Raw genomic sequence first — 45,564 nt, forward strand, 5'->3', positions numbered from 1 at the left:
ATCTTTAAAGTGATTTTCAAAAGTGGTGGATATTTCCTGAGTCATAGCTAATACAATAGATTCCTTTGATGACAACTTCAAAGATAAATTTAGCAAAAGTCAACATATTTTAGATGGGACAGCCGTGTGAAACAAAATCACAATGCTTGACAGCTGCTAGTGTAATCCTCGAAAATACTCTACCTATAGACTTGTTGCTTTGCTTAAAGTTAAAGCAAGCCTAATGAAAACAATAAATCTGGAGTGAATAATGCCTGTAATTACTTTGCCGGACGGGTCGCAGCGTGCGTTTGAGAAACCTATTTCTGTGTATAACATTGCCTTGGACATTGGTCAGGGTTTAGCAAAAGCTACCTTGGCAGGTATTGTTAATGGCAAAGAAGTAGATACGAGTTTTATCGTAGAACACGATGCAACCTTGACCTTAATTACGGCAAAAGACGATAAGGGTTTAGAGATTTTACGCCATTCCTGTGCGCACTTATTAGCGCAAGCGGTCAAACAGCTTTATCCTAATGCGCAGGTAACAATCGGTCCTGTGATTGAGGATGGCTTTTATTATGACTTTGCTTATGAGCGTGCATTTACACCTGAAGATTTAGAAAAGATCGAAAAGCGCATGTACGAATTAGCGGTACAAGCGGAAGATGTAACACGTGTTATTAAATCACGCGATGATGCGATCACTTACTTTGAAGCTATTGGCGAGAAATATAAAGCTGAAATTATTGCTGATTTGCCGCAAGGAGAAGTATTAAGTTTATACTCACAGGGTGATTTTACTGATTTGTGTCGTGGACCACATGTGCCAAATACATCGCATCTAAAGGCTTTTAAATTAATGCGTGTGGCGGGCGCTTATTGGCGTGGAGACTCAAAGAATGAGATGTTAACGCGCATTTATGGCACTTGCTGGGCAGATAAGAAACAATTAAAAGCGTATTTAACACGCCTTGAAGAAGCTGAGAAACGCGATCACCGTAAGATTGGCAAGGCGCTTGATTTATATCATTTTCAAGAAGAATCCCCTGGTATTGCTTTTTGGCATCCAAAGGGCACTGCTATTTGGCGTGTTGTTGAGGATTATATGCGTTCATCGAACGAAAAATATGGCTGTACTGAGATCAGAACGCCATTGATTGCTGATATCTCGATGTGGCAGAAGTCAGGACATGCCGCAAAATATGCTGAGAATATGTTTATGACGCATTCGGAAAATCGTGAATATGCGATTCGCCCAATGAATTGCCCAACTTGCGTTCAGGTTTATAATCATCATTTGCATAGCTATCGTGACTTACCGATTCGCATGGCAGAGTTTGGTGTTGTCCACAGAAATGAGGCATCGGGTGCTTTGCACGGGTTGTTGCGTGTCAGAAGTTTCACACAAGATGATGGGCATATTTTCTGCACAGAGGCGCAAATTGAAGCTGAAGTGGCACAAATGGTTGAGCAATGTTTTGAGGTTTATCGCGATTTTGGCTTTACTGATTTTGATGTCAAACTCGCACTTCGCCCTGAGAATCGTGTCGGTTCCGATGAGATCTGGGATAAATCAGAAAAAGCCTTAGCCGATGCACTTAGTAATCAAAAAGTGGCTTTTGATTATTTGCCTGGAGAGGGTGCATTTTATGGTCCTAAAATTGAATTTCATTTAAAAGATGCGATAGGTCGCAGTTGGCAGTGTGGTACGGTTCAGCTGGATTTATCGATGCCGATGCGCTTGGGTGCGACATTTATTGATGAAAATAGTGATAAGCAAGTGCCAGTGATGTTGCATCGCGCGATTGTTGGCTCATTGGAGCGTTTTATTGGTGTCTTGATCGAGCATTATGCGGGCAAGTTGCCAGTGTGGTTGTCACCAGTGCAGATCGTGCTCACTGGAATTAGCAACAAACAAGACCAATATCTCAAAGAAGTTGAGCAAAAATTAAGAAAACTTGGTATTCGCACACAAATTGACTTGAGAAATGAAAAAATAGGGTTTAAAATCCGCGAGCACACTTTAGCACGAGTGCCGTTTATGGCGATTGCTGGAGAAAAAGAGCAGTCTTTGGGTCAGGTCACCGTCAGAAAACAAGATGGTAGCGATCTGGGTGCATTAACGATTGATGCACTTGCTGAGCTTTTGTTGTCAGAAATTGAGAAAAAAGGTCGAGTAAGCCTAGAAAACCTAAATTAGGAGTTTGAGTTATTAACAAAGCAGACCAGAAAGCGCCGATTAATGAAAATATTAAGGCGAAAGAAGTTCGTTTAATCGGACCGGAAGGAGAGCAAATTGGCGTTGTGTCGTTAAGACAAGCGTTAACACAGGCAGAAGAACATGGTATGGATTTGGTGGAAATCTCCTCACAGGCAGAGCCGCCAGTGTGCCGTATCATGGATTATGGCAAATTCTTGTTTGAGCAAGGCAAGAAAAAAGCCGCTGCAAAAAAGAAGCAAAAGCAGATGCAGGTCAAGGAAATTAAAATCCGTCCTGGAACTGATGTTGGGGACTATCAGGTAAAACTACGCAACCTGATAAAGTTTCTAGAAAGTGGCGATAAAGTCAAGATCACAGTTCGTTTTAGAGGTCGTGAGATGGCGCATCAAGAGTTGGGTGTTGATATGCTTAAACGCTTGGAAGCTGACTTAGACGAATACGGCGTGGTTGAGCACCGACCGAAAATGGAAGGTCGCCAAATGGTTATGGTCTTAGGACCTAAGAAAAAATAATCGCATGTCAGGTGTGAGCTTGAACATGTCATAAAAATGGTAAAATGCGGAGTATATTATGCCAAAAATAAAAACAAACCGAGGTGCTGCTAAGCGCTTTAAAAGAACTGGTAAGGGTGGTTTTAAGCATCGTTCAGCGAACCGCGCTCACATTAACACGAAGATGACAACTAAGCGTAAGCGTCATTTGCGTGGTATGTCTCAAGTTGCTAAAGCAGACGTACCAAGTTTGAATCAACAAATGCCATATGCATAAGTGTTAATAACAAATTTTTTAAAGTGGAGTAGATTATGCCTAGAGTAAAAAGAGGCGTGGAAGCACGTCGTCGTCATAAGAAGATTTTAAAACAAGCTAAAGGCTATTATGGTGCGCGCTCGCGTGTATACCGTGTTGCTAAGCAAGCGGTTATCAAAGCGGGTCAGTATGCGTATCGTGACCGTAAGCAGAGAAAAAGACAGTTCAGAGCGCTTTGGATTGTGCGTATCAATGCCGCAGCGCGTCAGCACGATTTAAGCTATAGCCTATTTATCAACGGCTTGAAAAAAGCGAATATCGAGCTTGATCGTAAAGTATTGGCTGAATTAGCAGTATTCAACAAAGATGCATTTGCGCAATTAGTTGAAAAAGCAAAATCAGCACTAGCAGCTTAATAGTAAGCGCGAGTTGAATTAAAGGGTGTACTGGAAACAGTGCACCCTTTTTTTATGCTTAATATTTAAAAATCTAAAATCGTATGATTTTGTGTTTGTTCATTTGGCGTTAATCTTGTCATGGTAACTGCTGTTAACATAAACTTACTTTGATAGTTAATCATGATGTGGTATTTATTTTGACTACTAATGAATGAAGAATATAGAAATTTGGGAGTAATGCTTAAAATGCAGGACAATGTGAAAGTTATAAAAAATCAATATATGAGCTTTTGGATGTTGGTGGCGCTAGTTTCTGGCAATATGGTTGGCTCGGGGATATTTTTATTGCCATCAGGTTTGGCAAAGTTTGGTTCAATTAGTATTTTGGCGTGGATTTTCACGGCCATTGGTTCGGTGTTATTAGCACTTGTTTTTTGCAGCTTCAGTCGTTTGGTGCCCAAGGTTGATGGCGGACCATATACGTATGTGCGTGTTGGAATGGGTAACTTTCTTGGCTTTCAAAGCGGTTTTGGCTATTGGGTATCATTATGGGTAGGAAACTGCGCAATCTCTTTGGCAATGGTCGGGTATTTGAGTTTCTTTTTCCCGATTTTGTCAGATAAATTAATGACTGCGATTGCTGCGATTGGCATTATTTGGATTATTACTTTCTTTAATATGTTTGGTGCGCGCACAGTCGGATGGCTGCAGTTGCTATCAATGATTGGTAAAACGATTCCGTTGCTTTTTATCATTTTTGCTGGAGTTTGGTATATTCATCCAGAGTACTATTTAGACTTTAATCGCACCGATAGCTCAAGCTTAAGTGCACTAAGTGCTGCTGCTTCATTGACCCTTTGGGCGTTTATTGGTTTGGAGTCTGCCGCAGTGACGGCAAGCAAAGTGAAAAACCCACAAAAAAACATTCCATTGGCGACATTAACCGGTACGTTGATTGCAGCCTTTATCTATATCGCGAGTTCAACAGTAATTATGGGCATGGTACCCGCGGCGGAGCTTGCAAACTCTAATGCGCCATTTGCCTTAGCAGCAACAGAAATTATTGGTCAGGCTGGTGGTATCTTTATTGCCATCGCTGCAGTGATTGCGTGCTTAGGCACACTTAATGGTTGGATTATGGTAACGGCAGTGGTCTCAAAATCAATTGCTCAAACTAATCTCTTTCCTAAAATATTTGCCAAAGAAAATCGCTATGGTGCACCGAGTTTTAGCCTAATTTTATCAGGCGTGCTCATGACGATATTATTGTTATTGACGATGTCAAAAGCTTTAGTTGAGCAGTTTGAGTTGATCATTCTTATGGCAGTTTTAACGGCATTAGTACCTTACTTTTACACGACGATATCGAATATTTTAGTGATTAAACAGCAAGATAAAAACAGCCCATTCTGGCAAATGTCGATTATTGTTGCAGTATTGGCGTGCGCTTATTCATTCTGGACAATATTAGGTTCAGGGCAGGAAGTTGTCTACTATGGCATGATTCTGTTCTTTCTGGGTACACCCATTTATGCGATTGCAGAGTGGGTTAACTTACAAAGAAAAGGTCAGTAGATCTCACAAACTTATTGAACGCAAAATAATCATCTGTATAATGCCCTATGCAATCATATCATTGATTAATTGACGTTACGCATTTTAGAAAAAGTGCGTAACTTTGGTGATTCAATCAATAGAATAAAACGACATAGAGTATATAGATGCAAGACACGGCAATTGAAAAAGTAGTAACAAAAACAAACCTAATGAATTTCTGTCAAAAAGACTTACAAGCGTATTTTGCAAGTATTGATGAGAAACCATTTCGTGCTAAACAGGTGTTTAAGTGGATTCATCAAAAAGGTATCACATCTTTTGATGACATGAGTGATTTAAGTAAAGCCTTGCGCCAGAAGCTGATGGATGTGGCTGAAGTGGTCGCTCCTAAAGTGGTATTAGATAAGCCATCAAATGATGGCACGCATAAATGGTTGATTGATGTGGGTGGTAATCTGGTTGAAACCGTTTATATTCCAGAAGGTTCGCGTGGAACCTTATGTGTTTCTTCACAAGTAGGTTGCACGTTGAACTGTAGTTTCTGCTCAACGGGCAAGCAGGGGTTTAATCGCAATTTAACCGTGGCTGAAATTATCGGTCAAGTATGGACAGCAGTGCGTGCATTATCCAAGCAACAAGGCGAGCACGATCGACACGTGACCAATGTGGTGATGATGGGCATGGGCGAGCCATTGATGAACTTTGATGCTGTGGTCAGTGCGATGGATATTATGATGGATGATCTAGCTTATGGCTTGTCAAAGCGTCGTGTAACACTAAGCACATCGGGTGTTGTACCACGCATTTATGATCTACTTGAGCAATCAGATGTCTCATTAGCCGTATCACTACACGCGCCTAATGATGCGCTTCGCAATGAGCTGGTGCCGATTAATAAGAAATATAATATTGATGAGCTAATGGCAGCATGTAAGCTTTACGCGCAACGTGGTCCACATAAAGAAATCACCTTTGAGTACACGCTAATGGAGCATGTTAACGACGAGCTTGAGCATGCAAAAGAGCTAGTAACACTATTGAAGTCAAAACAGGTTCCGGCTAAGATCAACCTTATACCATTTAACCCATACCCTGGTACGCCATATAAGAAGCCTAGCAATAACCGAACACATCGCTTTCAGCAGTATTTGATGGAAGCAGGTTTCGTGGCAACGATTAGAAAAACCAGAGGTGATGATATTGACGCGGCATGCGGCCAACTTGCAGGTAAAGTGCAGGATAAAACCAAGCGTCAGGCGCGATATCAACGTAGCTTAAGTGAGGCATAATGCTAAAAACAAGGAATCCATTGGTCAAGGCAGGACTTTTTATATCGATTGTAATGGTTGCAGGCTGTGCTAGCAATTCCAAACAATTACCAGATATCCCCGAGGCACCTACTGTTGATTACGCTAAAGCGGCAAAGATTAATGCTGAATTAGCCGTTGTTTACGCGCAGCGTGAGATGCTGGATCGTGCCAAAGAGAAGCTCTTAAAAGCCAAGTCACAAGATGCTAATGTGCCAACAATCTATTATGCTGAAGGCTTATATTATCAAAATCTAGGCATGCCAGATCTTGCTGAGGGCTCTTATGAAAAAGCCTTACGTATGGCACCAGATGATTTCCAAGCCTATAATTTTTATGCCCAATTTTTATGTATGGATAAGCATAAATATCAACAAGCCAATAACTTATTTCAGCGCTCAATTGTCCTGCCAAAAAATATTAATTTAGCTGAGACTTTTACCCTTTATGGGCGTTGCCTGTTAGAGCAGGGTAATAGTAAACAAGCTAAGCGCTATTTTGAGAAAGCGATAGATCAAGGTGCTGGAAGCACTTTGTCTTATTGGGAGCTTGCGCAACTTGAGTATCATGAAAGAGACTATAAAGATGCGCTTAGTATGGTCAATCGTTATATTGAACTAGCGGGTAAAACACAAGAGAATATCAAGCTTAAGATGGATATATTACAAGCCTTAGGTAATTACAATGAAGCGGCAACTTTGCGCTTGCAGCTGAGCTCAAAATTGTACGAGTAAGGTATCTAGATGATTCTATCGATGACCAAACGCTTGTTTAGAACCAATCGCAGGCTGTGTGTTTATCATAATGAGATTGATCATAAACGCAAGACTTTACTTTTTTTGCATGGTATTACCGGAAGTGCGATTAACTGGCAGGCGCAATTTAGGAAGTTCTCACCTGAGTATAATATCGTGGCTTATGACCTATATGGTCATGGGCAAAGTGGTCGCCCTAAAAAAGTCATTGAATGCTCAATGGTGCAAAGTGTGCTTGATGCACAAAGCGTGATTGAATATTTCAAACTTGAAAATATCACGATTATTGCTTATGGCTATAGCGCATTGATTAGCTTGCTGTTATGTGAAAAATATCCGAAATTGATTCAAAAACAATTGTTAATTAATCCGATCCCTTATGAGCAATTAACCGATGTGCCGTGGTATTTACAGTGGCCATTTTCATGGGGCTATCGTTTTTTTCGTTTAAATGAAGCACAAGTGGAATCGCAAGGCAATAATAGTGCCAGTTTGCCACGGTTATGGGTAATTAGAGCATATTACCAAGCATTATTAAGCTTGCCTGCTTTGGATATACACCCAAGTAAGTTACGCATTAAAACTATGGTGTTGCGTTCAGTAAAATATCTGCCAGCTAAGCGTGAGCGGGTTGATAACTTCTACAAGGTCTTTTATCGCGCACGTGTTAAACCGCTTGAAAGTATTTCACCTTTTCCAATGCGACAATCGAGAACACGGGTTAATCACTTTTTAAGTCAGACGATTGATGAGTTAAATATTCATGCCTTTCGCAATTTGGTTTTTGAAGGCGCAGGTGTCAGAGGGATTGCTTATAGTGGTGCGATTACTGCACTTGAATCATTGGGTGTTTTGAAAAATATTCATCGCTTTGCAGGCACTTCAGCCGGTGCGATTTATGCAATTTTGTTGGCAGTTGGCTTTAATGCCAAAGATGTTGAAGAAATTGTAAGTCAATTAGATTATCGATTATTTATGGATGCTAGTCGCAACTTTATCAGTAATTCTACACGTTTAATTACTGATTTTGGCTGGTATAAAGGAGACTTCTTTATCAGTCATATGGCTGAGCTTATTGCGCGTAAACTTGGCGATGGTTATATCGATTTTGCGACAATGAAAAAACTAACCGGTAATGATTTATATATTATTGGCACTAACCTTACCAAAGAGTGTGCGGAGGTTTATAGTGCTGAGACAACGCCAACGATGCAAGTGGTCGAAGCCCTTAGGATCTCGACGTGTATTCCGATGCTATTTCGTGCGGTTAAACGTAAAGATGGCAAAGAAGAAAATATTTTGGTTGATGGCGGGTTGATTTGGAACTGCCCATTAGAGTTATTTGATGATAAAAAGTATATGCACAATACGCTTAATGCCTTGTATGATGGTGTGTCAAATGATGAAGTGTTTAATACCGAAACCTTGGGCTTTCGTCTAGATCCTAAGGAAGACCCCTTAAAGCAAATGCGCAAAGGTTCACAAGGGTTTCATAAGATAGGGCATATTTTTGAGTTCACCCGAGAGTTTATGAAGTTCTATTCATTAGCTTCACTTAAGCGACACTTAGAGCCAAGCAATTGGAATCGTGTTGTTTTCGTTGATACCTTGGATATTATGGGCACGGATTTTGAGATCAGCCAAGAGGAAATCTATCAATTAATTGAGCAAGGAAAAACAGGTGTATATGAACACTTTTCTTGGCGAATGAGTGAAAATGGGGTAAAGTTCCCGCAGTAATTGAATTTATTCTACGAAGTACATAAAAATGCGTAATCAAAAGAAGCAAAACAACCAAAATAACCAAAATAATCGAAATCCTAAATCAAATAGTGATCATAAAGACAAGCTGCAGAAACTCTTAGCGTTAGCAGGTCTTGGTTCACGGCGCAAGATGGAGGAGAAAATTCTCGCAGGACGTGTGAGTGTTAATGGTAAAGTCGCTCAAATTGGCGATCGTGCGTCATTTGATGATAAGATCATTGTCGATGGCAAACCATTACGTAACCAAGCAGTTGTATTGTCGCGTCCGCGAGTGATTATTTATAATAAGCCAGATGGCGAGATCTGCACAAAGAGTGATCCTGAAGGACGTAAAACAGTATTTGATGCCTTGCCAAGATTGAAAATTGGGCGTTGGATTATGGTTGGGCGTTTGGATATTAATACCACGGGATTATTATTATTTACCACTGATGGTGAACTTGCCAATCGTTTAATGCATCCATCGTATGAAGTTGAGCGTGAGTATGCCGTTCGCTTATTTGGTGATATTGAAGATAGCGTAATCGAGCAGCTTAAAATGGGTATTATGCTTGACGATGGTGAGGCTAAGTTTAGTAGTGTGCGCTTTGTAGGTGGCGAGGGTATAAACAAATGGTATCATGTGACCTTGTCAGAGGGTCGAAATCGTGAAGTAAGACGAATGTTTGAAGCTGTTGGCGTGCAAATAAGCCGTTTAACGCGTGTGCGTTATGGCAATCTTACTTTACCTAGGTATTTAAGTGCTGGTAAATCAGAAGAACTCAGTCCGCAGGATGTTAATGCTTTGCGCCAAAGTGTTCAAATGAGACGTTTTTATTTCCCTAAGAGTCTATTGGATAAATTAGACCGTAAGCGTTAATCATGAATCAAACAACTCTGCCAGAATTAAATTCAGATGAGCGTTTGCGTGTGGCAGAAATGTATGCTCATATTGCCAAGGTCATTGCTAACAATAAATCACCCATTAGTTTTAAACGCTTTATGCAAGAGGCGCTATATGCGCCAAATTTAGGGTATTACACGGCGAATAAACCAAAGCTTGGTGAGTCCGGTGATTTTATGACAGCACCGATGAGCTCAAGCCTTTTTGGGCAAACCTTTGCCATACAATTTGCGGATATCTTGCCAAAACTTGGTGACAATCCTGTCATTGTTGAATTTGGTGCAGGTACGGGAAAATTTGCTTTGGATTGTTTGCAAAAGCTTACGTCTCTTAATGCTTTGCCTCATGCTTATTATATTATTGAGCTAAGTCCTGATTTGAAGCTTGAGCAACAGAGTTTATTAAAGTCAATAGGGGACTATTATCAACATATTCATTGGTTGGATAAATTGCCCACAGAAAAGCTTAATGCGATTGTCTTTGCCAATGAGGTGATTGATGCCATGCCGGTTGAATTGATCTCTATTAAGGGTAAAGCAGCAAAACGCATGATGGTCGATCAGCAACAAGATCAATTTATCTGGTGTGATCAAGAGATTACTGATCCGTTATTAGCAGCCGCGATTAAGCGTTTACCATTAGAAAATTTGCTATTTATTAATGGTTATCAAACAGAAATTAATCTATGGATCGAGCCGTGGTTAACATCAATTCACAGCGTGTTAAATCGCGGTGTGGTTTTTATCTGTGATTATGGTTATCAACGTGATTTGTATTACAGCAGTGCGCGTATTAAAGGCACATTGCAATGCTACTTCAAGCATCATGTGCATGATAATCCGTTGATTTACACTGGTGTGCAAGATATCACGGCACATGTTGATTTTACGACTGTTGCCGAATGCGCTGAAAGCCTTGGCTTTGTGCTTGATGGTTTTGCCACACAAGGCAGTTTTTTAAGCCAAGCAGGGATTATGTGTGCTTATGAAAAGCAGCAAACAGATTTAAATGAAAAAGAGAAATTACGATTAAATCAAGAATTGAAATTACTGACACTAAGCACTGAGTTAGCTGAGAATTTTAAAGTCATGGCGTTATCTGTTGACTATGATGATGTGATTGAAGCATTTGATGATATTGATGTAAGTTATTTATTGTGAAATATGTAAAAGATATAAAAGTTAAAGGAGTTGTAAATTGTTTAAAGAAAATGCATTAACATCTGAGCATATTTTTAGAGCGTATGATATTCGTGGGACTTATCCTGAAGATCTAAATGAGAACGTTGTGTTTAATATCGGTGTAGCATTCGCGCAACAAGCACGTCTACACGGTGAACAAAAGGTCTTTATCGCGCGTGATGGTCGTTTATCAGGCCCAACCTTATTAAAGTCATTAGCGGAAGGGTTGCAAGCCGGAGGCTGTGATGTGATTGATGTTGGAGCGGTGCCGACACCTGTACTTTACTTTGCTGCTAAAACACAAGGCAATGGTACCGGGATTATGTTGACAGGGAGTCATAATCCCGCGAATTACAATGGTCTTAAAATGATGATTGGCGGGCACACCTTAGCACAAGATGATATTCAAGTATTAAAAAAAATCATTATAAAGGGTGAAGCAAAAGACGATACAGTGGGTACTTATCAATCACTTGCGATTGATGATAAGTATATTGACTATATTGCCAAACAAGAAAAGCTCGCTAAACCGTTAAAAATTGTGATTGATGCAGGTAATGGTATCACAGGTGAAATTGCTCCTAAATTGTTTAGAAAGCTAGGATGCGAAGTCATTGAGCTATTTTGTGAGATTGATGGTACATTCCCGAATCATCATCCTGATCCAAGTAAGCCTGCTAATTTAAAAGACCTTATCGCTGCGGTTAAAACACACAATGCTGATGTTGGTCTGGCTTTTGATGGTGATGGTGATCGCTTAGGTGTGATCACACCTAAGGGTGAGAATATCTTCCCAGATCGTCAGTTGATGCTTTATGCCGAAGATGTATTAAAGGCACATCCACAAGCGACCATCTTGTTTGATGTTAAGTGCACTAAGAATCTTGCAAGCTTTGTTGAGAACCTAGGTGGTAAACCGATTATGTCACAAACAGGACATGCGCTGATTAAAAAGAAAATCAAAGAAACGGGTGCTGAGCTTGCAGGTGAGATGAGTGGGCATACGTTCTTTAATGATCGCTGGCTTGGCTTTGATGATGGATTATACACGGGTGTCAGATTATTAGACATTCTGGCAAGTAGTGATGCGTCTCTAGATCAAATATTTGCACGTATTCCACAAAGTATCAATACCCCTGAGATCAATATTGAAGTCACCGAAGAACAAAAATTTGCGGTGGTTGATAGCTTAGTGAAGCAGGCAGATACAAAGTTCAATAATGCAAAAGTCATTACCATTGATGGTGTGCGTGTTGAGTTTAAAGATGGCTGGGGATTGGTTCGCGCATCAAACACCACACCATGCTTAGTCTTGCGTTTTGAGGCAGATAGCGAAGAAGCGCTAGCGCGCATTAAAGATGATTTTAGCCAGTGGGTTGAGTCGGTTATAAATACCTGTGCCGTATGATCTACCTGATAGTTTTATACCGTTCATAAATCATTTAGTAACTGGAGTTACTTGGAAAAAACATAAGGAGCACGTGTATGCGTGTGATATTCACAATAATTTTAGCTGTTGCTGCAACACAGTTAAGTCCTGCTAATACTCAGCTTGAGAGAACACTAACTTCAGCCATTAGTAGTTATCATTTAGAGAGTGCATTGGTTGCGGTAAAAGTGATTAATGCAAAAGAGGGTAAAACGTTACTAGCATTCAATAGTCAAAAAAACATAATGCCAGCAAGTAATGCCAAGCTTTTGACAGCGGCAGCGGCATTGCTAAGCTTGGGGCAAAATTATCAATATAAAACGAAACTTTATTATGATCGTAAAGATCAAAAAGGCGTTGATAATGTATATATTGATTTATCCGGTGACCCGAGTTTGACATCTGAAGCATTGGCAGCGTTGCTTCAGGGTCTTTCGCAGCATCATATTAAATCAATCGCGGGGAATGTTTATCTCATAAATCAACAATTTCAAGGACGTGATTATCCAATTAATCAAAGTCAAAGTGATAGTGTGTTTGGCTTTGGCGCGCAAAGCTCGGCATATACTTTGAATGAAAACCAAGTGGTTTTAAAGCTTCAATCTCACGAAAATTATTTCAAGGTGGACAAGCTTGGTGGCGAGACAATAGATTATGACAATAAGCTGTTAGCCGCTGACGATAATATGCTTAAAACGTGCCAGTTTAATGCAAGTATGACTGCGCAAAATAAGCTTATTTTAGCAGGTTGTTTGCCAAAAGGAGATTTCACCTTTAAATTTGCGATTACCAACCCTCACAAAATGTTTGAGAAAGTGTTGAAACAGCAACTTAAAAAGCAGGATGTGGGTTTCAAAGGTAGTATCAAAGAAATCAATGGTAAACCCGCTAACCTTAAACTTATCAATCTGCATAATTCGCCTGATTTATCTGCTTTGCTTAAGCATATGCTTGTGCTTTCTGATAATCTTTATGCGCAAAGCTTGTTAAGAACTTTAGGTTATAAAATATATCAAGTGGGCAGTCTTGTCAGTGGTAAAAATGCCATGTTTGAGATTTTGCATAAAAAGCTTGCACTTGATACTAATAATATTCAGTTGGAAGATGGTGCGGGTATGTCCGAAAGTGATCTATTAAATGCTGATTTTATTGTTGATTTGCTTTATAAAATGCAATCACAGAAAAGCTTCAGTATTTTTAAAATGTCACTTCCAGTCTATGGACAATCAGGCACTTTAAAATGGCGTAATAATCAAGAACTGGTGGGTAAAGTCTTTGCCAAAACAGGCTCAGGAACAACATCTATAGCGTTATCTGGTTATATCAAAGCGCAGGATGGTCAGCAATATGTATTCTCGATCTTGATTGGAAATCTACTTGCATCACAGAAAAAGCAAGCGCTACAGTTACAAGACGATATCTTGCAAACGCTGTATCTATCTAAACAGTGAAAATTTGACGCCTTTTAAGGGCAAGTTTAACAAAATTAAGATCTTGTTTCTGTCTTAACTTTGCTAAACACCCTATCCTCCCCCCAGAGTATCGTAAATGGTATATTAGCTTTCTTTGAACTTGCTAAGATGGGGTTAGATTATCAATAATCTGTTAATTAATAAACATACCGAATCATACAAAATGTATTGCGCCTGAAGTGGGTGAAGTTAATTGCTCTTTTGTTTTTTAAGTGAGCGACGCTTTTTAATTATTTCAATAATTGCAGGCATGATTGAAACAAGAATAATCGCAATAACAAGGTAGCTGAAGTTTTCTTGCATAAACGGAATATTACTAAAGAAATAGCCAAGATAGGTGATTGATCCGACCCAAATAAATGCGGCAATAACACTTAAAGTGATAAAGCGACGATAGGGCATCTCACCCATGCCAGCAGCAAATGGCGTGAAGGTGCGAATGATTGGCACAAAACGCGCGATAATAATGGCTTTGGCACCATATTTCTCAAAAAACTGATGGGTTTTTTCAAGATGAGAGGTTTTAAGAATTTTAGCATCAGGCTTAAAAAGCTTCTCACCAAATAAATGACCCACCCAATAGTTGACGTTATCACCCAAAATTGCAGCAAACGCTAAGACAAACACCATTAAATGAACATTTAGATTGGTGGTTGCGGTAATAATGCCAACGGCAAATAACAAAGAATCGCCGGGCAAAAAAGGCATAATCACCAAGCCGGTCTCGCAAAAAATAATCAAAAATAACAGCGCATAAGTCCAAAGACCAAAGGTGTTAACCAGTGTGTTCATATGAACATTTAGGTTGAGTACAAAGTCAACAAGGTAGTGTATCAAATCCATAAAACAGCGAAGGCCTTCTCTTAGCAAAATTAAGTTGGCTGCATTATAACGAGAGATTGCTAGAGGGGCTATGAAAACCTTATTAACTATAAGGGATAATAAATAGCTGATAAATAATTGATTCTTTTCTAGACTCAATAGTGTGTTTTTCAGATATAAAGGAATAGATGATGAATTTACTAATGAAATCAATAGCGTTACTCATGGTAATTGGGTTTGCTAGCTCAAGTTTACCCAACCCATCTGCGCGCATTCATAAACAAGCGCATCCATGGTGAGTATTCAATATCTTTATTCTTCCAATCCGCGGGATACCATGACATTTGAGCGAGCCTAAAGGCGCGCTCTGGATGTGGCATCATAATGGTTGCACGTCCATCAAGTGATGTGAAACTCGTGAAGCCACCCTCTGAGCCATTTGGATTTAATGGATAATGCTCAGTTGGTTTACTGTGGCTGTCGATATAGCGCATGGCTGTTTGCTCATTGGTAATTAAATGCTGTAAGTCATCTTGATGCTGAAATTGCGTACGTCCTTCACCATGAGAGACAACAATAGGCATCTTTAAGCCTGCCATATCTTCAAAGATAATCGATGGTGTTTTTAATACTTCGACCATTGATAAACGACCTTCAAATTGCTCAGAAAGGTTGCGCACAAAGCGTGGCCAGTGCGTAGCTCCTGGAATAATATCCTTTAGTTGTGATAGCATTTGACAGCCATTACACATGCCAACAGTAAAGGTATCCGTGCGTGCGAAAAATTGCGCAAATTGTTCTAAAAGCGTTGTGTCAAATAAAATAGACTTTGCCCAACCGCCACCGGCTCCTAACACATCACCATATGAGAAACCACCACATGCGGCTAGCCCTTTAAAGTCATTAAGATTAATGCGCTTATTTTGCAAATCCGTCATATGCACATCAATGGCATCAAAGCCACTTAAGGTAAAGGCTGCTGCCATCTCATTATTACTATTGACCCCTTGTTCGCGTAAAATTGCTACTTTGGGTTTGCTATCAAGATTAAGATAAGGGCTAGCAATATTCTCTTTGCAATTAAACGAAACTTGGGCAAAAAGACCATGATCGTTATGACCATTAATCAAATCATGCTCTTGATCAGCGCACTGTGCATTATCACGCATGCGTTGAATCTGATAAGAAGTTTCAGACCAAAGTGTTTGCAGCTCAGCGCGTGTCATGCAGAAGACTTCATCAATATCGTGACTAATAATGAGCTTGGCATCATCAGTTGAAGTATTAGGTCGCCCAATCGCGTGGGCTTTTAACTGGAAGCTTGCAAGGACTTGCATTACGATGCTGCGATCAGTGTTTCTTACTTGAATCACTGCACCTAGCTCTTCATTAAAGAGTGCGGCATGAACATCATCACCAAGCGCATCGATATCAATATCTAAGCCACACTTAGCGGCAAACATCATCTCACACAGCGTAGTAAATAAACCACCATCTGAGCGATCATGGTAAGCGCAAATCTTATCATCTTTAACCAATTGATGGATGGCGGCAAAAAAGCTTTGCAAAAGCTCAGGTTCAATATCAGGTGTTTCATTGCCAAGCTCATTATAACTTTGCGCAAATGATGAGCCGCCTAAACGATTTTTACCTACACCTAGATCGATAAAAATAAGGTCAGTCTCAAATGCTAAGCGTAATTGTGGGGTTAATGTGCGACGAATATCCTGCACAGGGGCAAAAGCAGTAGCAACAAGAGAGACAGGGGAGGTTACTGATTTTTCTTGATTGTCATTATCATGCCATTTGGTTTTCATCGATAATGAGTCTTTGCCAACAGGAATCGTTAGATCAAGTGCTGGACAAAACTCCATGCCAGCGGTTTTAACCATCTCATAAAGTCTGGCATCTTCACCAGAATGCGAGCATGCTGCCATCCAGTTGGCGGAAAGTTTGACATCAGATAAGTGATAGATGTACGCAGCAGCAATATTGGTAATCGCCTCACCAATAGTGATTCTAGCAGCAGCAGCTGGGTTCATCATCGCTAGCGTTGGTCGCTCGCCCATTGCCATTGCCTCGCCATGATAATCTGTGAAGCTTGCTGCAGTTACGGCAACGTCAGCTACAGGCACTTGCCATGGACCAACCATTTGATCGCGTTGCGTCATCCCACCAACTGTGCGATCACCAATGGTAATTAGAAATTTCTTACTACCAACGGCGGGTAAACGTAAAATGCGCTTAACGGCATCTTGTAAATCGATATCACTATAATCCCAATTACTATAGGCATTGGCAGTTGTGGTCACATTTTTCAATGTTTTGGGTGCTTTACCTAATAACAGTGATAATGGCATGTGAATCGGATCAATTCTCGAATTATCATCTTTTAAAATCAAAACTTGTTCTTCAGTGGCTTCACCAACAATGCTATAAGGGCAACGCTCGCGCTTGGCAATGTTATCAAAGGTAGCTAAATCATTCTCAGCAATAGCAAGTACATAGCGCTCTTGTGATTCATTACACCAGATTTCTAGGGGTGATAAACCTTTTTCAGCCACTTGAATTTTATTAAGATCAAAGATAGCACCACGCTCGCAGTCGGCAACTAGCTCAGGTAATGCATTGGATAAACCGCCCGCACCAACATCATGAATGCTAATGATTGGGTTATTAAGTCCCATTGACCAACAGCTATCAATCACTTCCTGTGCGCGACGTTCAATCTCGGCATTATCACGTTGCACAGAGGCGAAATCAAGATCCTCATTAGAGTGCCCAGAGTTAACGGAAGAGGCAGCCCCTCCGCCTAGACCAATCAGCATCCCAGGGCCTCCTAAAACGATAATTTTGGCACCGACAGGAATTTTACGTTTTTCGATATGTTCTTCTTTGATATTGCCATAGCCACCAGCGATCATAATCGGTTTGTGATAGCCCCAGACTTCACCATTTACGTTTTGCTCAAAACTGCGAAAATACCCGCATAGATTAGGACGCCCAAACTCATTGTTAAAAGCAGCGCCCCCAAGAGGTGCTTCAATCATAATATCTAATGCCGAGGCAATGCGCTCTGGTTTGCCGTAAGGGGTTTCCCACGGCTGGATATCATGAGGAATATTTAAGTTAGAGACCGTATAACCCGTAAGTCCTGCTTTTGGTTTAGCACCTCGTCCTGTCGCACCCTCATCACGGATCTCGCCACCGGCTCCTGTGGCAGCGCCTGGATGCGGAGCAATAGCAGTTGGGTGATTATGTGTTTCAACCTTGATCTGAATATGAATTGGTTCGCGTTTGAAATGATACAGTCCATTATCATCACGCTGCAAACGCTCAGCAGCATAACCGGCAATAACTGCGGCATTGTCGTGATAGGCTGAGAGGATATTTTCTTTGTGATGTTCATAGGTGTTTTTGATCATTGGAAATAGCCCAAGAGGCTGTGCTTGACCATCAATAATCCAATCAGCTCTGAAGATTTTATGTCGACAATGCTCTGAGTTGGCTTGTGCAAACATCATCAGCTCTACATCATTAGGATCGCGATTAAGATTGATGAAACCATCATGCAAATAATCAATTTCATCATCAGATAATGCCAAACCAAGCTCACGATTGATTTTCTCTAATGCGCTACGACCTTCACTTAATAGTGGAATGGTTTGCAGCGTGCCAACAGCGTGGGTGCTGATAAATGGATTGGTATCTGCAATTAAGAAGCTAACGGTTTGCATCATACGATCATGTAACTTAGCAGCTAATAGATTTAAATCGTTCTGTGCTAAGGATGATTGACTTTTTAAATAATAAACAATGCCGCGCTCAATACGTGTGACCTTATTCAATCCGCAATTGTGCGCAATATCCGTTGCCTTTGATGACCACGGCGAGATTGTGCCTAAACGTGGTGTGATGATAATGACTTGCCCTTGTTTATCAGTAAGCTGCCCTTTATCACCATAATTTAATAAAGCTGAGAGTTTATTTAACTCATCGTCTTTTAATGCATCACTATGCTCAATAAAATGAATATATTCCGCTTGAACCATCTCAATACGAGGATCAATGTCCTGTAATTTAGCTAAGATTTTTTGTTGATCAAACGAAGATAATGCGTCATTGCCAAAAAGTTGTAACATCTTTCCACTCGTGCAGAAGGTTTGTGTGCCCATATTCTGATAGATTTGTTGCAATTTATAAAGTGTAAAATGTGACTTTATTTATGAGTTAGAGTGATAAGTGAACAATTTTTTTGTGATCATGACTATATTCTAGCCCATGTTGATTATGTAAGCGTTGGCTGAGCATAAGTCGAAGCCTCTAGAAGCACGATTTCCCAAGCTTAGCCACCTCAACTGATGCTCAGTGCATCGCTTCGACTTACGCCCAGGGTACGGTGAGCACTTGTAAGTGAATATTTAATCTTAGCCGCTGTTGTTTGTTATAAACTCGGGCTAAAAATAATATGAATTTGGGATGTGTTTGTATGTGTAAGGCGATATCATTTATGCGTTTAACTATAAAAAGGGGGATGAACTGTGGTGAATAATAGAAAACAATGGGTAACTGGGTTGCAAATGATGGTAGCAGTAGCAATTAGCGCTATGTCAATACAATCTTCTTTTGCCAACGTTGTTGCAAACAATGCGATGACGGATAGCTTCTGGCAAACACAAAAGAAAGGCGCGAATTTTTTTAGGCAACATCCGGCATCACTTAAAGATTGGCAAGATGCTAAGCAAGTGGGGATTGAGTTTTTCCGCATCCCGCTAGATGCTTATCTTGGGTATCCGGTTAAGCTAGATAATATTACCCAATTAACCGCGTTTGAAATAAAAAGTTTTGATCAAAACTTAAAAGATGCGAAGATCACAGGTATTCCGATTATTTTGAGCTTCTTATCACTGCCTTTTTCAGTGTGGAAGCAGCAACATGGTAATCATGATGATCTAAGATTATGGCAAGATAAAAAACATTGGCAGGCAGCGGGGGATTTTTGGGCTGCTGTTGCTAAGCGTTATAAAGCGAATCCAAATATTGTTGCGTATAATATTCTCAATGAACCACATCCTGAAGTTTTAAAACTTAAAAATAGCAATAGTGCCATTTTTAACGTTGATTTTACGAGCTACTACAAGAAAGTAGTTGGCACAAGTGAGGATTTAAATGCCTTTTACGAATACATGGTTAAACGTATTCGTCATGTTGATCCTGATACACCGATTATTGTTGATGCTGGTTGGTACGCAGAGCCACCTGCTGCGGATTATCTTAAACCGATTGATGCTAAAAATATCCTTTATGCCTTTCACATGTATGAGCCATATATTTACACCACGCGCAAAATCAACAATGGCAAATATGTTTATCCAGGAAAAATAGCGACGGGGAATGATCAATTTAGTGATTGGAATAAGGCAACCCTTGAGAAGTTTTTACAACCGATTGTTAATTTCCAAGAACGCTATCACATTTCTAGCCAACAGATCATTTTGGAGGAGTTTGGCGTTGACCGTATGACAAAAGGAGCCACTCAATACCTCAAAGATATTGTGAATATTGCTAATAAAAATAACTGGCATTGGGCGTTTTACAATTATCGTGGCGATGAGTGGACGGGTATGAACTATGAGCTTAGCGTAAAGCCAATGAAGTGGCAATTCTGGAAGGATGAAGAAAAAACCAATCTTTTCCCAAATCTTACTTATGGTAAAGCTAACAAGTATTATGTTTATGATAAAAACAACCCATTGTGGCATGCAGTTATTGGGACGATGAAGCATGGATCTTAATGCTATTTGCAGCAAATTGAGCACGCGCTTTAGCTGTTTCAATGTCCGTATCATATGCCAAAGCAACACCCATGCGGCGTTTGCCGGAGATTTCAGGCTTAGCAAATAAGCGAATATCCGTATTAATCTGGGATAAACCTTCATTTAAACCTGTGAAGCTTGGTGCTTGTGATTTCCCTTCAAGTAAAATCGCCGCTGAAGCGCTTGGCATGCGTGTTTCGATATTGGGAATTGGTAATCCTAAAATAGCGCGTAGATGTAAGTCAAACTCTGATAAATTTTGCGAGATAAGCGTTACCATGCCCGTATCATGTGGTCGTGGGGATACTTCATTAAAATACACTTCATCACCTTTGATAAATAGCTCAACACCAAAAATACCATGTCCACCTAAGGCATCGGTGATAGTTTTGGCAATATGTTGCGCTTGGAATAATAAAGCATCACTCATCGCATGTGGTTGCCATGATAATCGATAGTCACCATCTTGTTGAATATGACCAATAGGATCACAAAACGATGTGCCTTTATTGTGACGTACGGTGAGTAAGGTGATTTCATAATCAAAAGTGATAAACTCCTCAATAATCACTTTTTGCACATCGCCGCTATTACCGCGTGAGCCACTTTGTGCATAGTCCCAAGCAGCTTCAATCTCATCAAATGATCTAATAATCGACTGACCCTTGCCAGAAGAGCTCATCACAGGCTTCACAACGCATGGTACGCCAATGGCTTGTGCTTTGATGAGGTAATCTTTTTTGTTATCAGCAAAAGCAAATCTTGAGGTAGGAAGCTTAAGCTTATCAGCTGCAAGTGCGCGAATGCCTTGGCGATCCATGGTTAGTTTAGTGGCTTGAGCACAAGGCACAATATTAAATCCTTGCTTTTCAAGATTGATAAGTTCATCCGTAGCAATGGCTTCAATCTCGGGCACGATATAATCAGGTGATTTCTCTTGGATCAAGGCATGTAGCGCTTTGGCATCTTGCATATTAATCACATATGCCTCGTGAGCGATGTGCATGGCGGGTGCGTTTTTATAGCGATCAACAGCGATAACATAAATGCCAAGGCGCTGTGCGCTAATGGCGAACTCCTTGCCAAGCTCACCTGCACCTAAAAGCATGATCTTGGTTTGTGATTTGGTTAAGGCAGTACCTAATATCGTCATTTTGATTCCTTCAAACAGTTTTCTGTCAATGATGTGTGAGTATGATAACAAAGGCTTAAGACGATTTGCTATGAATTTTATTAAGCGCAAGTATGATTAGCTATGTGAAGTGATGGGCTTTTGCTTTTCATCTTATTCCCCTTTTAGTATGATGGGCGCATGCTGTATAAGTCCTTTTTGACATGTCTGATTTATCTTTTAAAAAAAATAACAACCCTATTGAAATTCAAGAATATTACCAAAATCTATGTGAGGAAATTAATCGTTATAATTATGCTTATCATACTTTGGATGCGCCTTTAGTGAGTGATCAAGTATATGACAAGGCGTATCAAGCCCTTGTTGAGCTAGAGACGCAATATCAGGATATTTTAGATACTTCATTATCACCAACGAAACGTGTAGGGAGTAAGCCGTTAACAGCCTTTGAAGTCATTGCTCATAAGGTGCCGATGTTATCACTATCCAATGGCTTTGATGATGAGGATATTGCAGGGTTTTATAAACGTTTAACAGAGCTTACACAAACGCATGCGTTAAGTTTTGAATGTGAACCCAAGTTAGATGGCTTGGCCATTAGCATTCATTATAAAAATGGTCGTTTGGATTATGCCGTAACCCGTGGCGATGGTGTCGAGGGTGAAAAGGTAACTGAGAATGTCAAAACGATTCGTAATGTACCACTGCAATTGAAAGGTGATAATTTGCCCAAAGAGATTGAAGTGCGTGGTGAAATTATTATTAATAAGCAGGATTTTCTAGCACTTAATCAAATCGCTGAAGCGCGTGATGACAAGGTCTTTGCCAATCCTAGAAATGCTGCAGCAGGCAGTGTGAGGCAACTTGATTCGCGCATTGCTGCCAAGCGTAAATTAAAGATGTATGCTTACGGTGTTGGTGCATATAGCGGATTTACTTTACCCCAAACCCAATATGAGCTAATGCAACAATTAAAGCTATGGGGTTTCCAACTAACCGATGAGGTCGAGGTGGTTGATGGAGAAGAGGGTTTACTTGATTATTATCGCCGCATGGGTCATAAGCGTGCCGATTTGCCTTATGATATTGATGGTTTGGTCTATAAATTAAATCGTTTAGATTTACAAACTAAAGCGGGCTTTATTGCCAAAGCACCACGTTGGGCATTGGCGCATAAATTCCCCGCTGAAGAAGTCGAGTCAGAAATTTTAGCCGTTGATTTTCAAGTCGGGCGCACGGGTGCGGTGACTCCGGTGGCAAGGTTAAAGCCCGTTGCCGTAGGTGGCGTGATTGTTTCAAATGCAACATTACATAATATCGATGAAATTAAGCGTAAAGATATTAAAGTGCATGATCGCGTGATTGTGCGCCGTGCGGGAGATGTCATCCCTGAGGTGGTGCGTTCATTGCCTGAGTATCGCGATGCTAATACAACACAAGAGATCGTGATGCCCAAAGTGTGTCCTGTGTGCCAATCAAATATTGAGTATATTAACGATCAGGCGATTGCGCGTTGTACAGGCGGATGGCATTGTCGGGCACAACGCAAAGAACGCATTAAGCACTTTGCTTCACGCAAGGCGATGGATATCGATGGCATGGGGGATAAAATCGTTGAACAGCTAGTCGATAAAGAGATAATAAAGACACCAGCTGATTTGTATGCTTTGAATTTGCCTGTTTTAAGCCAGTTGGAGCGTATGGGGCGTAAGTCATCATTAAACTTATTAGATGCTTTGGAAAAAAGCAAAACCGTGCTATTGCATCGTTTTATCTATGCTTTAGGTATTAAAGATATCGGTGAGGTGAGTGCTAAAGCACTTGCTAATCACTTTGGGTCACTAGAGGCGATTAAAAATGCCACACTTGAAGAGATGATATCGATTCATGATATCGGTGAGGTGATGGCAAGTCATGTTAAAGCTTTTTGGCAGGACCCTTTAAATATTGAGCTTGTTGATGCACTGATTGCTGTAGGCATTACGATCATTGAGCCCAAAAAAGTTGCGGCTGAAGTAGCAGAAACTGTTGTTGATAATCCATTTTTTGGTAAAACCGTTGTAATTACTGGGAGTTTTGCTGAGTTTACGCGCGATGAGCTTAAAGAAAAGCTTGAAGCATTGGGTGCTAAGTGTAGTGGCAGTGTATCAAGCAAAACTGATTTTCTCATTGCAGGGGAAAAGGCCGGTTCCAAATTAGCCAAGGCGCAAGCGCTTGGTATTAAAGTGATAACTGAAGATGAGCTACAAGTAAACTGATTAGTGAGATATCCCCTCACCCGCATTGCGACACAATGCGACCTCTCCCGCAAGGGGAGAGGTTATTAGGTCATTACTTTGTGGAATAAACTTAGGGTATTAAAAAAAATGAAAATCGCGATATTAGGAAATGGGCAACTGGCACAGATGATGATTGAAAGTGCTCGAGATTTAAATGTAAGCATTGATACATATCCTTTGCCAGAGATTGATCGCTATGGTAAGAGCACACCAGAGGAAATAAATCGTTGGCAGGATAAACTTCAGCATTATGATGTTGTGACTTATGAGATTGAAAATATCTCAGTTGATCTATTGCAAACAGTATCACAAAAAACACGTGTCTTTCCAGCGATTGAAGCCTTAAGTGTTGCGCAAGATCGTTTGTTAGAAAAAGATAATTTTAAACGACTTGATATAAACACCAATGATTATATGGCGGTAGATTCTTTCGCTGAGCTTCAAAAGGCTGCCAAGTTATTAAGTTTACCATTTATTATTAAGACAAGACGCTTTGGCTATGATGGCAAGGGACAGTATGTTATTAAAACGCCGGAGTGTTTAGAAAAAGCATGGGAGGCTTTGGGTGGGCATTCACTCATTGCGGAGAGTTTCGTGCCATTTGATTATGAAGTCTCACAAATTGCCTCACGTGATCAGTTTGGGCATATTGCCTTTTATCCTTTGGTTAGAAATGAGCATCGCGATGGCATTTTACGCGAAACACATGTTTTGATGGAGAAAAATGAACTAAGTATTGACGCGCAAGAAGCGGTGAGGCGTTTGCTTGAGCACTTTGATTATGTCGGCACATTTGCGGTTGAGTTTTTCGTGAAAAATAATCAGCTTTTTGCCAATGAAATGGCGCCACGCGTGCATAATTCGGGACACTGGTCAATCAATGGTGCTAATGTCAGCCAATTTGAAAACCATATGCGAGCGATCAGCGGTGAAAATGTTGTGGTTATAAAAACATTAGCGCAACATATATTAATGATTAATCTCATTGCTGAAGATGTGCCAGATATACAGCTACCTGTTAATAGCCATGCCAAAAGTTATGGCAAGAGCTTAAGAGCAGGACGCAAGATGGGGCACATTAATATTGTCGATAATGAGCTAGAAACATTTATCAATAGTGTTAATATGATCTATCAAAATATTAAAGCAAAACCGTGCTTGGAGGAGTTTTAAGTGTCAGATCAGCTAGATGTTGCTTATTTTGCAGCAGGGTGCTTTTGGGGTGTTGAGCATTACTTTGCCAAAGAAAAAGGCGTGGTCAAAACGGCAGTTGGCTATATGGCGGGCAAAACGCTGAATCCTACTTATCATAACGTGAAAACAGGGCAAACTGAGCATTTGGAAGTCGTTAAAGTTGAGTATGATCGCAAGTTTGTGAGTTATGAAACCTTAGTGAAACTCTTTTTTGAAATTCATGATCCAACACAGCAAGATGGTCAAGGTATTGATATTGGTTCGCAATATTTAAGTGCTATTTTATATACCAATGACACGGAAAAAATGACTTGCCAACAAGTAATTGATTGCCTTGAAGCACAAGGTTTAACGATTGCAACACAATTAATTGATGCTAATCTTCACCCATTTTGGTTGGCTGAAGACTACCATCAACAATATTTTAATAAACACGCGCACTTGCATGTCTGTCATCGACGTGTGAAACGATTTGATTAGGCTAGTAAAAAAGTGTAAGTGCTAAAAAAGAAGATACAAATAAATAGATGAATACTCAAACAAACAACGAAGTAAATAAATTAAAAAAAATTGTCATTTATACCGACGGTGCGTGCAAAGGCAATCCTGGGCGCGGTGGTTGGGGTGCAATTTTGCAATACAAAGCCAAAACCAAAGAGATTTATGGCGGTGAAGATAATACTACCAATAACCGCATGGAGTTATTGGCAGCAATTAAGGCATTACAGCTATTAAAAGAGAGGTGTGATGTCGAGCTTTACACTGATTCCAAATATGTGCAGCAAGGTGTGAATGAATGGCTTGATGGCTGGATACAACGCGGCTGGAAAACCGCAAATAAGCAACCAGTAAAAAATCAAGATTTATGGCAGATGCTTGATCAGTTGCGCCATAAACATCAGGTGAAATGGTGTTGGGTTAAAGGGCATAATGGTCACCCATTAAATGAACGAGCCGATGAGTTAGCCAATAAAGGGGTAGTGCACAGTGAACATGAAATCCATTAAAGATAAGAAGATCTATGTAATCTATACCGGTGGCACGATTGGCATGGTCAAAACCGACAAAGGTTATACACCAAAGCAAGGTTATTTGTTGGATAAAATTAAAACGATCAAAGATTTTTATCATAATGATGTGCCCGATTTTAAGATCAATGAATATCCACAATTAATCGATTCGGCAAATATCAAACCAGAGGATTGGATCACCATCGCATTGGATATTGTTGATCATTATGAGCAATATGATGGCTTTGTGGTGTTGCATGGCACAGATACCTTGGCATATACCGCATCGAGTTTGTCATTTATGTTGAAGAACTTAAACAAGCCAGTGATCTGCACAGGCTCACAAATTCCGATTTCTGAGCTAAGATCAGATGCCTCGGATAATATATTGCATAGTTTGATTTTGGCAGCGGATGAGCGTATTGCTGAGGTTTGTGTGTATTTTAATAAGCAGCTATTACGAGGTAATCGCTCGGTCAAGGTTAATGCTTCAGGAATGGATGCATTTAACTCACCTAATTATCCGCCATTAGGGCAAGTGGGTATTGATATTGAGTTAAATGAAGCCTATCTGTATCCGTGTGATCATAATGAGCCCGCTGAGATTGAGTTTAAAACTCTAGGCGTGCCTAAGATTGCAGTGTTATCAATTTTCCCAGGCATGGATGCAAATATCCTAAAAAAAGTATTACAGCCACCGTTGCAAGGATTGATTTTAAAGACCTATGGTGCAGGTAATATCATGAACTCGCCTGAGATTCTGCATGAGCTTATCGCGGCATGTCAGCGAGGCGTGATTATCATTAACTGCACACAATGTGTAAAGGGCAGTGTCAAAATGGGGGCATATGAGGCAGGTGTAGGTCTTGTTAATGCTGGTGTCATCTCAGGACATGATATGACCGATGAGGCAGCGTTGACAAAATTATTTTATCTTTTGAGTATTCCGGGGTTAACACAAGAAGAAGTGAAATTAGCACTACATAAAGATTTGCGAGGAGAAATAACGCTATGAAATATTTAACGAAGTTGATGGAGCAAAACCGTCAATGGGTTGAAGATACAAATAAAGAAAAGCCCGGCTTCTTTGAAAATTTATCAAAGCAGCAGAATCCAGAGTATTTGTGGATTGGCTGCTCGGATAGTCGTGTGCCAGCAAATCAAATCTTGGGGTTGTTACCAGGTGACATTTTTGTGCATCGCAATGTGGCTAATGTTGTCGTTCATTCTGATTTGAATTTTTTATCGGTATTGCAATATGCGGTAGATGTATTGAAGGTCAAGCATATCCTTGTTTGTGGGCATTATGGTTGTGGTGGTATTAAAGCAGCTACATTAAATGAATCACATGGATTGATTGATAACTGGTTAAGGCATGTTCAGGATGTGCATTATAAGCATAAGGAGTTATTAAAACCTTTTGACCATGGTGAATGTGAGGCTTTAGCACAAGGGATCGATTGCAAAGAGCAAAAGCATGCGGTTATGTGTGAGCTTAATGTGGTTGAGCAGGTCATTAACGTTGCCAAAACCACAGTGATCCAAGATGCGTGGCAGCGAGGGCAAAAAGTGATGGTTCATGCTTGTGTTTATGCACTATCGAATGGATTGTTGCAGCAGATTGCTTTTGGTGTGGCAGATAATGATGAAATTGAAGATTTTTATGATAAGGCGCTAACGAGTATTCAGCGTAATTTATATAAGGCGAAAATGTGATGACTGAGCAAAAGTGTATTGATAAAGCAAAGTTTTTTGGCTACTTAAGTATTGGTGTTGGTATGGCGTTAGCTGGTGGTTTTATATCGTATGGGATTTTGAACTTTCATGCATTTAATCGCTATGTTGCGGTTAAAGGTTTGGCAGAGCAAACGGTTAAGGCGGATAAAGCGATTTGGAGTATCAGTTATACTGTTAATGCCAATAGCTTAAAAGAAGTCTATCAAAAGGTTGATCAAGACCAGTTAGCGGTGAAAAACTTTATAAGTCAAGCAGGTGTAGATGTTAAAGCATTGCAATATGGCAGTATTTCGCTAAATCAAAATTCACACAGCAAAGATCAGGTTAATACCTCAAATTACAGTGCTTATGGCAGTATGACGATCACGACAGATAAAGTGGATTTAGTGCAAGGTTTGGCACAAAAAACCAGTGATTTGGTCGCCAAAGGTGTTGTTGTTAGTAGTAGCAATGTCGCCTATAAATATACAGGGCTTAATAGCATCAAACCAAAGATGCTCGAAGATGCCACGCAAAATGCACAAACCGCGGCATTACAATTTGCTAAAAATGCGCAAACTGCTTTAGGTAGTATTCGTCAAGCATCACAAGGTGCCTTTACGATTAGTAATCAAGATGCCTCTTATGGGGATGGTGACCCATATAAACTGGTGCGTGTTGTGGTAAGTTCAGAGTATTTTTTGAAATAAAATAGTGTGTATATTATGCAATGGTTGGCTGAGCGTAAGTCGAAGCCATTATGAGCAATATATTTCTAAACGTACCGACTTCGACTGATGCTCAGTGCACCGCTTTGACTGACGCTCAGGGTGCGATAAGCGCTTCTGCGCGAATATTTAACCGTAGAAAATAAAGGAGTGCTAACTTGCTTCTCCTTCTGTAAACTGACATGTGGATAATGATTGGCTATTAACCATTGTTTCTGCTAGCATTTTTATGCTGCGTATTAATATTTAACCTAAGTTTGGAGTTATCAATATGGCAAAGACACTTTATGAAAGAGATTTTTATGCTTGGACGATTCAGACTGTTCAAGCGTTAAGAGCTAAAGCATTTAATAAAGTTGATATTGAGCACTTAACAGAGGAGTTGGAAAGTATGGGTGCAAGTCAAAAGCACGCATTAAAAAGTAGGCTGCGTGTTCTTTTAATGCATCTGCTTAAGTGGCAATATCAACCTTCGTATAGAAGTAGAAGTTGGGAAAATACAATTATTGCGCAAAGGGATGATTTAAAGGATCTCATACAGGATAACCCTAGCTTGAAAAGTAAAATTGATGAAACGCTTCCTAAGTCTTACAAGTTAGCATTATTGGACTTTGAAAATGAGACAGGCATTGATCCTAAAAAAGCCGAAGTGCCAGAGGTCTGTCGTTATAGTTTTGATCAGGTATTAGATGATGGATTTTATCCTGAATAATTTTAGTGGCTATATACGCGATATATTTTTAAATGCATCCTTCGATTTATGATCAGGGTGCGATAAATGCTAAGGGTTGATTTTTTTGAATATTGATTTTTTTATATTGCCTACTCAAGATGATGAGCAATTTTATCAGTTTGTAAGCACACAGGTTAAATCCTATTATGAAGCAGGGAAAACGGTTGTGATCTATGCAGAGGATCTATCGTGTAAGGAGCTAGATGCTAGATTGTGGTTTAATGGTAAGGATGATTTTTTGCCACACGCCTATATGGCTGAGGTGTCACCAGATTATGCAAAGCTACCGGTGGTGCTTGTGAGTGAAGCGGCCTCTCTTAAAGGTATTAACAAAGATATATTGATTGATTTGACTTTAAGTGACATGCCCGCTAGCAATGAATTGAAACATTTGGTGAAAATTGTTGATCAAGAGCCATTAAGATTGCAAGCTTCAAGGCGTTATTATAAGGCGTTGCAGCAACAAGGCTTTACCATTAATGTGCATAAGATATAGAAGGCATTAGATATCAAGGAGGTGATGCTCTTTTGGTAAGTGACAATGATGGCAAACCTTCTGAATTTTACCAAGTTGAAATATATTAAATAATTTGATCTTAAAAAATACTTCAATGCTTACATTTAAACCTTGTTTTTGTTAGGCTTAGATTAATTCTGATTGCTTGCTTCTTCACGGTAGCACTTCAATTTATTTGTGCTAGAATACGCAAGATTTTGTGTTTAACACGTTAATTTTCTTGATAAGCAGGAGAAAGCAATGAAACATCAAGGACCACGAAATATAGGGCTTGGCTCAATAAAGTCCTATTCGTTCCCTATTACGGCAATAAGCTCGATTATTCACCGGATCACCGGTGTGTTAATGGTCGTGTTATTGCCGTTTTTAATATGGGGTTTTAGTTTGTCAATGCGCTGTGGTGGCGACTTTTATTATGTACAGGATCTGTTGATTCATTCACCATGGAGTATTGTCGCTTGGATCTTTATATCAGCGGTGTCATATCATGTGATCGCGGGCATTCGCCACTTGATTATGGATTTAGGATTTGGTGAAGAAATGTGTGTGGCTCGAGCTTCTTCAATCGCTGTTTTAGTGCTGGGTGTATTAGTAACAATTTTCTGGGGGCTTTGGTTATGGGTAATGTAACTTCATGCACACGTTCAGGTTTGAAAGACTGGTTTTTACAACGTGTTACCGCAATCATTATTATGTTGTATGCAATCTTTGTCGTGATTGTTGTCTTAACACTATCCGGTGATGGTTCATATCATACATGGCTTGCGATTTTCCAAAACACGTGGGTAAAAATATTTACGATTTTAGCGTTTTTGTCATTAATGGCGCATGCGTGGATTGGTATGTGGACGATTTTCACTGATTATGTGACGTGCGCATGCATTCGTGGATTCTTGCAAGTAGCTGCAATTGTTGGTTATCTTGCGTGTTTTATTTGGCTTATTTGTATTTTATTTTAAGGGGTATTGATAATGAAAATTGCAGTACAACAGTTTGATGCAATCGTTGTTGGTGCCGGTGGCGCTGGAATGCAGGCAGCATTTCAATTAGCTCAATCTGGGTTTAAAACCGCAGCGATTTCAAAAGTTTTTCCAACGCGCTCGCATACGGTGTCAGCACAAGGCGGAATTGCCGCGGCATTAGGTAATGTTGAATATGATGATGGTCTCCCATCGGATGATTGGAAATGGCATACCTATGATACGGTTAAAGGTTCTGATTATATCGGTGATCAAGAAGCAATTGAGTTTATGTGTGAGAATGCACCACAAGCAATTATTGAGCTTGAGCATATGGGTATGCCGTTCTCACGTTTAGAAAACGGCAAAATTTACCAACGTGCTTTTGGTGGGATGTCACGCAATTATGATGTGGGCAATATTGCCAAAAGAACATGTGCAGCCTCTGATAGAACAGGGCATGCGTTATTGCACACGCTTTATCAAGGTAATTTAAAGCATGAAACTAAATTTTTTAACGAGTGGTATGCGCTTGATTTAGTGAAGTCTTCAGAACACGCAATTGCTGGTGTGTTGGCGATGAATATGGAGACCGGTGAAATCGTGTTCTTCCAGTCAAAAGTAACGATCCTAGCCACAGGTGGCGCGGGACGTATTTACGAATCAAGCACTAATGCGCATATCAATACCGGTGATGGTGTCGGTATGGCGTTAAGAGCTGGCATTCCATTACAAGATATGGAGTTCTGGCAATTCCACCCAACAGGTATCGCAGGTGCCGGGGTGTTAGTAACCGAGGGTTGCCGTGGTGAAGGTGGAATTCTACGTAATAAAAATGGTGAGCGCTTTATGGAGCGTTATGCGCCAAATGCCAAAGATTTGGCATCGCGTGACGTAGTATCACGTGCATCACAACAAGAAATCAATGAAGGCAGAGGACTTAAGTTTGCTGGCGTTGACTGTGTTCACTTAGATTTAACGCATTTAGATGAAAGTGTGATTAAAGAGCGTCTGCCGGGTATCCGTGAATTGGCAATGACCTTTGCAGGTGTTGATCCATTAAAAGCGCCAATTCCTGTAGTGCCAACTTGTCATTATATGATGGGGGGCATTCCTACCAATAAACACGGTCAAGCATTAACACAAAATGCCAGTGGCGAAGATGTGATTATCGATGGCTTATATGCTGTTGGTGAGTGTGCTAGCGTTTCTGTGCATGGTGCGAATCGTTTAGGTTCTAACTCATTACTGGATTTGGTGGTATTTGGGCGTGCGGCAGGTATGCATGCTGAGGATGCATTACGTGCTGGTATGCAACAACGTGATGTAACTGATGAAGCATTAGATCAAGCGATGGTGCGTTATAACCGTTGGGAAAATAACAAAGGCGGTGAAGGCGTTGCTGAACTGCGTGCTGAGCTGCAAAAAGCAATGCAGGTTGATTTCTCAGTATTTAGAACAGAACAACAAATGCAAGATGGTTTAGAGCGTTTGAAATCATTGCGTGAGCGTGTGCAAAAAGCATCTCTTGCCGATCACTCACATGTATTTAATACCGCGAGAATCGAAGCGCTTGAGCTTGATAATCTGATGGAAACGGCAATGGCAACGGCTGTTCTTGCATTGACACGTAAAGAGTCGCGTGGTGCGCATTCACGTGAAGATTATCCTGAGCGTGATGATGAGAATTGGTTGAAGCACACGCTTTATTTCCTAGAAGGAGATCGTCCATCAACGCGTGATGTGAATATGAAACCATTAAAATTAGAACCATTCCAACCAAAAGTAAGAAGCTACTAAGGAGATAACGGTGGAAGTTAAATTTAAAGTTTATCGCTATAATCCTGAAGTCGATAAAAAGCCTTACTACAAAGACTACACAGTGACGGTTGAAAATGAGGGCACAAAAGTGCTAACGGCGATTGAGCTCATTAAGCAACAAGATCCAACATTGGCTGTGCGTCGCTCATGTCGTGAGGGCGTTTGTGGTTCAGATGGTATGAATATCAATGGCAAAAACCGTTTAGCGTGTATTACCTCTATTGGTGAGGTATCACAACCGATTAAGCTGCAACCTTTACCAGGCTTGCCAGTGATTCGTGATCTGGTGGTTGATATGAACCAGTTTTACAAAAACTATGAGAAAGTTAAGCCGTATCTGATCCCTGCAGAGGGTGATATGCCAGTCAAAGAGCGTCTACAATCGCCAGAAGATCGTGCGAAGCTTGATGGTTTATACGAGTGCATCTTATGTGCATGTTGTACGACATCATGTCCATCATTTTGGTGGAATCCAGATAAATTCATTGGACCATCAGGTTTACTACAAGCTTATCGTTTTGTGATTGATTCACGTGATGGTGCAACACAAGAGCGTTTGGATGCATTACAAGATCCGTTTAGCGTCTTTAGATGTCGCACAATTATGAATTGTGTGAGTGTTTGTCCAAAAGGGCTTAACCCAACCAAAGCGATCGGCAAACTCAGATCGATGATGTTAAAAAATAACGTGTAGTTAAGAAAATCAAGCGCTGGAGATCCAGTGCTTTTTTGTTTGAACTGAAGTTACACACTTTAGAAAAACTATGACTTTATAAACACCCCGTCAGCCTATGACTGCCACCCCTCTTGCAAAGAGGGGAATTAGGCAACAGTAATTTTATATTCCCCTCTTTGCAAGAGGGGTGCCGAGCTTGCGAGGCGGGGTGTTGATATAGAAAAAGTGCGTAATTCCAATTTGAACTAGTGAAAAAGTAAAAAACTAAAAAAAAGTAAAAGAGTAGAAACTATGAGTGAAACCCAAGAATCAATGTCTTCATGGTGGCAGTCTTCGCAACTATCCGGTAGTAGTAGCGCATACTTGGATGCTATTTATGAGGATTATTTACAAGACCCTAATTCGATAGATAGTAGTTGGCGCCAGTATTTTGACGCGATTCGTGACAATAAACATGAAGTCTCGCATGCGCAAGTTCGTGAAGACTTTGTTGCTTTAAGTAAAAATCCATTTCGCTTTGCGCTGACAACGCCACAAGGGGGGGTTGTTGATTCAGGGAATTATCCTGATGGTGGCGATAAGGTTTCAGCGGTGATGGATCTTGTTTATATGTATCGCAGCATTGGTCACAAGGTTTCGAATTTAGACCCACTGAAGCTCAAAAGGTCTGAAGAAACCCCTGAGCTTGAGCTTGATTTTCATGGGCTTAATGACACCAACTTAAATGAAAAATTTAATGTTGGTGTATTTTCTGATTATCAAGCATTACCACTAAAAGAAATCATTGCTAAATTAGAGCATGTTTATACTGGTAGTATCGGCTATGAGTTTATGCACTTAAATAACATGGCTGAGAAGCTATGGTTTAGGCAGCGTGTTGAAAAACAGATCCCTAATTTATCTGCTGAGCGTAAGGTGTGGTTGTTAGAGCGTTTAACAGCTGCTGAAGGTTTAGAGAAATACCTTGGTATGAAATACGTCGGTCAAAAACGCTTCTCATTAGAAGGTGGCGAATCAATGATTCCGGCCCTTAATGAGATGATCAATAAAGCAGGAGAGATTGCTGTTGAAGAGATCGGTCTTGGTATGGCGCATCGCGGACGTTTAAATGTGCTTGTCAATATCATGGGTAAATCACCTGAGAATTTATTTAAAGAATTTGAAGGCTCACAGGATAAGAAGTTCTTATCAGGAGACGTTAAATATCATATGGGCTTTGCGTCTTGGCATAAAACATCAAAAGATGAAGTGCGTTTAGCACTGGCATTTAACCCATCACATTTAGAGACTGTTGATCCAGTTGTTGAGGGTGCAGTTAGAGCCAAACAGGAATGTTTTGGGGATGATAATCCACATGGTAAGGTGGTGCCGATTTTAATTCATGGTGATTCTGCATTTTGCGGTCAAGGTGTGGTGATGGAAACCTTTGCCTTATCACAAACCAGATACTATGGTACAGGTGGTACGATTCATATCGTAATCAATAACCAGGTGGGTTTTACAACAGATAAGATACAAGATAATAGAAGTAGCCTGTATTGCACTGATATTGCCAAAGTGGTTGAAGCACCTATATTACATGTTAATGGTGATGACCCAGAGGCAGTACTGCGTGTTGCGGGTCTTGCAATGGATTATCGCATGATGTTTGGCAAGGATATTGTTATTGATTTGGTGTGTTATCGTCGTCATGGACATAATGAAGCGGATGAGCCTTCAGGCACACAGCCATTGATGTATAGCATTATCAAAAAATTACCAACAACGCGCTCCATTTATGCTGATAAACTTGAAAGTGAAGGTGTTGTGTCAAAAGCACAAGCTGATCAAATGGCAAAGGCATATCGTGATCGTTTACAAAAAGGTGAAGTAGTTGCCGATATTATTACTGGTAAGCATGATCGTCATAGTAAGTGTGTTGCTGATTGGCGCCCGTATGTCAATCAAAAGTGGGATCAAGTCGTTGATACGCGCATCGATAAAGCGCAATTGCTGAAATTGGCTCAAAGCTTAAATGATTTACCGGCTGATTTGACGTTGCAACCCCAAGTTAAAAAGGCGATTGATGATCGCATTAAAATGGCAGCAGGTGAAATCCCTGGAAACTGGGGATTTGCTGAGAATTTAGCCTATGCTACGTTATTAGCAGAGGGATATAACATTCGTTTATCAGGTGAAGATTCAGGACGAGGCACATTCTCACATCGCCATGCTGTGTTACATAACTATGATTACAGCAAAACAGAATTGCCAGATTATACGCCATTACAGCATATTAATGACAAGGCACAATGTCATATCATTGATTCGGTACTATCAGAGTATGCCGTACTTGGTTTTGATTATGGTTATAGCTGCTCAGCTCCTAAAACATTGACCTTATGGGAAGCGCAGTTTGGTGATTTTGCCAATACCGCTCAAGTCGTTATTGATCAGTTTATTGCAGCTGCAGAAGAAAAATGGGGCATTTTATCAGGTTTGGTGATGCTTTTACCGCATGGTCAAGAAGGGCAAGGAGCTGAGCATTCATCAGCAAGATTAGAGCGTTTCTTACAACTATGCGCGCATGATAATATGCAAGTATGTGTGCCAACGACACCTGCGCAAATGTTCCATATGTTGCGTCGTCAGATGTTGCGTCCTTATCGTAAGCCATTGATTGTGATGTCGCCTAAGAGTTTATTGCGTCACCCAATGGTGCATTCAACACTCGATGAATTAGCCGATGGTCAATTCTATAACGTTATTGCTGAAGTTGAAGATATCAAACCACAATCGGTATCACGCGTGATTCTCTGCTCAGGTAAGGTCTATTATGATTTGCTTGCCGAGCGTAGTGAGAAAGAAGCCAAAGATATTGCGATTGTGCGTGTTGAGCAGCTTTATCCATTCCCGCAAGCGGATCTTGATAAAGTGTTAGCACCTTATGAAGCGGTTAATGATATCGTATGGGTACAAGAAGAGCCTGAAAACCAAGGGGCTTGGTGGATGATTCAGCACGAATTGCGTAAAGTATTGCGTAAAGACCAGAATTTATCTTATGTTGGCAGAAAAGCAGCGGCGGCACCTGCGGTAGGCTATCCGTCATTATTTCATGCACAACAGAGTGAGTTAGTTGCTAAAGCATTGAAGTTAGATAAATAAATCCGCTTTTGAAGTTAGTAAATTAAATAATGTTGATAAAAATAAGTAAAATAAAAAAGTTAAGGGTGAACCATGACAGAGGTAAAAGTTCCTGTTTTTCCGGAATCAATCGCAGAAGGTACAATCGCAACATGGCATAAAAAACCAGGTGATCGTGTTGAAGAAGGCGATGTATTGGCAGAGATTGAAACAGATAAAGTGGTAATGGAGGTCCCAGCAATGACGGCTGGTACAATGGGTGAGATTACTAAGCACGAAGGTGATACGGTTCTTTCTCAAGAAACGATTGGCTCAATTACGGCTGGTGTGGCAAGTGATGCCCCAGCTGCTGATCAGTCTGCTGAAGCAGTGCCAACGGCAACTTTTGCGGCTTCATCAATTGGCGAAGTTGTTATTGTTAATGCGCCAACTTTCCCTGAATCAATTGCTGAAGGTACGGTAGCAACATGGCATAAAAATGTTGGTGACCAGGTTGAAGAAGGTGAAACTTTAGTTGAGATTGAAACTGATAAAGTGATGATGGAAGTGCCCGCAGCACAAAGTGGTGTATTGACTGAGAAACTTAAAAATGAAGGTGACACGGTGCTAAGCGCTGAAGCAGTTGCTAAGATTGGCGCGGGTAGCATGAGTGCTACAGCAACAGTTGCGCCAGTGGCAGCAGATGTAAAAGAAGCTCAATCGCAAGATCATTTATCGCCTGCGGTGCGTCGCGCGGTTAAGGCTAATGACGTTGATGTGAATAACGTACAAGGTACAGGTAAAAATGGGCGCATTACCAAGCAAGATGTGGTCAGTGCGCCTGTATCTACACAAGCAGCAAAACAAGCACCAGCAAGTCAAGCCGTTGACGTAATGAGCTTTGAAGGGGATCGACCTGAGAAGCGTGTGCGCATGACACGTCTGCGTCAAACAATTGCAAAACGTTTGGTTGAAGTACAGCATACCAACGCGATTTTAACGACGTTTAACGAAGTTGATATGAAGCCTGTGATGGATCTAAGAAAGCAATATAAAGATCTTTTCCAAAAGACACATGATGCGAAGCTTGGCTTTATGTCATTTTTCTTAAAAGCAGCTACAGAGGCGCTAAAGCGTTTCCCTGAAGTTAATGCATCAATTGATGGCACAGATGTTGTCTATCACGGGTTCTTTGATATTGGTGTAGCAGTTGGCTCAGATCGCGGTTTAGTCGTTCCTGTTATTCGCAATGCAGATCAAAAATCATTTGCTAAGATCGAGAATGAAATCATCGAGAAGGCCATTAAAGCACGCGATGGCAAATTGTCATTAGAAGAGATGCAAGGTGGTACATTCACAATCACCAATGGTGGTACCTATGGCTCAATGCTATCAACGCCAATTATTAATGCACCACAAAGCGCGATCTTAGGTATGCACAATATCGTTGAGCGTCCAGTAGTTATAAATGGTGAAATCGTGATTCGTCCGATTATGTATTTGGCATTGTCGTATGATCACAGAATCATCGATGGTAGTGTTTCAGTTAAATTCTTAAAGACGATTAAAGAATTGATTGAAGATCCAGCTAGAATGTTGTTGGAAATCTAATTTTTATAATCTAAATATTCGTGAATTAATCGATGATAATTGATAAAGCGTTGCTTGCTGATTCTATCAGCGGCAACAGCTTCATTAATCGCGCAACCTTTTGTATTTTCAATATGTTCACAGTTTCTAAATTTGCACTCATTTTCTAATTGAGTGAACTCTTTAAATCCTGCAAAAATATCTGCTTTATCCAAATGCCAAATACCAAATTCACGAATGCCTGGTGAGTCAATGATATTGGTATCTTGATCTAGATGAAATAATCGCGCGCTGGTTGTAGTATGTTTGCCGCGACTGTTTTGCTCGGAAATTTCACCTGTAAGCGTTATATTCGTGCCAAATAATGCATTAAGCATCTCAGATTTGCCAACACCTGATTGACCAACAATAATCGATGTTTTGTGCTGTAAAAGCGTTTTAAGGGCTTGAAGATTTTTATGACATAAAGCAGAACAAGTAATTAGTTCATAATCTAATCCGCGATAAAGATGAATAATTGCCTCTAGCTGTACCTTATTGTCAGCATCATCAAATAAATCCATTTTGTTGAGCACAATAATCGGTTTGACATTCATATGATGTGCAGCGACGAGATAACGATCGATATAATGCTCAATTGGCGGCGGGTTAACGGCAAGCATAATAATCAGCTGATCAATATTTGCTGCCATCGTTTTGTGGTTGTGTGCGAGTTTACTGGGACGAATGAGCACATTACTTCGAGGTAAGATTTGGCAGATAACACCATACTCACTATTGTCTTGCAGCAGATAAAGCACGTTGTCCCCTGCAACAATAGCGCCTAGGTTTTGACGGTATTGGCAAAAAATAATCTCACCTGTTTGGCTTTCAAGCTCAATGAGTTTGCCGCGATGTGATATCACAAGCGCTGACAAAGCATGTGATAAATCATCATAAGACGCTTTATGTTCTTTGATATTGCGCAGCTGTTGTTTAGTTAAATTACGTTTTGCCAATGGTATTCTTAATCTTCAAAGAGTGTTGCAATGGATTATAGCCATTGACATAAAATAATACAGCGTAGATTGTTGATTAATGTCTATTAATTTGCTGGTAAATCTTGAAATTGTTTAATCTTCAAGCCATTATTTAAGCGGATATGAACTTAAGGATCAAGTAAGGAGTTCGCATGTTAAAAGGAAAATTTTTACTCACCTTTGATTGGGTTGTAAATTATTTTAAATCATTTAACCAAGCTGCCAGTAAAGATAAGAAGACACTTGAGCGTTTGCGCTATATTATGAAATTAGCCGCAGCACGAGGGTGCAAATCAAGTGCCATGTTCTTAGATCGACTATGTCATATGGTATTGCCAGTGACTGAGATTCGTAAAAGAACCAAGCGTCTAGCGGGGTTTGTATCCCCTGAGGAGATGAAACTGTTATTAAGCAGTGTGTAACCTTAACAATAGACCTTAAACTGCTTTAGGTGAGTTTGGTTTGATATCCCATAACTTTTCTAATTGATAAAATTCTCTGGTTTCTTCTTTCATAATATGGACAACAATATCCGCAAGATCAACAAGCACCCAGTCGCTCTTAGCTTCACCTTCGATACCCAAAATAGTGACATTATTCTTCTTGGCAGTCATCTCAAGATTATTGGCTAACGCTTTGGCGTGAGTGCCAGAGTTTGCAGTACAAACCACAACATAGCTCATCAATTCAGTTAAATGCTCCACATTCATTACAGTGATGTTTTCAGCTTTGACATCTTCTAAGGCACTGACGGCGAGATCTAGAATTTCTTTTGTTTCCATAGTTATAGTAGGATTTTTTGTCTATTTTCAAAGCATAGCAGTTTAGTCGAAGTTGGGAAGACAAGCAAGGAGTATATTTTGTGGTACGAATCACCGAATTGAATCAAATCTAAGTTATCAAAATAAAAATTTAGCTGTACAGAATGGTTTATAACGGGTGTAGAGATTGAATGGCAAAAAGCTCACAGACAAAATGGGCAAGGACGTACAGCCTGTTTTGCATATCACGTAAGCAGAAATAGCCTTTGTCTATAATTGTTTTTATGATGAGCATCTACACTTATTGGTATCGAAGTTTTGTATATATTTTGCCTAAGCTTTTAGGCATGCAAAAAAGAGGTACCCCGCCATGATTAAGAAAGTATATCAAATAATACGTCAACAGCTGTCTGAAGAGAAATTAAACAATCTAAGCGATAGCATATTTCTTAAAAAGCAAAAACACGTAGAGGCAATGGAGGCTAAACAGCGTGTCGATAAAGTCAATATTAATAAGCTCAAGAAGAAAAAGGGCAACGATAAGGCTTTGTTGCGTCTACCGGATCAGTATCCATCTTTGTTACAAGAGCTTGAGCCACGGTTTATGTTTGACGGTGCAGCGATTGAAACGGTAGATTTAGCTGATGGTGTATCTGAACAAGAGCAAATCTATATTCTCAATGCGATTGATCAGAATGAACAAGCGCATGCGACAGAGAGTTTATTGCAGGCAATAGAAGCCAATGTTGAAGGATTTCAAACTGATTACAGTAAGTTCAAGGAAGTGGTGATTGTTGATGCACGTGTTAAAGATCCGCATATTTTGATTGACAGTATATCGCGTAAAGCAGCGATTGAGGTAATTTTGCCTGATCAGGATGGGGTTGATAAGATTGCTGAGTTATTAGCTAAATACAATAATCTTGATGCAGTGCATATTATCAGTCATGGTGATCAGGCGAAACTTGAGCTAGGTAGTGTTGATTTAACGTCAAATAACTTAGCACAATACCAAATGCAATTACAACAATGGGGTCAAGCGCTTACCGAGCAAGGGGATATTTTATTCTATGGTTGTAATGTAGCCGAAGGGGATAAAGGGCAAGCCTTTATCAATGAATTAAGAGCATTAACCAGCGCTGATATTGCAGCGTCAGAGGATATCACAGGGGCAGAACATCTGGGCGGTGATAGCATTTTGGAATACACACAGGATGTTGAAAATGGCGCCATTTTGTCATTTAGTCAATATTTACATCAATTGACAGCTACTCAGCTTGGTCAGGAGATTGTTGGTGATGGTGTTGATGATCAGTTTGGTTCAGCTGTTGCGATGAGTCAAGATGGAACACGGATGGCAGTTGGTGCGTCAGAGACAGGCAATGGTACAGGACCTGGATATGTCAAAATATATCAATGGAACAGTGGCACATCTCAGTGGGATCAGATGGGCTCAACAATCAATGGTGATGGCACGAATGATTTATTTGGTAACTCCATTACGATGAATTTGGATGGTTCACGTGTAGCGATTGGTGCACAATATGATGATAACAATGGCGTAAACTCAGGCTCTGTCAAAGTATATGATTGGAATAGTGGCACATCGCAATGGGATTTAGTGGGTAGTGTAATCAATGGTCTAACAGCCGGTGATCAATTTGGCTTTGATCTCTCATTAAGCGCTAATGGGTCGATTTTAGTGATTGGCGCACCATTTAATGATGAGATTGCAAGTAATGCAGGACAAGTAAGAGTATATGAGTGGAATGGATCGGCATGGGTGCAAAAAGGAAATCAGATTAATGGTCTTATAGATAGTGATAACTTTGGTAGTTCAGTATCGATAAGTGACGATGGATTGCGTTTCTCCGTGGGTGCTAGATTAAGTGATGCTAATGGGACAAGCTCAGGTAGTGTGACGGTGTATCAATGGAATAGCGGGACATCGCAATGGGATCAAATGGGCAGTGTGTTGGTTGGTGAGGCAGCTGGAGATCAGTTTTTTAGAACATCCATCAGTGGTGATGGTTCGCGTTTAGCGGTTGGTGCGAGATTAAATGGTACGAATGATATTGGACATGTTCGTGTATTTGAGTGGAATAGTGGTGCATCTCAGTGGCAACAGATTGGATCAGATATTGATGGTGAGTTTGCTGATGATAACTTTGGGTCATGGGTGTCACTGAACATTGATGGCACGCGTTTAGCCGCTAGTGCATATTTTAGCGATGGCAATGGTGCTGACTCAGGGAGTGTCAGGTTATTTGATTGGAATGCAACGACCTCACAGTGGGAGCAGTTTGGTGTCAATATCAATGGCGAGGCAGCTGGAGATGAGTTTGGTTTACCGTTAGCGCTTAATGCTAATGGCGACCGCTTGGTGGTTGGTGCAAAGAATAATGACAGTAATGGCAGTAATTCAGGTCATATTATTGTGTATGAGGTTATCAATGATCAAGATGCGCCGATTTTAGTCAGTAATCAAGGTTCAGCAACGTTGACACAAGTGGGTGGTGATATTACAGGAGATAATAGCAATATCAACGTTGGATCAGCCGTAGCAAGTAATATTGATGGCTCAATAGTTGCGATATCAGATGCAAATAATGCCATCAATGCGATAAATGCAGGGCGGGTTCGTGTCTATAGGGATAATAATGGCACATGGGAGTTAATGGGGCAAGCGATTTTAGGTACTGTCGCTTATGATCAGCTTGGGGCTAATGGGATCAGTTTAAGTGCTGATGGTTTAACATTGTCAATAGGTGTTCAGTATAGTGATAGTCCTGCCACGGATGCAGGTCGAGTTGATGTATATTCTTTTAATGGCAGTAGTTGGGTATTAAAGGGCAATTCAATTCTTGGTGAGAATCTCAGTGACTACGCTGGGTACAGTGTTAGCTTAAGTGCTGATGGTAATCGAGTTGCTGTTGGGGCATATGGTGATGATACCGGTACCAACAATAGAGGTTCCGTGCGTATTTATGAATATAACAGCAGCACAAATAGCTGGATCAAGATGGGTAGTAATTTACTGGGTGATATTTCAAGCACTAGTGACTACTTTGGTATTTCAGTTGCGTTAAGTGCTGATGGCACCATTGTCGCTGCGGGTGGTAAATATTACGATCAAGGAGCAACAGATCGCGGACACGTTAAGGTTTATCAATGGAATGGTAGCAGTTGGAGTCAACTGGGCACTGATTTAATAGGCACATTGACAAATGATACTTTTGGTGGTTCAGTTTCCTTAAGTGCTGATGGTTTAACACTTGCCGTGGGTGCAGAATTTGCAAACAGGGCATTTACCTATCAAGGTGAGGTGAAAATATTTAACTGGAATGGCTCAAGTTGGGTACAAAAAGGTAGAGCATTGCTAGGCGCTGCAGCCTTTGATAGATTTGGATCGGTTGTTCAGCTAAGCGCTGATGGTGAAACCTTGAGTGTGAGCTCTTCTTATAATGACGGTGGAGGAACTGATGCAGGTAGAGTCTATCTTTATCGTTTTAATGGTGATTGGCAGTTATTAGATACAGTATCTGGTATTGCAGAAGATCTAGCAGGTGGTGGATATAATAATAAAGGCACTACGTTGTCAGCAGATGGTCAACGTCTTGTGGTGGGTTATTATGGAAATGACACGGGCTTTACTAATGCCGGATTAGCGCGAGTGTTTGATATTAATTATACGCAACTGCTGTTGAGTTATAATCAAACAAGCGGCAGCAAGGTTATTGATAATAGCATAAGCGTCTTTGATATTAGTGTTGATAACTTAGTATCAGCTTTAGTAACGATAAGTGGTAACTATGTTCAAGGGGAAGACGTTTTAGATGCTTCGGTCACGGGAACTAACATCACTAAAAGTTTTAATGCAACAACGGGAGTGCTTAGTCTAACCGGTGTTGATAGTTTGGCAAATTACCAGCAAGTACTGCGTTCAGTGAGCTATAGCAATACGATTTTTAGCAACACGGCAACACGGACGGTTAGCTTTGTCATCAATGATGGTATGAATAATTCAACCGCGTTAAATGCTAATATTGAATTGACCACTCAAGCACCGTCAATAGCTACTAGTCAAGGCTCAGCAACGTTGACGCAGGTGGGTGGTGATATTACAGGAGATAATAGTAACATCAACGTTGGCTCAGCCGTAGCAAGTAATATTGATGGCTCAATAGTTGCGATATCAGATGCAAATAATGCCATCAATGCGATAAATGCAGGGCGGGTTCGTGTCTATAGGGATAATAATGGCACATGGGAGTTAATGGGGCAAGCGATTTTAGGTACTGTCGCTTATGATCAGCTTGGGGCTAATGGGATCAGTTTAAGTGCTGATGGTTTAACATTGTCAATAGGTGTTCAGTATAGTGATAGTCCTGCCACGGATGCAGGTCGAGTTGATGTATATTCTTTTAATGGCAGCAGTTGGGTATTAAAGGGCAATTCAATTCTTGGTGAGAATCTCAGTGACTACGCTGGGTACAGTGTTAGCTTAAGTGCTGATGGTAATCGAGTTGCTGTTGGGGCATATGGTGATGATACCGGTACCAACAATAGAGGTTCTGTGCGTATTTATGAATATAACAGCAGCACAAATAGTTGGATCAAGATGGGTAGTAATTTACTGGGTGATATTTCAAGCACTAGTGACTACTTTGGTATTTCAGTTGCGTTAAGTGCTGATGGCACCATTGTCGCAGCGGGTGGTAAATATTACGATCAAGGAGCAACAGATCGCGGACACGTTAAGGTGTATCAATGGAATGGTAGCAGTTGGAATCAACTGGGCACTGATTTAATAGGCACACTGACAAATGATCTTTTTGGTAGTTCGGTTTCCTTAAGTGCTGATGGTTTAACACTTGCCGTAGGCGCAGAGTTTGCAAACAGGGTATTTAACTCTCAAGGTGAGGTAAAAATATTTATCTGGAATGGCTCAAGTTGGGTACAAAAAGGTACAGCATTGCTAGGCGCTGCAGCTTTTGATAGATTTGGATCGGTTGTTCAGCTAAGCGCTGATGGTGAAACATTGAGTGTGAGCTCTTCTTATAATGACGGTGGAGGAACTGATGCTGGTAGAGTCTATCTTTATCGTTTTAATGGTGATTGGCAGTTATTAGATACAGTATCTGGTATTGCAGCAAATGATTTAGCCGGAGGTGGATATAACAATAAAGGCACTACGTTGTCAGCAGATGGTCAACGTCTTGTGGTGGGGTATTATGGAAATGACACGGGCTTTACTAATGCCGGATTAGCCAGAGTATTTCAGGTAAACTATTCAGGGTCAGGTTATACTTACAATGAAGATGATCCAGCACAAATTATTGATAATAGCTTAGTGATTAGTGATATTGATAGCAGCCATTTAGTTTCTGCAACGATATCGATTAGCAATGGTTTTAATGCCGCAGAGGATATTTTAGCTTTCACGGCATTGGGTAATATTACTGGGAGCTATAATGCCTCAACAGGTGTATTAAGTTTAAGTGGTAATGATACGATTGCGAATTATCAAACGGTATTGCGCTCAGTAACATATCAGTCAAATCAAAATATCAGTGTTGCAGGCAGCAAAGAGGTGAGCTTTGTAGTCAATGATGGACTTAATAGTTCGGTTGCTGAAGTGATTTCGTTTAATGTGGCTCCGGTGAATGATCCGCCAGTGAATACAGTGCCTGGGGCACAGTCAGTTGATGAGGATAGCACGTTGGTGTTTAACACTGCTAATAGTAACTTGATCAGTGTAGCAGATGCTGATCATGCAGCATTGAGTGTGACATTAACGGTAACCAAGGGGCGTTTGACCTTGTCACAAACGACGGGTTTGACCTTTGTGATTGGTAGTAATGGCGAAAGTCGCATGAAGTTTAGTGGTAGCATTACTGATATTAATGCGGCATTAAATGGTTTGATATACGCAGGCAATCCAGATTTTACAGGCAGTGATAGCTTAACGATATTAAGTGAAGATAATGATG

Annotated in this window: 35 protein-coding genes; 30 read left to right on the forward strand and 5 right to left on the reverse strand. The window is 40.5% G+C overall.

Annotation, left to right across the window (positions count from 1 at the left end; all coding sequences use genetic code 11):
- The first annotated feature begins 250 nt into the window (after positions 1-250).
- From thrS to dacB, 12 genes are all read left to right on the forward strand, one after another.
- Positions 251-2,182, forward strand: a complete 1,932-nt coding sequence (gene thrS, locus DNJ75_RS09735) for a threonine--tRNA ligase (protein ID WP_117003268.1) — start codon at positions 251-253, stop codon at positions 2,180-2,182.
- Positions 2,183-2,193: 11 nt separating this feature from the next.
- Entirely contained in the window at positions 2,194-2,715 is a 522-nt protein-coding gene (gene infC / locus DNJ75_RS09740; protein ID WP_117003269.1) for a translation initiation factor IF-3, read from the forward strand.
- Positions 2,716-2,773: 58 nt separating this feature from the next.
- Positions 2,774-2,971, forward strand: coding sequence for a 50S ribosomal protein L35 (gene rpmI / locus DNJ75_RS09745; RefSeq protein ID WP_117003270.1), 198 nt, complete (start codon positions 2,774-2,776; stop codon positions 2,969-2,971).
- Between the two features lie 35 nt (positions 2,972-3,006).
- Entirely contained in the window at positions 3,007-3,366 is a 360-nt protein-coding gene (gene rplT, locus DNJ75_RS09750; protein WP_117003271.1) for a 50S ribosomal protein L20, read from the forward strand.
- 240 nt (positions 3,367-3,606) lie between these two features.
- Positions 3,607-4,923 carry an amino acid permease gene (locus DNJ75_RS09755; protein WP_157968292.1) on the forward strand — a complete coding sequence of 439 codons (1,317 nt, stop codon included), beginning with the start codon at positions 3,607-3,609 and terminating at the stop codon, positions 4,921-4,923.
- A gap of 146 nt (positions 4,924-5,069) precedes the next feature.
- On the forward strand, positions 5,070-6,194 hold the full coding sequence (gene rlmN, locus DNJ75_RS09760; protein WP_117003273.1) for a 23S rRNA (adenine(2503)-C(2))-methyltransferase RlmN: 1,125 nt from the start codon (positions 5,070-5,072) through the stop codon (positions 6,192-6,194).
- The gene (gene pilW, locus DNJ75_RS09765) at positions 6,194-6,946 is read left to right on the forward strand and encodes a type IV pilus biogenesis/stability protein PilW (RefSeq protein WP_117003274.1); all 753 of its coding nucleotides are present in this window, start codon (positions 6,194-6,196) and stop codon (positions 6,944-6,946) included. The genes rlmN and pilW overlap by 1 nt, the downstream gene beginning before the upstream one ends.
- A 9-nt stretch (positions 6,947-6,955) precedes the next feature.
- Positions 6,956-8,707 carry an alpha/beta fold hydrolase gene (locus tag DNJ75_RS09770; RefSeq protein ID WP_117003275.1) on the forward strand — a complete coding sequence of 584 codons (1,752 nt, stop codon included), beginning with the start codon at positions 6,956-6,958 and terminating at the stop codon, positions 8,705-8,707.
- Between the two features lie 28 nt (positions 8,708-8,735).
- On the forward strand, positions 8,736-9,590 hold the full coding sequence (gene rluB / locus DNJ75_RS09775) for a 23S rRNA pseudouridine(2605) synthase RluB (RefSeq protein ID WP_117003276.1): 855 nt from the start codon (positions 8,736-8,738) through the stop codon (positions 9,588-9,590).
- 2 nt (positions 9,591-9,592) lie between these two features.
- A complete protein-coding gene (locus DNJ75_RS09780) occupies positions 9,593-10,774 on the forward strand; it encodes a class I SAM-dependent methyltransferase (RefSeq protein WP_117003277.1) in 1,182 nt (393 codons plus the stop codon).
- A gap of 37 nt (positions 10,775-10,811) precedes the next feature.
- On the forward strand, positions 10,812-12,203 hold the full coding sequence (locus DNJ75_RS09785; RefSeq protein WP_117003278.1) for a phosphomannomutase/phosphoglucomutase: 1,392 nt from the start codon (positions 10,812-10,814) through the stop codon (positions 12,201-12,203).
- Positions 12,204-12,280: 77 nt separating this feature from the next.
- Positions 12,281-13,675 carry a D-alanyl-D-alanine carboxypeptidase/D-alanyl-D-alanine endopeptidase gene (dacB, locus tag DNJ75_RS09790; protein WP_117003279.1) on the forward strand — a complete coding sequence of 465 codons (1,395 nt, stop codon included), beginning with the start codon at positions 12,281-12,283 and terminating at the stop codon, positions 13,673-13,675.
- 210 nt (positions 13,676-13,885) lie between these two features.
- On the opposite strand, the gene DNJ75_RS09795 is transcribed toward dacB, so the two are convergent.
- Both DNJ75_RS09795 and purL read right to left on the reverse strand, forming a co-directional pair.
- Positions 13,886-14,539 carry a DedA family protein gene (locus DNJ75_RS09795; protein ID WP_117003280.1) on the reverse strand — a complete coding sequence of 218 codons (654 nt, stop codon included), beginning with the start codon at positions 14,537-14,539 and terminating at the stop codon, positions 13,886-13,888.
- Positions 14,540-14,769: 230 nt separating this feature from the next.
- The gene (gene purL, locus DNJ75_RS09800) at positions 14,770-18,660 is read right to left on the reverse strand and encodes a phosphoribosylformylglycinamidine synthase (RefSeq protein ID WP_117003281.1); all 3,891 of its coding nucleotides are present in this window, start codon (positions 18,658-18,660) and stop codon (positions 14,770-14,772) included.
- Between the two features lie 402 nt (positions 18,661-19,062).
- On the opposite strand from purL, the gene DNJ75_RS09805 reads away from it, so the two are divergent.
- Positions 19,063-20,313: a glycoside hydrolase family 5 protein gene (locus DNJ75_RS09805; RefSeq protein ID WP_150468895.1), complete on the forward strand. Its 1,251-nt coding sequence runs from the start codon at positions 19,063-19,065 to the stop codon at positions 20,311-20,313.
- Here DNJ75_RS09805 and purT read toward each other — a convergent pair.
- Complete coding sequence (gene purT, locus DNJ75_RS09810; RefSeq protein ID WP_117003283.1) at positions 20,285-21,487, reverse strand: formate-dependent phosphoribosylglycinamide formyltransferase; 1,203 nt, start codon at positions 21,485-21,487, stop codon at positions 20,285-20,287. The genes DNJ75_RS09805 and purT overlap by 29 nt on opposite strands.
- A gap of 182 nt (positions 21,488-21,669) precedes the next feature.
- Between purT and ligA the strand changes: the two genes are divergently transcribed.
- The 15 genes from ligA to odhB all read left to right on the forward strand — a co-directional run bounded on the left by ligA (position 21,670) and on the right by odhB (position 37,812).
- A complete protein-coding gene (gene ligA / locus DNJ75_RS09815; RefSeq protein ID WP_117003284.1) occupies positions 21,670-23,724 on the forward strand; it encodes an NAD-dependent DNA ligase LigA in 2,055 nt (684 codons plus the stop codon).
- Positions 23,725-23,832: 108 nt separating this feature from the next.
- Positions 23,833-24,918: a 5-(carboxyamino)imidazole ribonucleotide synthase gene (locus DNJ75_RS09820; protein WP_117003285.1), complete on the forward strand. Its 1,086-nt coding sequence runs from the start codon at positions 23,833-23,835 to the stop codon at positions 24,916-24,918.
- On the forward strand, positions 24,919-25,419 hold the full coding sequence (gene msrA / locus DNJ75_RS09825) for a peptide-methionine (S)-S-oxide reductase MsrA (RefSeq protein ID WP_117003286.1): 501 nt from the start codon (positions 24,919-24,921) through the stop codon (positions 25,417-25,419).
- Between the two features lie 47 nt (positions 25,420-25,466).
- Positions 25,467-25,946, forward strand: a complete 480-nt coding sequence (gene rnhA / locus DNJ75_RS09830; protein WP_117003287.1) for a ribonuclease HI — start codon at positions 25,467-25,469, stop codon at positions 25,944-25,946.
- Positions 25,933-26,964, forward strand: coding sequence for an asparaginase (ansA, locus tag DNJ75_RS09835; protein WP_117003288.1), 1,032 nt, complete (start codon positions 25,933-25,935; stop codon positions 26,962-26,964). Before rnhA ends, ansA begins: the two co-directional genes overlap by 14 nt.
- A complete protein-coding gene (gene can / locus DNJ75_RS09840) occupies positions 26,961-27,665 on the forward strand; it encodes a carbonate dehydratase (RefSeq protein WP_117003289.1) in 705 nt (234 codons plus the stop codon). Before ansA ends, can begins: the two co-directional genes overlap by 4 nt.
- The gene (locus DNJ75_RS09845) at positions 27,665-28,375 is read left to right on the forward strand and encodes an SIMPL domain-containing protein (RefSeq protein WP_117003290.1); all 711 of its coding nucleotides are present in this window, start codon (positions 27,665-27,667) and stop codon (positions 28,373-28,375) included. The genes can and DNJ75_RS09845 overlap by 1 nt, the downstream gene beginning before the upstream one ends.
- 289 nt (positions 28,376-28,664) lie before the next feature.
- Complete coding sequence (locus DNJ75_RS09850; RefSeq protein WP_117003291.1) at positions 28,665-29,105, forward strand: DUF29 domain-containing protein; 441 nt, start codon at positions 28,665-28,667, stop codon at positions 29,103-29,105.
- A gap of 85 nt (positions 29,106-29,190) precedes the next feature.
- On the forward strand, positions 29,191-29,622 hold the full coding sequence (locus DNJ75_RS09855) for a DNA polymerase III subunit chi (protein WP_157968293.1): 432 nt from the start codon (positions 29,191-29,193) through the stop codon (positions 29,620-29,622).
- Between the two features lie 261 nt (positions 29,623-29,883).
- Complete coding sequence (gene sdhC / locus DNJ75_RS09860; protein WP_117003293.1) at positions 29,884-30,273, forward strand: succinate dehydrogenase, cytochrome b556 subunit; 390 nt, start codon at positions 29,884-29,886, stop codon at positions 30,271-30,273.
- The gene (gene sdhD, locus DNJ75_RS09865; protein ID WP_117003294.1) at positions 30,261-30,602 is read left to right on the forward strand and encodes a succinate dehydrogenase, hydrophobic membrane anchor protein; all 342 of its coding nucleotides are present in this window, start codon (positions 30,261-30,263) and stop codon (positions 30,600-30,602) included. The genes sdhC and sdhD overlap by 13 nt, the downstream gene beginning before the upstream one ends.
- A 12-nt stretch (positions 30,603-30,614) precedes the next feature.
- Entirely contained in the window at positions 30,615-32,402 is a 1,788-nt protein-coding gene (gene sdhA / locus DNJ75_RS09870) for a succinate dehydrogenase flavoprotein subunit (protein WP_117003295.1), read from the forward strand.
- A 10-nt stretch (positions 32,403-32,412) separates the two neighbouring features.
- Entirely contained in the window at positions 32,413-33,117 is a 705-nt protein-coding gene (locus DNJ75_RS09875) for a succinate dehydrogenase iron-sulfur subunit (RefSeq protein WP_117003296.1), read from the forward strand.
- A 273-nt stretch (positions 33,118-33,390) separates the two neighbouring features.
- Positions 33,391-36,243, forward strand: coding sequence for a 2-oxoglutarate dehydrogenase E1 component (locus DNJ75_RS09880; protein ID WP_117003297.1), 2,853 nt, complete (start codon positions 33,391-33,393; stop codon positions 36,241-36,243).
- Between the two features lie 72 nt (positions 36,244-36,315).
- Positions 36,316-37,812, forward strand: coding sequence for a 2-oxoglutarate dehydrogenase complex dihydrolipoyllysine-residue succinyltransferase (gene odhB / locus DNJ75_RS09885; protein ID WP_117003298.1), 1,497 nt, complete (start codon positions 36,316-36,318; stop codon positions 37,810-37,812).
- Here odhB and rsgA read toward each other — a convergent pair.
- The gene (gene rsgA, locus DNJ75_RS09890) at positions 37,809-38,789 is read right to left on the reverse strand and encodes a ribosome small subunit-dependent GTPase A (RefSeq protein WP_157968294.1); all 981 of its coding nucleotides are present in this window, start codon (positions 38,787-38,789) and stop codon (positions 37,809-37,811) included. The genes odhB and rsgA overlap by 4 nt on opposite strands.
- 173 nt (positions 38,790-38,962) lie before the next feature.
- Between rsgA and DNJ75_RS09895 the strand changes: the two genes are divergently transcribed.
- Complete coding sequence (locus DNJ75_RS09895) at positions 38,963-39,232, forward strand: hypothetical protein (protein WP_117003300.1); 270 nt, start codon at positions 38,963-38,965, stop codon at positions 39,230-39,232.
- Between the two features lie 15 nt (positions 39,233-39,247).
- Here the strand turns inward: DNJ75_RS09895 and rsfS are convergent, their stop codons facing one another.
- A complete protein-coding gene (rsfS, locus tag DNJ75_RS09900; RefSeq protein WP_117003301.1) occupies positions 39,248-39,592 on the reverse strand; it encodes a ribosome silencing factor in 345 nt (114 codons plus the stop codon).
- A 349-nt stretch (positions 39,593-39,941) separates the two neighbouring features.
- Here rsfS and DNJ75_RS09905 point away from each other — a divergent pair.
- Positions 39,942-45,564 (forward strand): DUF4347 domain-containing protein (locus DNJ75_RS09905; protein WP_117003302.1); only part of this gene is annotated, 5,623 nt, incomplete at its 3' end.

Source organism: Cysteiniphilum litorale, from assembly GCF_003428165.1.
Classification (GTDB): Bacteria; Pseudomonadota; Gammaproteobacteria; order Francisellales; family Francisellaceae; genus Caedibacter; species Caedibacter litoralis.

Bases quoted from the DNA above. Each gene is read 5' to 3' on its own strand.
- thrS (WP_117003268.1), top strand. From the start codon at position 251: ATGCCTGTAATTACTTTGCCGGACGGGTCGCAGCGTGCGTTTGAGAAA.
- rpmI (WP_117003270.1), top strand. From the start codon at position 2,774: ATGCCAAAAATAAAAACAAACCGAGGTGCTGCTAAGCGCTTTAAAAGA.
- rplT (WP_117003271.1), top strand. From the start codon at position 3,007: ATGCCTAGAGTAAAAAGAGGCGTGGAAGCACGTCGTCGTCATAAGAAG.
- rlmN (WP_117003273.1), top strand. From the start codon at position 5,070: ATGCAAGACACGGCAATTGAAAAAGTAGTAACAAAAACAAACCTAATG.
- pilW (WP_117003274.1), top strand. From the start codon at position 6,194: ATGCTAAAAACAAGGAATCCATTGGTCAAGGCAGGACTTTTTATATCG.
- DNJ75_RS09770 (WP_117003275.1), top strand. From the start codon at position 6,956: ATGATTCTATCGATGACCAAACGCTTGTTTAGAACCAATCGCAGGCTG.
- rluB (WP_117003276.1), top strand. From the start codon at position 8,736: ATGCGTAATCAAAAGAAGCAAAACAACCAAAATAACCAAAATAATCGA.
- DNJ75_RS09780 (WP_117003277.1), top strand. From the start codon at position 9,593: ATGAATCAAACAACTCTGCCAGAATTAAATTCAGATGAGCGTTTGCGT.
- dacB (WP_117003279.1), top strand. From the start codon at position 12,281: ATGCGTGTGATATTCACAATAATTTTAGCTGTTGCTGCAACACAGTTA.
- DNJ75_RS09795 (WP_117003280.1), bottom strand. From the start codon at position 14,539: ATGGATTTGATACACTACCTTGTTGACTTTGTACTCAACCTAAATGTT.
- purL (WP_117003281.1), bottom strand. From the start codon at position 18,660: ATGTTACAACTTTTTGGCAATGACGCATTATCTTCGTTTGATCAACAA.
- purT (WP_117003283.1), bottom strand. From the start codon at position 21,487: ATGACGATATTAGGTACTGCCTTAACCAAATCACAAACCAAGATCATG.
- ligA (WP_117003284.1), top strand. From the start codon at position 21,670: ATGTCTGATTTATCTTTTAAAAAAAATAACAACCCTATTGAAATTCAA.
- DNJ75_RS09820 (WP_117003285.1), top strand. From the start codon at position 23,833: ATGAAAATCGCGATATTAGGAAATGGGCAACTGGCACAGATGATGATT.
- rnhA (WP_117003287.1), top strand. From the start codon at position 25,467: ATGAATACTCAAACAAACAACGAAGTAAATAAATTAAAAAAAATTGTC.
- ansA (WP_117003288.1), top strand. From the start codon at position 25,933: ATGAAATCCATTAAAGATAAGAAGATCTATGTAATCTATACCGGTGGC.
- can (WP_117003289.1), top strand. From the start codon at position 26,961: ATGAAATATTTAACGAAGTTGATGGAGCAAAACCGTCAATGGGTTGAA.
- DNJ75_RS09845 (WP_117003290.1), top strand. From the start codon at position 27,665: ATGACTGAGCAAAAGTGTATTGATAAAGCAAAGTTTTTTGGCTACTTA.
- DNJ75_RS09850 (WP_117003291.1), top strand. From the start codon at position 28,665: ATGGCAAAGACACTTTATGAAAGAGATTTTTATGCTTGGACGATTCAG.
- sdhC (WP_117003293.1), top strand. From the start codon at position 29,884: ATGAAACATCAAGGACCACGAAATATAGGGCTTGGCTCAATAAAGTCC.
- sdhD (WP_117003294.1), top strand. From the start codon at position 30,261: ATGGGTAATGTAACTTCATGCACACGTTCAGGTTTGAAAGACTGGTTT.
- sdhA (WP_117003295.1), top strand. From the start codon at position 30,615: ATGAAAATTGCAGTACAACAGTTTGATGCAATCGTTGTTGGTGCCGGT.
- DNJ75_RS09880 (WP_117003297.1), top strand. From the start codon at position 33,391: ATGAGTGAAACCCAAGAATCAATGTCTTCATGGTGGCAGTCTTCGCAA.
- odhB (WP_117003298.1), top strand. From the start codon at position 36,316: ATGACAGAGGTAAAAGTTCCTGTTTTTCCGGAATCAATCGCAGAAGGT.
- DNJ75_RS09895 (WP_117003300.1), top strand. From the start codon at position 38,963: ATGTTAAAAGGAAAATTTTTACTCACCTTTGATTGGGTTGTAAATTAT.
- rsfS (WP_117003301.1), bottom strand. From the start codon at position 39,592: ATGGAAACAAAAGAAATTCTAGATCTCGCCGTCAGTGCCTTAGAAGAT.